We start from the raw sequence: 57,671 nt of genomic DNA, 5'->3' as shown, positions 1-57,671 counted from the left end.
AAGGCTGCGATCTTTTGACGTTAAAGATCAAGAGATCGCAGCCTTCGGCAGCTCCTACAGGAGAATTGGGGGTTACATGAGGTGTTTCTGTGGCTCGGGAATGCTGGCCGAGCCAAGCACCGCGGGCAACAACCCCGAGCGCAAATCCCCACCACTCGGCTGCTGATACAGGCTCAACCCGAACTCCGGCAGCACCGCCAGCAGATAGTCGAAAATATCCCCCTGAATCCGCTCGTAATCGGCCCACACCGTGGTCGTGGTGAAGCAGTAGATTTCCAGCGGAATGCCCTGCGCCGTGGTCTGCATCTGCCGCACCATGCAGGTCATGTTCGGCTGCACCTCGGGGTGGCTCTTCAGGTACGCCAAGGCGTAGGCGCGGAAGGTGCCGATGTTGGTCATGCGCCGGCGGTTGGCCGACATCGCCGCGACGTTGCCCTGCGCCGCGTTCCACGCCTTGAGCTCGGCTTTCTTGCGGCCCATGTAGTCGGTCAGCAGGTGCACCTGGGAGAGCTTTTCTTCTTCATCGTCGCGGATGAAGCGCACGCCGCTGGCATCAATGAACAGGCTGCGCTTGATCCGCCGTCCACCGGACTGCTGCATGCCACGCCAGTTTCTGAACGACTCGGACATCAGGCGCCAGGTCGGGATCGACACAATCGTCTTGTCGAAATTCTGCACCTTGACCGTGTGCAGGGTGATATCGACCACATCGCCATCGGCGCCGACTTGCGGCATTTCGATCCAGTCGCCGACCCGCAGCATGTCGTTGCTGGTCAGCTGCACGCTGGCGACGAACGACAGCAACGTGTCCTTGTAGACCAACAGAATCACCGCCGACATCGCACCCAGACCGGAGAGCAGCAACAGCGGCGAACGGTCGATCAATGTGGCGACGATGATGATCGCGCCAAACACGTACAAGACCATCTTCGCCAGTTGCACGTAGCCCTTGATCGAGCGGGTGCGGGCGTGTTCGGTGCGCGCGTAGATGTCCAGCAGCGCATTGAGCAGGGCGCTGACCGACAGCAGCAGGAACAGGATGGTGAACGCCAGCGCGACGTTGCCAAGGAACGTCATCGCGGTTTTGCTCAGTTCCGGCACCAGGTGCAGGCCGAACTGGATCACCAGCGACGGGGTCATCTGCGCCAGGCGCTGAAATACCTTGTTGTGGCGGAAGTCGTTGATCCAGTGCAGCGCCGGCTGACGCCCGAGCATGCGGCTGGCATGCAGGATCAGATAGCGCGCCACTCGTCCGAGGACCAGCGCGATCACCAAGAGCAGCATCAGCGCCAGGCCGGATTGCAGGAACGGGTGCTGTTCGAGGGCACCCCAGAGGTCTTGGGCATTGAGCCAGAGCTGTTTGAAATCCATGTGAGCAACGATTCTTCTGTAAGACGCGATGGGCGATTAGAGCATTTAAGACGCTGTGTATTACCGTTGGAGACAAATCGAGCAACAAAAAAGCCACTGATTACGTCCGTTTGTATAAAGAAACTCGGCCTGAGCGCTCGAAACCGGTAACCTATGCAGCTGTTTTTTTGCATATCTTCGAGGTAGCACCCGTGTTTTCCCAATTCGCCCTGCACGAACGCCTGCTTAAAGCTGTGGCCGAGCTGAAATTTGTCGAGCCAACGCCTGTGCAAGCCGCGGCCATTCCGCTGGCGCTCCAAGGGCGTGATCTGCGGGTGACAGCGCAAACCGGTAGCGGCAAAACCGCCGCTTTCGTACTGCCGATCCTCAACCGCCTGATCGGCCCGGCCAAGGTTCGCGTCAGCATCAAGACCCTGATTCTGCTGCCGACCCGCGAACTGGCCCAGCAGACCCTGAAAGAAGTTGAACGCTTCTCGCAGTTCACCTTCATCAAGTCCGGTCTGATCACCGGCGGTGAAGACTTCAAGGTCCAGGCTGCGATGCTGCGCAAGGTGCCGGACATCCTGATCGGCACCCCGGGCCGGATGATCGAGCAACTCAACGCCGGCAACCTCGACCTGAAAGAAGTCGAAGTGCTGGTGCTCGATGAAGCCGACCGCATGCTCGACATGGGTTTCGCCGAAGACGTACAGCGTCTGGTCGATGAATGCCCGAACCGTCAGCAGACCATGTTGTTCTCCGCCACCACCGGCGGTTCCGGCCTGCGCGAGATGATCGCCAAGGTGCTGAACAACCCTGAGCACCTGCAGCTCAACGCGGTCAGCCAGCTGAACTCGACCACCCGTCAGCAGATCATCACTGCCGACCACAACCAGCACAAAGAACAGATCGTGAACTGGCTGCTGGCCAACGAGACCTACCAGAAGGCCATCGTCTTCACTAACACCCGCGCCATGGCCGACCGCATCTACGGTCGCCTCGTGGCTCAGGAATACAAGGCGTTCGTGCTGCACGGCGAGAAAGACCAGAAGGATCGCAAACTGGCGATCGACCGGCTGAAGCAGGGCGGCGTGAAGATTCTGGTGGCGACTGACGTGGCGGCCCGTGGTCTGGACGTTGATGGCCTGGACCTGGTGATCAACTTCGACATGCCCCGCAGCGGCGACGAATACGTGCACCGCATCGGTCGTACCGGCCGCGCCGGCAACGACGGTCTGGCGATCTCGCTGATCTGTCACGGCGACTGGAACCTGATGTCGAGCATCGAGCGCTACCTGAAGCAAAGCTTCGAGCGTCGCACCATCAAGGAAGTCAAAGGCACCTACGGCGGGCCGAAAAAGGTCAAGGCCTCGGGCAAAGCTGTCGGCGTGAAGAAGAAAAAGACCGACGCTAAGGGCGACAAGAAGAAAACCGCCGCCAAGACCCCGACCAAGCGCAAGAGCGCCAACCGTCCGAAGCCGGATTCTCTGGTGAGCGCCGATGGCATGGCCCCGCTCAAGCGCCGCAAGCCGGCCGAGCCTGCGGCTGAGTAAAGCGTTTCGCGACCAATAAAAAACCCGGACAGTGTCCGGGTTTTTTTATGCGCAGCGTTTGTCAGCTTCCCAGTTGTCCGCTGGTGTCCGCGTCAAACCGTTGCTTGGCGCGATCTGCCGCTGGTTTGAGCAGCGCGAGCAGCGCCGTTTCGCTGTACAGCCGCGAGCCGCCCAACTCTTTTGGCGTCGGCTCGATCGGGATCAGCACATCCTCGCCGTCCGCATGCAGCCAGATCGCCACGACGTGCAGGGCCGAAACAAACAGCACGCGTAATTCGACGGTTTTACCCTGCAGTTGCGGCGCCTGTTCCGCCAGTTTCAACGCGCCCACGGTGTCGGCGGCGCGGCTGCCGTGGTTCAGCGAAGCGAACTCGACGTGGCCGCGAACCTCGGCCAGTTGCGCATCGGCAATGGTCACGCCGTCGGCAAACACCAGGTAATGCCAGTCACCGAGGCGTGCATCTTTCAGCCCCTTGCCCTGGCTCAAATCGTCGAGTGTCAGCGAGTAGCCGCGATAGGCTTCGCTGAGGCTGATTTTGGCCGGCGTCGCGTTGGCGAACTGGCGGTTGATACCGAAGCCCTGGTTTTGCAGCGCGGCTTGCAGCACCGGACGCAACGTTTGTACGCCGTTGGAAGGCGCCTTTGGATAAGTCAGTTGCATGATGTCGCCCTCCTAGTTTTTCACGGTGAAGTAAGTGTGAGTCCAGTTGCCGCCGCCGTTGTACGAACCGGGGAACGCGTTCAGCGCACGGGTCGAGTAACCGTAGATCGAGTCGGCGACCAGCACGTAGTTGCCGTTGGTGCCGTAGATCACCAGGAAGTGCGCACCGCCGCCGTACCAGGCGCAACGCAGGCCGACCGGGCGACCCATGTTGATCTGGTTCTGGATGGCCGACATCTGCAGCGAGCCCTGATTCATGCCGTTGTAGCTGCGGGTGGTTTGCAGGGCCGAATCCAGATAGCCGTAGACGTTGCACGGCCCCGGCTGACTGCAGCAATTGCGGTCCAGTTGGGTGCTGGCGACACCGCACTGGGTCCAGGACCCGGTGCCGTAGTAGTTGCCGACCGAAGCGGATACGGCGGCCCAGCACCAGTTGGTCTGGGTTTGTTTCTGCATGGTGAAGTTGAGGTTGGCAGCGGCCAGCGCAGCGGTTTGCGCGGTGGCTTCAACCTCGACCAGTTGCGGGTCGAGCAGGTGGCCGACGAGGCACCTTGGCAGGCTCTCGCCGGTAAACGATGTTGCTTGATGGGTTAACATTTTTCAGTCCTCCATGAATGAAAACAAGCGTCCAGCTTGTGATTGTGTTGCGGTATTGCCGAGCAATCGGTGGTTAACGGTTTTCATCTGCGATGAACGGTGCCGATCTCCTTGCTCGATGTAACCTTAGCTCGGTTATGCGTTTGTGCAAGTAAATAAATGCATTTATGCATTTTCAAGATCAAAAGATCGCAGCCTGCGGCAGCTCCTACAGGGTTCGGTGTAAGAGCTGCCGCAGGCTGCGATCTTTTGATCTTGCTTTTAGCTCTCGGCTTTTTTCTCAGCCGTCCCCAATTCTTTCAAGCGCTGATCGATCAACTGGCATTTGTCCGGCAGATCGGCGCTGGCCGTACCCAAGTCCATTTTCTGCAACTCGGCATTGATCTCCTTGGCCTTGGTGGGGTTCTGCTCGGTGAGCTTGGCGACTTCCTTGGCCAGTTGTTCACGTTTGGCGGTGGCTTCCTCGGGTGTGCAGGCCCATGCGGGCAGGGCACAGGCGAGGGTGGCGGCGAGGGTGAGCTTGAGCAGGGTTTTCATGGGGGCGGGCCTCCGTTCCGGTTAAGGCGGGTTAATCGGTGGAGGCCTTGGAGCAGCGAAAAGTTCAGTCAGGTTAGCGATGACCGGCTTGAGAGCATCTGTGGCAGAGGAGTCGGTTGAAGCCGGGTTGACCCCTGACAAAAACCACGGGACCGCCGGTCGGTCGCGGCGTGAAATGCGGCTGAACGGCTGCGGCACGCTCGGGTCACAACCTATGACAGCGTCCAAAATCACGCGCACCGGAGGTTGAATCAGGATGACGACTTATAACTGGGATTTGATTGAACGCTTGCTGCATGAAGTGCAGAACAGTGCTGGCGAAAGTTTCGCCCCTCGAAAATATGCCGAGGACTATGCGGCCGAGAAAGCCAGTGCGGGCGAGCCGATCGAGAATCTGGATCACCTGAAAACGGTGGCCTGTGAATACGAAAAATTGCTGCTGGCCCGTGGATATATCGAACCGCGTCCGGACCATGAAGGCAGCACCGGCAACAATTTTATTCTGACGCCACGCGGCTCAAGCCTGTTGAGCCTGATCGACAGCAGCATTCCCGGCAACGATCATCCACGCCAAGTGCTGGATGAGCAGGAAGATGCGCTGGATGAGACGACGTTTGATGAGGTGGCTTCTAAAGCGCAAATTGCCTGAAAACCAAAGATCGCAGCCTTCGGCAGCTCCTACAGGATTTGTGTAGGAGCTGCCGAAGGCTGCGATCTTTTGATCTTCTATTCCTGCTTTGCTGCCTTCAGACATTTCAAATCATTGAAGTCCTTGCGCACACCCTCAATCTTCTTCAACAACCGCTGACGCTGCTGTGGCGTACTCTCGGCCATCAGATCAACCGCCAGCGCACGCGCCTGCGCCTCGGTGTTGGCGTAGGCCTTCTGGTAATCCGGTGTCCATAAACGCTCGCGGTTGACCAGAAGCGTCTCGATCCGTTGTGGGAATTCTGCACTCTTGCGCTGGGCTACGGCGTTGCTGAATTGCTGCTGCCAGTGCGCGCGGTTGGCGATCCATTGGGTGTTCTGATCGCCCAGCGCGGTCGACCAGGCCATCACCCGTTGTTCCTGAGTGACGCTCAACGGGCCAAGCCAGTCGGTCAGGCGCTTGTCCATGCGCGCACCGCGTTCGGCAATCTGCTGCGCCAAGGGCGGTTTGACGTATTCCTTCTCACGTTTGCGCAGGTCCTTGGCGAACGCGTCATTCATTTCCGCCACCTGTTTGTCGTCCAACCCTTGCAGCAATTCGATGGCCGATGGCGTGATCTGGCGTGCGGTTTCGGCGATGGCTTTTTTCGCTTCCGTGGTTCGCGCCTGCAGCGCCGCGTCGGTCACCTGATTGGTTTCGACCATGCTTTGCAAGCGATCCAGCCAGTCGAGGTAGCCCGGCAATTGCGTGGTGCAGTGCCAGTTCAGGTGTTCCTTGAGGCGCTCGTTGAACCAGTCTTTTTGCTCGCCGGTCATGTCCAGGTAGTCGCCGAGCGTCCACGGAATGATCACGTCGAGGTTACGGTAGGCCAGGCCGACACGGCTACAGGCGCCAAGGGCGAGAGTGAAGATCAGCAGGGTGGCGAGGTGTTTGAACCAGCGAGACATGAGCGAATCCTTGCGAGGCCTGACGTCTGATTCTTATGTGAACGCAGGAGGCTCCCGGCAGTTCAGCCGATCAATAGAACGCGCGTTCGGCCTTCAGCGTCACCAGGCCGTCACACTGACTGTTGTGTCCCGAGTAGGCCGAGCAATCACTGCCGCTGAGGTTGGAGTTGCTGTAGATCAGGTCGAGGTCGACACCCATGAACGGCCGGGAAAATTTCACCGACCAATCGGTAAAGCTGCTGACATAACCACCGTCTACCGACACAGGTGTGTTCAGTTGGTGGGTGGTGTATTTCATGCTGATCCCGATGCCGAACGGCTGATTGCCGCCAAGGTCGGCGAACAGTGTGTTGTTCTGTTTGTCCGGGTCGTTGCTGACGGCCACACCGAAGCGGCTGCCGAGCAGGGTCAGGCCGCCGAACAGCTCCTGGCTGTCAAGCGTGTCCACTTTGGGGTAGCTGTAGTGGATCATCCCGACTTCGTAGCCGAGGGTCTGATCGAAAGGTTGTTTGAAGCCGACGTAGGAGTCGATTTCGAGGTTCTTGCCCGGCGTGAGGCCCATGCTCGGTGCGTACTGGCCGACATACAGGCCGCTGTCGTGGCTGAGGTCGAGGCCGCCGTGGAACGAGCCGACTGCCGCTGGCTTGACCAGGCCCTGGGCCATGCTGCGGCTCGGCGTAGTCCCGAGTTTGAGGTCGAAGTCACCGAGCTCGCGCTGGAAAATCTGCGCGTGCGCCGTCGAACAGGCCAGCAGGCCTACAAGCAATAAACAGGAAGATTTGAGCATGCGTCACTCCATGAACAGCGAGGGCAGGGCTTGAGCCTGCTGAAACGCTTGATCCAGACGCGTGCAAGGATACCGGCGAATGCTCGGCGATGATGGCCGTTCGTCGATTTTCAAAAGATTGATTAAACAAAATAGAGGGGGTTGCGCGGGTGCCAGTCCAGACGCTTCGAAGCTCAAAGCGTCTCAGGACGGGTGTATTACCGGTGTTACTTTTTGCCCAGGCTGATCTGCTTGGACGGACCAAACGTCTGGCCGCTGACGCCTTTGGCAATTTGCTGGATTTCACCGCCGGACTTGAGAAACGCTGCGATCTGATCGTTGATCGATTCGCTGGTTTCAACGGCTGGAGCTGGCTTTGCTTTGCTGGTGGATGCTTTTACACGCATGGCGGCCATTAACCTGTAGAAAAGTAACTCGGCCAGGCATCGTACAGGAATAACTTGACAATTGCTTGATAAATATCTCCGGGAATAACTGAGCGGGTGGGTGGATCATGTTCGCTTAATTATTCGAAATATCTCCCTAACCTGCTGTTTTAAATAAGAACATTTATGGGTTGTGGCACTGTGATGTTGCGCTGTCAGCGTCTGCGCTGGACTGACGAGCGGCACCTCGTCGCATCCGCAACCAAGGAAAATCAAGGCCTCGTGCAGATTTTCCCGAACGGGCGGCTCTCGCGCCCGACGTTTGCGGCAAAACCGGGTAGAATGCCGCCACGCAATGAGGGTTTTGGAAAATGGCTTTAGTCGGGCGTTACAACAGTTTGCAAGTGGTTAAACACACTAACTTCGGTTTATATCTGGACGGCGGTGCCGATGGCGAAATTCTTTTGCCCAACCGTTATATCCCTAAAGATATTCCCAGCGAAGATGAAGACTGGCTCAACGTATTTATTTATCTGGACAGCGAAGACAAACTTCTCGCGACCACTGAAAAACCGAAAGTTCAGGTCGGCGAATTTGCCAGTCTGAAAGTTGTTGAAGTCAACAGCATCGGCGTGTTCCTCGATTGGGGGCTGCCGAAAGATCTGTTGCTGCCGTATTCCGAAGAAAAGCGTCAGATGACCGCCGGCGAATACTGCGTGGTGCACGTCTATCTCGACAAACACACGCGACGCATCACCGCCACTGCGCGCCTGGATCGCTACCTCGACAAGACGCCGGCGAACTACAGCCCCTGCGAGGAAGTCGATCTGCTGGTGGCCGAAGCCACCGACATGGGCTTCAAGGCGATCATCAACAACAAGCATTGGGGCTTGATCCACAAGAACGAGATCTTCAAGTTCATGCGTTCCGGCATGCGTGAGAAGGGTTTCATCAAGGAAGTGCGCGCCGACGGCAAGATCAGCCTCAGCCTGCAACCGGTGGGTCAGGAAGCGGCCAGCAGCCTGAGTTCGAAGATCCTCGCCAAGTTGCGCGACAACAATGGCACGCTGGCGGTCAGCGACAAGAGTGATCCAGCGTTGATCAGCAGCCTGTTTGGCGTCAGCAAAGGCAACTTCAAGAAGGCCATCGGTTCGTTGTACAAGGATGGCAAGATTGTCATTCATGCTGATCGCATTGAACTAACCTGAGTGAACGCCGGCCCCATGTAGGAGCTGCCGCAGGCTGTGATCTTTTGCTTTTGAAGATCAAAAGATCGCAGCCTGCGGCAGTGCCTACATGAGGGTTCGCAAATGAAAAAAGCGCTGATCGCCTACATCGCCACTCTGCTGGCGTTTCTGTTGCTCGACGGTATCTGGCTCGGCGTGTTGATGGCGCCGACCTACCGCGAACTGCTCGGTTCGCTGATGCTGGAAAAACCGCTGCTGTTACCGGCAGCGGTTTTTTATTGCCTGTACGTTGTTGGTTGCGTGCAATTTGTGGTCTTGCCGGCGCTGAGCTGGCAACGCGCGGCACGCCTGGGCGCGTTGTTGGGGCTGGTGGCGTACGGCACGTATGACCTGACCAATTGGGCGACGTTGCGCGGCTGGTCGGTGCAGGTGTCGTTGATGGATTGGGCGTGGGGGACGTTCGCCACGGCTGTGGCGTGTACTGTCGGCTTCCTGGCGGCGAAGCGACTGGACAGGTCTGGTCTGTAGTTTTTGTTGAAAGTGCCGGCCTCTTCGCGGGCAAGCCCGCTCCCACAGGGACCGATGTCGTGCGCAAATTCCGAGCTCGACGCCGAATCCTGTGGGAGCGAGCCTGCTCGCGATGGATGGCGCAGCCATCCGCCATTCCCCGGTGACATTACTGACGCCTCCAGAGTCTTTTTCAGACGGCTTTTTCTGCCTGACTGATTGATAATCCCCGACACTGATTTTTGCCCATTGGATGGCTGCCATGTTGTGTGTGTTCGAGGTGTTGCGGTGAGTGTCGAGCGGCGCAATGCCGACGGTTTTGCGTTGCAGGTGATGATCGGCCTGTGCCTGATCTGGGGCGTGCAGCAGGTGATGATCAAATGGGCCGCGCCGGACATAGCGCCAGTGATGCAGGCGGCCGGGCGCTCGGGGATTTCCGCGCTGCTGGTCGGCTTGCTGCTGTGCTGGAAGGGCGGCTGGGATCAGGTCGGCAATACCTGGCGCGGCGGGTTGCTGGCGGGAGCGCTGTTCGGCCTGGAGTTCTTCTTCATCGCCGAAGGCCTGCAACTGACCACCGCCGCGCACATGTCGGTGTTCCTCTACACCGCACCGATTTTCACCGCGCTTGGCGTGCATTTTCTGCTGGCCAGCGAGCGTCTGCGGCCGGTGCAATGGCTGGGGATCTTCCTCGCGTTCATCGGCATCGCCATTGCCTTCGCTGGCGGCGTGTCGTGGGACAACCTCGACCGGCGCATGCTGCTGGGCGACGCGTTTGGGGTTATTGCCGGCGCCTGTTGGGGCGCGACCACGGTTGTGGTGCGCGCCTCGCGACTGTCGGAAGCGCCGGTGACCTTGACCCTGTTTTATCAGTTGATCGTCGGCTTCGTCGGCCTGCTGTTGATCGCGTTGTTCAGCGGCCAGATCACTCACGTCAGCCTGACCACCGTGGCGGTGGCCAGCGTGTTGTTCCAGGGGCTGGTGGTGTCGTTCTTCAGTTACCTGACCTGGTTCTGGCTGTTGCGCCGCTATCTGGCGGCCAATCTGGCGGTGTTTTCATTCATGACGCCGTTGTTCGGCGTCACCTTCGGCGTGGTGCTGCTCGGTGAAGAATTGAGCCTGAACTTCGTCATCGGCGCGGTGCTGGTGTTGCTCGGCATCACCTTTGTCAGCGCTGAGCAGTGGGTGCGTCGGCGTTTGCGCAAACTGCTCGGCCAGCAGTAGACGATTGCAGGGCCAACCCGCCGGCAATCAGCAAGCCGCTGCCGGCGATCACCAGCGCCAGTTGCAGACCGCCGCTGAAATGGCTGCTCAGCGCTGCCAGCAGCGGACCGCTGAGCTGACCGACGGCGAAGCACGCAGTCAGCAGGCCGGCGTTGCGCTGGGTGGTGTGCGGCGCCAGTTCCCGCGAACGTTGCATCACCAGTTGCATGCAGGCCAGGAACGGCATGCCGCAGAGCATCACGCCCAGCGCCAGGCCATAACCGCTGCCCAGCAGGCACGCAAAGACCCCGAGCGCCTGCAGCCAAAGCGTAGCCGTCAGCCAGTGCCGCGTGGTGTTCGGGTCGTGACGACGCAGGCTCACCAGCAGCACGCCAATGGCCGCACCAAGGCCGAAGCACGGCCAGAACAGATCGGCCTGCCATTGCCCGTGAAATTGCGCGTTGGCCATCTGCGAGAGGAACGTCGCCGGAATGATGTAACCCACGCCGTACAGCGCATACACCGCCGCCAGTCTTGGAATGCCGCGATTGGAGTGGCTGCCATTGAGGGTGGCGACCGGCGTGTGGGTGCCCGGTTGCGGCAGGATTCGCACGATCGCCAGCAGCATCAGCAATGCCACGCCGGCATAGATCAGCCACAGCGTGGCCGACGTCTGCAGCAGCAGATGTGAGACCAGTGCCAGCAGCCCTGTGAGAAAAATCCCCAGCCCCGGTCCGGCGAATACCAGCGCGCCCAACCGTGGCCGGCCCGCCGCAGCCGCCAGCGGCTGACTCAATGCGGTGATCATCACCAGCACCCAGGCACTCGCCACTCCGGTGCCGAAGCGCAACAACAAGTGCGACCAGAAACCGTTGGCCCAGAACGACGCCAGGGTCAGCAGCACGCACAGCCACAACCCACCGTACAAGCGGCGCTGCACTTGTTGCGGACGGTGGGCGAACATCGCGTCCACCGCTCCCAGCAGGTAACCGAGGTAGTTGGCGGCCGCGATCAGTCCGGCGGCAGTCAGATCGACCTGACCTTCGCTGAGCAGGTGCGGCATTTGCGGGGTGAGGGCGAAACGCCCAATGCCCATGGCCATCATCAGGGCGACGAAACAGGCGGACAAGCGAATCAGGGGCGACATGGTCGGGATTCCTTGGAAGGAGCAATGACCGTCAGGCTAGAACCGATTGACTTTCTTTAAAATTGAATAATAGTGAGTAACTTGTTCTGTTATGGAGAAAGGTCGTGGAGTTCAGCCAATTGCGGATCTTTCAGGCCGTGGCCGAAGAAGGCTCGATCACGCGCGCCGCCGAGCGCCTGCACCGGGTGCCGTCCAACCTGTCGACCCGGCTCAAACAGCTGGAGGAGCAGTTGGGCGTCGAACTGTTCGTCCGTGAGCGTCAGCGTTTGCAGTTATCGCCTGCGGGAAAAGTCTTGCTGGACTACACCGGCAAACTGTTCGCCTTGCGCGATCAGGCCAGTGCGGCGGTGATGGGCGGGCAACCGGCGGGGGATTTTGTCCTCGGCACGCTGTACAGCACCGCAGCAATCCATTTGCCGGCGCTGTTGGCGCGTTATCACAAGCAATACCCGGCGGTGAATCTGCAAGTGCAATCGGGGCCCAGCGGCGAGTTGCTCGAAGGCCTGGTGTCCGGCCGCCTCGACGCGGCGCTGGTGGACGGTCCGCCGCAACTGGCAGGCATCGACGGCGTGCCGCTGTGTGATGAGCGTCTGGTGCTGATCAGCGAGGCCGATCACCCGCCGATCCGCAGCGCCAAGGAGGTCGAGGGCAGGGCGGTATTCACCTTCCGCCATGGCTGCGCCTATCGCGCGCGGCTGGAGGCATGGTTCGTCCACTATCAGGCGGCGATGGGCCGGGCGATGGAGATCGAGTCCTATCAGGGCATGCTCGCCTGCGTGATTGCCGGCAGCGGCGTGGCGCTGATGTCGGAGTCGATGCTCGCCAGCCTGCCGGGGCGCGAAAGCGTTGCGGTGCACCCGTTGGCCGAGCCGTTTGCCAGTGCGACAACCTGGCTCATGTGGCGCAAAGGCATGGTCGGGGCCAACCTGAACGCCTGGATTGAACAGCAGCAAGCGCTCTATCCCGTGGCATCGAATGAAACCCGGCAGACGGCGTGAACCAACCGATCGTAATTCTGTTCAATTCAGTAACAGATCATTGCGGATTTGGCCGAGCATTGCGTAGGACTTAGGACTATTATCAGTGCGAAGCGGCCTCAGAATTCCGGCCGCTCAGCACTACCCTGAAGGGGGCATGACGATGAAAGAGAAAATTCAGAACTGGCTGCACGATTTGGGTGTTGCCCTCGGCTTGATCGAACCGCCTATGCAACCCGTACCGATCCGCACCGATGACGAACAGCGCCGGCGTCAACAACGGCGCCGGTAAGAACGACTCCAGGTGAGTGACGCTTGTTGTGGCGAGGGAGCTTGCTCCCGCCCGGCTGCGCAGCAGTCGTAACGTCACTGAACAAGGTTCGTCTGGCACAACCGGGCTGAATGGTTTTGGGGCTGCTGCGCAGCCCAGCGGGAGCAAGCTCCCTCGCCGCAGGGTTTCAGCTCACCCTGATGGATGTATTTGGCAAATCCTCTCAATGCCGTCCAATCTCTAGCAAAAATCGACTCAGGTCCTTCGCGGTCTTCGCGGTCTTGAGCATGTGATCCTCTTCGGCCGTAAACGCCGTCAGTCCGAATTCATCTTCCAGATGGAAGATCAAATCCTCTATATCCGCCTTCTCCAGGCCTAATTGCACCAGACTGGTGTGGTCGTTGAATTCGCGGGATTCCAGCAGGCGCCGAATGTATCGGTGCACCGCGGCGCGCACGGCAGCTCTTCTCATGGCAGGTCGTTCTGAGGGGTGTCTGGCTTGAGTACAGCAGGCCTCAGGCGTGGCTGCGCAACCATTCGTCAATCATTGAACGCAAATGCCCGCCGGAAAAACTGCCGAAATGTCCGCCATGCACTGTGCGGATTGGCAACGCCTGCAAGCGTCGCAGACTGGCGGCGTAATCCTGCAGATTGGAGTGGTAGGCGTCTTCGATCAGCGGCCCGTCGTAAATGATGTCGCCGCTGAATAACGTTTCGGTGGCCGCCTCATACAGGCTGATGCCGCCCGGCGAATGCCCCGGCGTGTGCAGCACCTGCAGGGTGCGGTTACCCAGATCCAGCACGTCGCCATCCTCGACAAATCCAGTGGCTGGCGCAGCCTTGACGCGGTATTCGGCGTAACACAGCGGGCAATCTGGATGCGCGTCGAACATGTCGTCGCCGACGAAGGCGCGGCTCAAATCATTCTCACCATCCGGAGCTGCCAGAATGTCCGCTTCGGCCGGGTGCACCAGCCGTTCGGCAAACTCGTGATGCCCGGCGATGTGGTCAAAGTGACAGTGGCTGGCGACAGCCACCAGAGGCCGTTCGGTGATCCACGGCAACTGCTCGCGCAGGCTGACCAATCCCGAACCGCTATCCAGCAACAAGTCTTTGTCGCGGCCCTGCACATGCCACAGGTTGCAGCGGTAGAAGGGACGGATGTACGGCTCGTGAATCAGGCGGATGCCATCGTTCAGGGTTTGCACTTCGAACCACTGATCGCGAGAAACAATCTTCATTAAACTTTTCTCCAGACGAAAAAAACGGGTGTGGCAACCGACGCCACACCCGTCGAAGAAAGCATCAAGTCGTTACATCAAAGCTTAGATCGCACTCGCCACGGTCGCCGGGCGACGCGAGAACAGGCTGACCACCACAAAGCTGATCAGGCCCACCGCCAGGCTGTAGTAGATCGGCGTGTTGGCATCCAGACCATCCTTGAACATGAACAGCAGCGCGGTAGCAAAACCCAGGCCCATGCTGGCGATGGCGCCGGCGGTGGTTGCGCGTTTCCAGAAGATCGCGCCGATCAGCGGAATCAGCATGCCGCCGACCAATAGGTTGTACGCCAGGGTCAGGGCGCTGATCACGTCATTCACCACCAGCGCGATGCCCAGTACCACGACACCGGTCAGCAGGGTGAACAGGCGGTTGATGCCTAAGCTCGACTGTTTACCGCCGCGCAGTTTCGGCAGCAGGTCTTCAGTCAGGGTGGTGGCCGCCGCGAGCAGGCCGGCGCTGGCGGTGGACATCATCGCTGCCAGAGCTGCGGCGATCACCAGACCCCGGATGCCGTCCGGCAGCGACAGTTTGACGATGGCGGCGAAGGCGTTGTTGACGTTGTCCAGATCCGGGATCAGCACGTGCGCGGCCATGCCGATCAGGGCGCAGGCCAGGCCGTAGAGTATGCAGTAGATGCCCGCGATGCTGCCGGCGTACTGGGCGACTTTGGCGGTCTTGACGGTGAACACCCGTTGCCAGATGTCCTGACCGATCAGGATGCCGAAGAAGTAGATCATGAAGTAGGTAATGATCGTGTCCCAGCCGATGGTGGTGAAGTTGAACGCCGCTGCCGGCAGCTTCAACACCAGTTCGTCCCAGCCGCCAACGCGGTACAGGCAGATCGGCAACAGGATGAACATCAGGCCGACGGTCTTGATGATGAACTGGACGATGTCGGTCAGGGTCAGCGACCACATGCCGCCGATGGCCGAGTAGATCACCACCACGCCACCGCCGAGCAGCACCGAGATCCAGAACGGCAGACCGAACAGCACTTGCAGCACGGTGCCGATCGCCAGGATCGAGGTCACGCCGATCATCAGCGCGTAGGCCAGCATGATCGCCGCGCTCGCCGAGCGGGCCATCGGGTTGTAGCGTTTTTCCAGGACCTGGGTAACGGTGTAGATCTTCAGTTTCAGCAGCGGTTTGGCGAGGAACAGGTTCAGCGCGACGATGCCGCAACCGAGGGCCGCGCACAGCCAGAAACCGGAGATGCCGTGCACGTAGCCCAGGCGCACGGTGCCGACGGTGGACGCGCCACCGAGCACAGTCGCGGCCATGGTGCCCATGTACAGGCTCGGGCCCAGGTTACGTCCGGCGACCAGAAAGTCCTCGTTGGTCTTGGCCTTGCGCATGCCGTAGTAGCCGAGCAAGAGCATGCCGGCGGCGTAGATGAGGACGACGAATAAATCCAAAGCCATGATGGCGTGTCTCCGATTGTCTTTTTTATGTGGAACGCTGAATCGAATGTTTCTCTGTGGCGAGGGAGCTTGCTCCCGCTGGGCCGCGAAGCGGCCCCAATCACTTCATTGCGACTGCTGCACAGTCGAGCGGGAGCAAGCTCCCTCGCCACAAGAACTTCAATCCTTCAAATTTTCTTTATGGATCAGGCGGCCTGACGCAGTTCAGGTTTTTCTGAGACTTGGCTCCGTGCATCCTGCGGGCCGAACACGTCCCGCGGTTCCGGGAACAGGCTCAGCAACGTCAGGTACACCACCGATGCCAGGCCCAGGGTCACCGGCAAGCTGATGTCGATACCGCCGGCCATCTCGCCCAGCGGGCCGACGAACTGCCCCGGCAGGTTGACGAAGCACAGGCCGACCGCTGCGCTCGGGATCCACGCGCCCAGGCCACGCCAGTTCCAGCCGTGGTTGAACCAGTAGCGTCCGCCCTGTTCGCCGCGAGTGAACACTTGCAGGTCATCCGGGCAATAGAAGCCGCGACGCACCAGCAAACCGATGATCATGATCACCATCCACGGGGTGGTGCAGGTGATGATCAGCACCGCGAAGGTCGACACGCTCTGCACCAGGTTCGCCGCGAAGCGCCCGATGAAGATGAAGGCAATCGACAGCACGCCGATCAGCAGCGTCGCCTTGACCCGCGACAGCACCCGTGGGAACACGCTGGACATGTCCAGCCCGGTGCCATACAGCGAGGTGGTGCCGGTGGACATGCCGCCAATCACCGCAATCAGGCACACCGGCAGGAAGAACCAGCTCGGCGACACCGCCAGCAGACCGCCCACATAATTGTTCGCCGCGATGTAGTCCGGCGCCTTGATCGCGACGATGGTCGCTGTGGCCAGGCCGAACAGGAACGGGATGAACGTGGCGATCTGCGACAGCACCACCGCCGCCATGATCCGCTGCTTGGAGGTGTCACGCGGGATGTAGCGCGACCAGTCGCCGAGGAACGCCCCGAAGGAGATCGGATTGCTCATGGCCACCAGCGCGGCGCCGATGAACGCCGCCCAGAAGCCCGGTTGACCGAGGCTCACCGTGCCGGCGTAGTTGACGTCGAAAGGACCGGCGAAGGCGAAGATGCCCAGCAGGAACAACAGGCTGGCGCTCCACACCGCGATCTTGTTCACCCACAGCAGAAAGCGGAAGCCGTAGATGCACACGGTCAGCACCAGAATCGCGAACAGACCGTAGGCCAGGCCCAGGGTCAGATCGGTTTCCGGCAGCCCGATCAGGCGTTTCGCCCCACCGATCAACGCATCCCCCGAACTCCACACCGAGAGCGAGAAAAACGCGATAGCGGTCAACAGCGACAGGAACGAACCGACGATCCGCCCGTGCACACCGAAGTGTGCGCCAGACGACACGGCATTGTTGGTGCCGTTGATCGGCCCGAACAGGCCCATCGGTGCGAGGATCAGCGAGCCCAGCAGCACGCCCGCAACAATCGCCCAGACGCCGGCCTGAAACGACAGGCCGAACAGCACCGGGAAACTGCCGAGCACGGCGGTGGCGAAGGTGTTCGAACCACCGAAGATCATCCGGAACAAATCCGTCGGGCCTGCGGTGCGTTCGTGGTCCGGGATCTGCTCGACCCCGTGGGTTTCAATTTGCGTAAGGCTTTGGTCGTTGTTGTTGTTATTCATGATCTGCTCCGATCATAAAGGCGCGCCTCATCGTGCGTGTGGCGTCACCTGTTTGGCTAAGGGGATGGCAGCCCTTCCGGCATTGCGGACAAATGTTCGTGGCAGGCCAGCCAATGGCCTTGTTGTTCTAGGCTCGACGCTTGTTTCTTGAAAACAATCGTCTCGCGCTCCTGGCTGAAGTGTTGCTCCCCTTGCATGCGCAGCTCGGTGGCCACGTCATGGATGAAAATCGCCACATCACCTTGCAGGCTGACGAAGGCGTTGCTCGAAGTGCACGACAGCACTTCAAAGCCATCCTCGGCGCGCCAGCGGTCCCACAACGCCTGATAGGCATCGCGCGACAGCAGCGGCTGTTCGAGGGTGTAGAACACGAAACTCGCATCGGCGCTGAACGCGCCGAAGTAAGCCTCGCGATCATTACGGGCGAAGGCGGAAACCAGATCGGCGGCCGCTTGCAGAACCTGATCACGTTCGTTCATGGCCGAACCCTCAGCGGTGGACCACGCCCGGCAGTACGCAGAGCATTTCGTACAGCAGGTTGGCGGCCAGCAGCGAGGTGTTGCCGGTGGTGTCGTACGCGGGCGAGACTTCTACCAGATCGCAGCCGATCAGGTCGAGGCCCTGGCAGCCACGGACGATTTCAATCGCCTGAATGGTCGTCAGACCACCGATTTCCGGGGTGCCGGTGCCCGGCGCCCAGGCCGGGTCGATGCCGTCGATGTCGAAGCTCAGGTACACCGGGCCGCCACCGACGTTCTCGCGCACTTCGGCCATCAGCGGCGCCAGCGACTTGTGCCAGCACTCTTCGGCCTGCACCACGCGGAAGCCCTGGTCGCGGCTCCAGTTGAAGTCGTCAGCGGTGTAACCCTGCGCGCGCAAACCAATCTGCACCACGCGGTCGCAGTCCAGCAGGCCTTCTTCGACGGCGCGACGGAAGGTCGTACCGTGGGCGATCTTCTCGCCGAACATGTGATCGTTGACGTCGGCGTGCGCATCGATGTGCACCAGACCGACTTTGCCGTGCTTCTTGTGGATCGCCCGCAGGATCGGCAGGGTGATGGTGTGGTCGCCACCCAGGGTCATCGGGATCACGTTGTGCTCGAGGATGTTGTCGTAGGCTTCTTCGATGATGCGCACGGCGTCGAGCAGGTTGAAGGTGTTGATTGCCACGTCACCGATGTCGGCGACGGACAGCGAGTCGAACGGGGCGGCGCCGGTGGCCATGTTGTACGGGCGGATCATCACCGATTCGGTGCGGATGTCGCGTGGTCCGAAGCGGGTACCGGGGCGCAGCGAAGTACCGATGTCCAGGGGCACGCCAACGAAGGCAGCGTCCAGACCGGCAGCGGTCGGTACATGGGGGAGTCGGAGCATGGTGGCGATGCCGCCGAAGCGCGGCATTTCGTTGCCGCCCAGTGGTTGGTGAAGAATCTTGTCCACGGGTAGGGCCTCATCGTCTTTGTTTTATTTATGTCGGCGAACCGTGCATGGGAAGGCCGGACGCCGCTGTGGGGCCGATTCTGCGAAATGTAGTGCGGCGGAAGAATCGCTACGGGCAAAAACTTAGTTCAGATTTTTCTAAACTAATGGCGAGGCTGGAGATAGACTTCCCGAACCTGCTCCGATACCCCTGTGGCGAGGGGATTTATCCCCGATCGGCTGCGCAGCAGTCGTAAATTCGTTGCTCGCGGCATACCTGATGAATCGATTTGCAGGCGTGGGGCGGCTTCGCCACCCATCGGGGATAAATCCCCTCACCACAAAGTCATCAGTGTTCGACAGATGTTTGGAGAGCCGCATGGCCAACGCTTTACCCGATCTGAAACTATTGCGCATCTTCGTCAGCGTGGTACGCCATCAGGGCTTCGCCAATGCGCAACAGGAGCTCAACCTGTCGACCTCGGCGATCAGCACCTACATGAGCCAGCTCGAAGCGGCGCTGGGTCTGGTGCTGTGCCATCGCGGGCGCGGCGGTTTCAGCCTGACCAGCAAAGGCGAGCTGTTCCATCAGGAAACCCTGCGCCTGCTCGCCGAGCTTGAAGGTTTCGAGCAATACGCCGCCGCGCTCAAGGGCGAGCTGCGTGGCACGCTCAACCTCGGGGTGATCGACTCTACCGTCAGCGACAAGGCCCTGCCGTTCGCCGAAGCCATCGGCGCCTACAGTCAGGAACACCCGGCGGTGCATTTGCACCTGTCGGTGATGAGCCCCTACGAACTGCAACTCGGCGTGCAGGACAATCGTCTCGACCTGGCCATCGGTGCGTTTTCCACGCGCATGAGCGGTCTGGTCTACATGCCGCTGTACCGCGAGCAGCACTGGCTGTATTGCAGCAGCCGGCACCCGTTGTTCAACGAGCGACGGATTCCCGAGCAGGTCATCACCCAGCAACGCATGGTCGGTCGCGGTTACTGGAGTCAGGCGGAACTGGCCCGGCACGGTTTCAAGCACAGTGCGGCGACCGTGGAAAGTATGGAAGCGCAGCTGATTCTGGTGCTGTCCGGCGCCTACATCGGTTATCTGCCGGAGCACTATGCGCAGGCCTGGGCCGACAAGGGCGACCTGCGCGTGTTGCTGCCGGCGACCTTCGGCTATCAGGCGCCGTTCTCGATGATCATGCGCCGTGGCCGCAGTCGCGAGCCGCTGATCCAGACTTTTCGTGATCTGCTCAAAGCACAGCTCAATCAGGCTTAGCGTGTAGGAAAAAGAACTATGTCCAGACCCCAATGCCTGCGCTGCCTGCGCCCACAAACCCATTGCCTGTGCCCGCTGATCCCGAGCCTCGACAGCCGCACCCGTGTGCTGCTGTTGCAGCACCCGAGCGAGGTCAATCACGCGCTCAACACGGCGCGCCTGGCGGCGTTGGGTTTGACCAATGCCGAACTGATCGTCGGTGAAGTGTTCGAGGATTTACCGGCGCTGTTGAATCGGCCGGGGTATCAGGCGCGCTTGCTGTTTCCCGCCGACGATGCACAACCGATGCAGGCTTACAGCGAATCTGATGAACCGTTGCTGTTGGTGGTGCCGGATGGCACTTGGCGCAAGGCGCGCAAAATGCTCCATCTCAATCCGCTGCTGGCGGCGTTGCCACGGGTGACGCTGGCCGCGGGCGGGGTGTCGCGGTATCGGCTGCGCAAGGCTCCGGGACCGGGGGCGTTATCGACCATCGAGGCGATTGTGCAGGCGTTGCAGACGCTGGAGCCGTCGGCGTCATTCGAGCCGTTGCTCAAGCCGTTCGAAGCGTTGATCGAGGGGCAGATTGCAGCGATGGGGGAGGAGACCTTTCTGCGTAACCATGGCGATGCATAATTGCTGAAGCGGCTGGCCTCTTCGCGAGCAGGCTCGCTCCCACATTTGATCGAAGGTGCGCACAAACTCTGTGCACACCTCAAATCCCCTGTGGGAGCGAGCCTGCTCGCGAAAGCGCCGGATCAATCACAGCAATGCTTTGGAAATCGCTAGCGCTCGCGCATCGCCTCGGTCCGCGCTTTCAGCACCGGTTTGAGCAGGTAATCCAGCACACTTTTTTCCCCGGTAATAATGTCCACCGTCGCCACCATCCCCGGGATGATCAGCAGCGGTTTCACATCCCCGCCCAAATGGTTTTTATCGGTGCGCACCTGAATCAGGTAGAAGCTGTTGCCCTTGTCATCGGTGATGGTGTCGGCGCCGATCAGTTCCAGTTTCGCGCTCAGGCCGCCGTAGATCGTGTAGTCGTAGGCACTGAACTTGACCATGGCTTTCTGGCCCGGGTGCAAGAACGCGACGTCTTGCGGACGGACCTTGGCTTCGATCAGCAGGTTGTCTTCCAGCGGCACGATTTCCACCATGTCGCTGCCCGGTTGCACCACGCCGCCGATGGTGTTGACCTTGAGCTGCTTGATCACCCCGTGCACCGGCGAGGTCACGGTGGTGCGGCTGACGCGGTCGTCGATGGCGATGCTCGACGCGGTGATTTTCGACAGGTCGGTGCGTTTCTGATTGAGGTCCTTGGCGGCGTCGGAGCGGAAGGTCTGTTCCGATTCGTCGATCTTGCTCTTGATCTCGTTGATCGCCGATTCGGCCCGGGGGATGGCCAGGGTCGTCGCGTTCAGCGAACCGCGAATCTCCACCGCGCTGCGTTTGAGTCGCAGGATTTCCACCGGCGACACTGCGCCAGTGCCGACCAGCGGTGCCGACATGTTCATCTCTTGCTGCAGCAGCGCCAGGCTGGAGCTGTACTGGCCCTGTTTGGAGCGGAACTCCGCCAGCTCCTGAGTCTTCTGCCGCAGCTGTTCGGTGAGGGTGCGTTGCTCACTGGCCAGCCGCCGTTGGCGCTGGTCGTACAGCGCCCGTTCGTCTTCGGCGACCTGCGGCGCCTTGGCGATCACCTCGTCAGACAGCTTGAACGGCCGGCCCTCGGCTTCGGCGGAAAGGCGTTCGACTTGCGCGGTCAGGGCGTAACGGTCGGCTTCGCTCTCACCCTTGTTCGACAGAAAACGCGTGTCATCCAGGCGCAGCAGCGTGTCGCCCTTGTTCACCATCTGGCCTTCGCGCACGAAAATCTCGGTGACGATCCCGCCCTCAAGGTTCTGGATCACCTGGACCTTGCTCGACGGAATCGCCTTGCCTTCGCCCATGGTCACTTCTTCGAGCACCGCGAACTTGGCCCAGAGCAGCGCACTGATCAACAGCGCCGCCGCCAGCCACACGGTGATCCGCGACCAGCGCGGCGAATCCTGCAACGACGCGCCGGCGGTTTCCGGCATGAACTCGGCTTCGGCGCTTTTGCCGAAACTGTCGAAGTAGCCGCGTGATTTGCTATCTGAAGATGCAGACATGGGGCGATACCCCTCAGTTAATAAACATCAAACCGCACAACCCATGCGTCGCCCGGAATACTTACTTGTGGTGAGGGGATTTATCCCCGATAGGGTGCGGAGCGCCCTCAGAGTCTTTGGGGCTGCTGCGCAGCCCATCGGGGATAAATCCCCTCGCCACAGGTTTTGTGAGAGCCATAAATTATGTGCACGCATCTAAACCGCCGCCGAGCCGACGCGGCCCTTGCGCAGTGCATCGATGACCGCTTCTTTCGGGCCGTCAGCGACGACCCGGCCGTTGTCCAGCACCAGCAGCCGGTCCACCAGGCTCAGCATCGAGGTGCGGTGGGTGACCAGCAGCAGCGTTTTGCCTTGCACCCAGCCGTGGAGTTTCTGGCGCAGCAGGTCTTCGCTGCTGTTGTCCATGGCGCTGGTAGGTTCGTCGAGCAGCATGATCGGCGGGTCGAGCAGCAGCGCCCGGGCCAGCAATACGGCCTGGCGTTGACCACCGGAAAGCAGTTGCCCGCGTTCGCCCACGGGGCGGTCGAAACCTTGGGGATGCTGCCGCGCCAGTTCGGTAACGCCGGTCAGTTCGGCGACTTCGAGCATGCGCGAATCACTGATGTAGCGTGCGCCGAGGGTCAGGTTGTCGCGCAGGCTGCCGGCCAGCAGCGGCAGGTCGTGGGCGACGTAACCGATCTGCTGGCGCAGGTCGGCGACATCCAGTTGCCGCAAGTCGAGGCCGTCGAGCAGCAACTGACCTTCCTCGGGTTCATAGAAACCCATCACCAATCGCGCCAGCGTGCTTTTGCCTGAGCCGCTGCGGCCGATGATGCCGATGCGCTCGCCGGGTTTCATGCTGAAGCTGACGTTGCTCAGCGCCGGTGCGTTCTGGCCGTTGTAGTGAAAGGTCACGCCGCTGACGTCCAGCGCACCTTGCAGTTGCGTGCGCTCCAGTGGCCGCTGCTTGCCGTCGCGCTCCTGGGGCAGGCCCATCAGCGCGTCGGTGCTTTTCATGGTCAGTTGCGCTTGCTGGTAGCGGGTGATCAGTCCGGCGATCTGCCCCAGCGGCGCGAGTACGCGACTGCCGAGCATGTAACTGGCGACCAGCGCACCGACGCTGAGGTTGCCGGCGATGATGCTGTAGACCCCGGCGACAATCGTCGCCATCCCGGAAAACTGCTGGATGAATAGCGTGCCGTTGGTCGCCAGCGCCGAGAGGTTGCGTGCATGGCTATCGAGGCGGGTGAGGGCGCCATGGGTGCTTTCCCATTTGTGCTGGCGCTCGCTTTCGGCGCTGCAGGCCTTGAGGGTTTCCAGGCCGCCGAGGGTTTCGATCAGCAGCGCCTGACGTTCGGCACCGAGGCTCAGGCTTTTCTGCACGGTGTCGCGCAGGCGCACCTGGATCGCCAAAGCAAAAATGATCGTGATCGGAAACGCCAGCAGCGGAATCACCACCAGCCAGCCGCCGAGCAGACCGATCACCACCAGCATCAACACCACGAAGGGCAGGTCGATCAGGCTGGTCAGGGTCACGGCCGTGAGGAATTCGCGCAGGCCCTGAAAGTCATGAATGCTCTGGGCGAAACCGCCGATGGTCGCCGGCCGCGCCTTCATCGCCATGCCGGTGATGCGTTCAAATAAAGTCGCGGAAAGGATCACGTCGGTTTTCTTGCCGGCGGTGTCGAGCAGGTGCGCACGCACCACCCGCAGCACCAGTTCGAAGCCGGTGCCGATCAGCAGGCCGACGGCCAACACCCACAGGGTCGATGTGGCCTGATTTGGCACCACGCGATCGTAGGTCTGCATGACGAACAGCGGCACCATCAGGCCCAGCAAGTTGATCAGGAAACTGGCGAGGATCGCGTCGCTGTACAGCCATTTCGACAGTTTCAGGGTGTCGCGAAACCAGGCGTGGACCCGCGGCACCAGCGGTGAGCGCAAGTCTTCGAGTTCGTGGCGCGGACGGGCGAACAAGGCCTGGCCGCTGTAGTGTGCGGCGAGTTCTTCGCGTTCGACCCATTGCTCGCCGCCATCGGCTTCGCTGGGCAGAATCAGCGCCTTGCCGTCGTCGGCGAACCGCCGCAGCACAGCGGTGCGGCCGTCCTTGAGCAATAGCAGAATCGGCAGATTCAGCGCGGAGATGTCTTTCAGCTCACGCCGCAACAGGCGCGCCTGCAAACCGGCCCGGGCCGCTGCACGGGGCAGCAGGTCCAGGCTCAGGCGTTGCTTGTTCAGGGGCAGCCCGGCACTCAGGCTGGCGCGACTGACAATCGCGCCGTGGAGTTTGCAGAGGATCAACAGACCGTCGAGTAACGGATCATCGAAGCTCAGCCGCGGATCGATCCCGGTGTTTCCGCCTTCGGCCATGCTAGTCATATTGATCGCCTCTTAAGACTTGCCCAAAACCTGTGGCGAGGGAGCTCGCTCCCGCTGGGCTGCGTAGCAGCCCCATGGAACTGACGGTATCGGCCATCTGAGCGCTGCGCACTCAAGCGGGAGCAAGCTCCCTCGCCACAATGGAGCGTGGGGCTTACTTCAGCTCAGGCAGGCGTGCTTCGTTCTTCACCTCGGTCGCCGCAATCGCATCCGCCGGCAGCACCACCCGTTGCTTGCTCAGCAACTGGCCCATGTTCGCCAGCACGCGGTACATCGAGTATTCCTCGGTGTAGCGGATTTCGGTGTAGCGGCGGTTGGCGTTGTAGAGCTCGTTTTCACTGTCGAGCAAGTCGAGCAGGGTGCGTTGGCCGAGGCCGAACTGATCCTGATAGGCCGCGCGTACACGTTTGGTGGTCTCGGCGTATTCGCGGGCGGTAGGGGTCTGTTTCTTCGCGTTGACCATGGCGTTCCAGGCCAGGTGAATGTTCTCGTTCAACTGACGCAGGGCGTTGTTGCGGATGTCCATCGCCTGGTTGATCTGATGCGCATCGGACGCCAGGCGGGCCTTGTCGCTGCCACCGCGGAACAGGTTGTAGTTCATGATCACGCCCACGCGCCATTCGTTGTCGTGGCCTTCATCACCCTGCACATTGTTGTTTGCACCCACCGCCGCTTCGGCATCGAAACGTGGGTAGAACGGTGACTTGGCGACTTCGTACTGGCTCTCGGCCGACTGCACGTCCGCCTGCGCGGATTTCAGGTACGGGTTGTTCTCGACCATGCTCTGCTGGGCTTCCGGCAGGCTGGTGGGGATTTCGCCGCGGGTCGACGGTGGCGCTTCGAGTTCATCGGGCATGCGCCCGACCACGGCGTAGAAGTTCGATTCGGCGTCGGCCAGATCGACTTCGGCGGTGTCGAGGTTGTTCTGCGCCAGCGCCCGGCGGGCGACCGACTGATCGGAGTCGGCGGTGCTGCCGATGCCGCGCTGGGTACGCAGGCCGATCTGATCGTTGACGCGCAAGTGCGCTTGCAGGTTGTTCTTGGCCAAGGTCACCAATTCACGGCGCTTGAGCACTTCGAGGTAAACCTCGATGGTGCGCAGGGCCAGATCCTGGGCGGTGCCCTGAGCGTAATAGGCGCGCGAATTGGACACGCCCTTGGTCCGCTCGACCTCGTTGGCGGTGTTGAAACCGTCGAAGATCATTTGCCGCAGCCGCAGTTCCGACTGGGTGTAATTGAGAATTTCGGTGTGGTGATTACCGAGGGCCCGGGTGTTTGTGTTGTCGCTGTACCCGCGCCCGTAGGCGGCGTTCAGATCGACGGACGGGTAGAAGCCGCCCTTGGCCACTTTCACTTGTTCATCGGCCGACAGTTTGGCGTCGACGCGTGAAGCGAGTTCCGGGTGGGTGGCGATGGTGCTTTGAATCGCTTCAGTCAGGTTCATGGCCTGGGCTTGGGAAGTGCAAGCCATGGCCAGCAAAACCGCGCTGCAGAGGGGGGTTAAAACGCGCATGGGGTGCATCTCCCTGGTCCTGATGGTGTGTTACTGTCGCCAAATATTTGACGATATTTTGGGGTGTAAGCGTTTCACTCTTGTAACAACAGAGCTAAGAACATCCTGAAGCGTAGCTAAGAAAAAATTTTCATAAGGCTTATGCCGAAAAAAACTTATGCGCTTGGCCAAAACCAGCACATTGTTCAGGACGAAAGCCTTTGTTTCATGCGCTTTAGGGAGCACAAAAAGGCTTGAGGAAAGTTCCATTCACTTTGCGACATACGGCGAAGTAATGCTGAAGGGGAGGGACGCGTAGCGGCAGATGAGCGACAGATTTTTGTCACTCGGGTGATTCACCACCGTTACGTAGCGCTAGTAGGGCTGCTGCAGCGATCAGGATTCTGAAGTGCTTGAAAGCACTGAAGTTTCCTTGTTTGCGCAACCTGCGAAACGAACTGTCGAGGTGCGAGCGTCACCCCGGCAACCCGCTTGAGCCATGGGCGTGCTTCGCGAACCAGTGCCGACGGTGGTCGGCAGCGGAGGAGTTTCACATGGCAACGCTCATCGGGATCGTCACTAAAGTCATTGGTCAGGTTTTTGCGCAGGGCACCGACGGCACACGCCGCGCCCTGGTCGAAGGCGACCGTTTGTTTGCCGGCGATCAAGTGATCACCGGGGCAGAAGGCGCAGTCGCCGTTCATCTGCAAAACGGCCACGAGCTGACCCTGGGTCGCGACAGCAGCATGACCATGTCCGGGCAACTGCTGGCCAACCAGGCGGTGCCGATCAATGCCCCCGAAGTGCTGACGCCGAGCGAAGCGCAGCTGACCGATGTCGAGCAGATTCAGAAAGCCATCGCCGCCGGCGAAGACCCCACCAAAGCCGCAGAAGCGACCGCTGCCGGGCCCAACGCTCCGGGTGGTGCGCCGGGGGAGCTGGGCGGCGGTCACAGTTTCGTCTTGCTGACTGAAGTCGGCGGGCGCGTGGATCCGGTCATCGGCTTCCCGACCGCCGGTTTCAACGGCATTCCCGAGTTTCCTGAAGAACGGCATAACGCCGTCATCGACAATGGCAACAACACACCGATCGTGCCGCCGCCGGTCAACAATCTGGTCACCCTCAGCGGCCTCGCGGTGCCTGGTGGTGAGCTGACCCTCAACGAAGCCAACCTGCCTGACGGCTCCTCGGCCAACCCCGGTGCGCTGATCCAGAGCGGTAGCTTCACAGTGTCGGCGCCGGACGGCCTGAGCAGCCTGAACATCGGCGGCATCAGCGTGGTCAGCGCTGGCGTGGCGGCCGGTTTTCCGCAGTCGATCACCACGCAACTGGGTAACACCCTGACCATCACCGGCTACAACGCGGCGACCGGCGTGGTCAGCTACAGCTACACCCTCAACGGCAACGACGCCCATCCGGCCGGTGGCGGCGCCAACAACCTCAGCGAGCAATTCACCGTTGTGGCGGGTGACAGCAACGGCGACTCGGCGACGGGCACACTGGACGTCAACATCGTCGATGACGTGCCACGGGCAGTGAACGACAGCAACCCCAACAGCGCCTCGGAAACCCTGCTGACCCTGACCGGCAACGTCCTGACCAACGACGTGCAAGGCGCCGACCGTGTGCCCAGCGGACCGGTGACTGCCGGGACATTCACCGGCACCTTCGGCACCCTGGTGTTGAATGCCAATGGCACCTACACCTACACCCTGAACACCAGCGACGCCGATTTCAAAGCCCTGCACGGCGGCGGCAATGGCACCGAAACTTTCACCTACACCCTCACTGACTCGGACGGCGATACCAGCACCGCCAACCTTGTGCTGCAGATCCACAATAACGACGACCCGGTGACAATCGATAGCGGCATCAACGGTGGGGTGCTGACGGTCTACGAGGCCAATCTCAGCAGCGGCAGCGCCCCCGATGCTGCCGCGTTGACCCAAAGCGGCAGCCTGACCATTACCGCAGCGGACGGCGTCACCACGTTGACTGTGGGTGGCATCGCCGTAGTGACCAACGGCGTGGCAGCGGGCTTCCCGCAATCGGTCACCACGCCGCTGGGGAGCACGTTGACGGTCACCGGGTTCAACGCCACGACCGGGGTGCTGACCTACACCTACACCCTGGATCACAGCGACGCGCACCCCACTGGCAACGGTGCCAACACATTGCCCGAACAGTTCGCCGTGATCGTGACGGATGACAATGGCAGCACGGCCAGCACCGTGATCAACGCGACCATCGTCGACGACGTGCCAAAGGGTGTGGACGACAGCAACGCCAACACCGCCTCGGAAACCAACCTGACGCTGACCGGCAACGTGCTGACCAATGACGTGCAAGGCGCCGACCGAGTGCCCACCGGCCCCGTCACTGCCGGCACGTTCACCGGCACTTACGGCACCTTGGTACTGCAAACTGACGGCACCTACACCTACACGCTGAACCCCACCGATGCGGATTTCAAAAACCTGCATGGCGGTGGTAACGGCACCGAGAATTTCACCTACACCATCACCGATTCCGACGGCGACACGAGCACCGCCAACCTCGTGCTGCAGATCCACAACAACGACGATCCCGTGGTCATCAGTGGCCTGGATGTGAACGGCGGCGAGCTGACGGTTTACGAGAAAAATCTCAGCGACGGCAGCGCGCCAGACTCAACAGCGTTGACCCAAAGCGGCACCTTCACCATCACCGCACTCGACGGCGTCACCACGCTGACCGTCGGTGGCATCGCTGTGGTCACTAACGGCGTGGCCGCAGGTTTCCCGCAATCGGTCACCACACCGCTGGGCAGTACGCTCACCATCACCGGTTTCAACGCCACCACTGGCGTGGTCAGTTACAGCTACACCCTCGATCACAACGACGCCCACCCGACTGGCAATGGCGCCAACACATTGCCAGAGCAATTTGCCGTCACCGTGGTCGATGACAATGGCACGACCGCCAACGCGACCCTTGATGTGAACGTGGTCGACGACCTGCCAAAAGCAGTGAACGACAGCAACGCCAACACCGCGTCAGAAACCAACCTCATGCTCACCGGCAACGTGCTGACCAATGACGTGCAAGGCGCCGACCGCGTGCCCACCGGCCCCGTCACTGCCGGCACGTTCACCGGCACTTACGGCACCTTGGTACTGCAAACCGACGGCACTTACACCTACACCCTCAACACCACCGATTCGGACTTCAAAAACCTGCACGGCGGTGGCAACGGCACTGAAACCTTCACCTACACCATCACCGATTCCGACGGCGACACCAGTACCGCGAACCTCGTTCTGCAAATCCACAACAACGACGATCCAGTGGTCATCAGTGGCCTGGATGTGAACGGCGGCGAGCTTACCGTTTACGAGAAAAACCTCAGCACCGGCAGCGCGCCAGACTCAACAGCGTTGACCCAAAGCGGCACCTTCACCATCACCGCACTCGACGGCGTCACCACGCTGACCGTCGGTGGCATCGCTGTGGTCACTAACGGCGTGGCCGCAGGTTTCCCGCAATCGGTCACTACACCACTGGGCAGCACGCTCACCATCACCGGTTTCAACGCCACCACTGGCGTGGTGAGTTACAGCTACACTTTGGTCGATAACGAAACCCACCCAACGGCTAACGGTGCAAACAACCTGCCCGAGCAATTCGCCGTCACGGTAGTGGATGACAACGGCACCACCGCCAACGCAACCCTCGACGTCAATATCATCGATGACCTGCCAAAAGCAGTGAACGACAGCAACGCCAACACCGCGTCAGAAACCAACCTCACGCTGACCGGCAGCGTGCTCACCAACGACGTGCAAGGCGCCGACCGCGTACCCACCGGGCCCGTCACTGCCGGCACGTTCACCGGCACTTACGGCACCTTGGTACTGCAAACCGACGGCACTTACACCTACACCCTCAACACCACCGATGCGGACTTCAAAAACCTGCATGGCGGCGGCAACGGCACCGAGACTTTCACCTACACCATTACCGATTCCGATGGCGATACCAGCACCGCGAACCTCGTCCTGCAGATCCACAACAACGACGATCCAGTGGTCATCAGCGGCCTCGACGTGAATGGCGGCGAACTCACCGTCTACGAGAAAAACCTCAGCGACGGCAGCGCGCCAGACTCAACAGCGTTGACCCAAAGCGGCACCTTCACCATCACCGCACTCGACGGCGTCACCACGCTGACCGTGGGCGGTATCGCGGTGGTCACTAACGGCGTTGCGGCAGGCTTCCCGCAATCGGTCACCACACCGCTGGGCAGCACGCTCACCATCACCGGCTTCAACGCCACCACCGGGGTGGTGAGTTACAGCTACACCCTGGTCGATAACGAAACCCACCCAACGGCTAACGGTGCAAACAACCTGCCCGAGCAATTCGCCGTCACCGTGGTCGATGACAACGGCACCACCGCCAACGCAACGCTCGACGTCAACATCATCGATGACTTGCCAAAAGCGCTGAACGACAGCAACGCCAACACCGCCTCGGAAACCAACCTGACGCTGACCGGCAGCGTCCTGACCAACGACGTGCAAGGCGCCGACCGCGTACCGACCGGGCCCGTGACGGCCGGCACGTTCACCGGCACCTACGGCACCTTGGTATTGAATGCCAACGGCACTTACACCTACACCCTCAACACCACCGATGCGGACTTCAAAAACCTGCATGGCGGTGGCGACGGCACTGAAAGCTTCACCTACACCATCACCGATTCCGACGGCGATACCAGCACCGCCAACCTCGTCCTGCAAATCCACAACAACGACGATCCAGTGGTCATCAGCGGCCTCGACGTGAATGGCGGCGAACTCACCGTCTACGAGAAAAACCTCAGCGACGGCAGCGCGCCAGACTCAACAGCGTTGACCCAAAGCGGCACCTTCACCATCACCGCACTCGACGGCGTCACCACGCTGACCGTGGGCGGTATCGCGGTGGTCACTAACGGCGTTGCGGCAGGCTTCCCGCAATCGGTCACCACACCGCTGGGCAGCACGCTCACCATCACCGGCTTCAACGCCACCACCGGGGTGGTGAGTTACAGCTACACCCTGGTCGATAACGAAACCCACCCAACGGCTAACGGCGCAAACAACCTGCCCGAGCAATTCGCCGTCACCGTGGTCGATGACAACGGCACCACCGCCAACGCAACGCTCGACGTCAACATCATCGACGACCTGCCAAAAGCAGTGAACGACAGCAACGCCAACACCGCGTCAGAAATCAACCTCACGCTGACCGGTAACGTCCTGACCAACGACGTGCAAGGTGCCGACCGTGTGCCGACAGGCCCCGTCACTGCCGGGACTTTCACCGGTACCTACGGCACCTTGGTATTGAATGCCAACGGCACCTACACCTACACGCTCAACACCAACGACGCCGACTTCAAAAACCTGCACGGCAATGGCAACGGTACCGAAACCTTCACCTACACCATCACCGACTCGGACGGCGACGCGAGCACCGCCAATCTGGTGCTGAACATCCACAACAACGACGATCCGGTGATCCTCAATGGTCTCGACGTCAACGGCGGCGAGCTGACGGTCTACGAGAAAAACCTCAGCGACGGCAGCAGCCCGAACCCATCCGCTTTGACCCAAAGCGGCACGTTCACCGTGACCGCGCTCGACGGTCTGCAAACCCTCACCGTCGGCGGTATCGCCGTGGTCACCAACGGTGTCGCCGCAGGCTTCCCGCAATCGGCGGTCACGCCATTGGGCAGCACGCTGACCATCACCGGTTACAACCCTGCCACGGGCGTGGTGAGCTACAGCTACACCCTGGTGGACAACGAGGCGCACCCGACCGGTAATGGCGCCAACAGCCTCACCGAGAACTTCAACGTGGTCGCCACCGACGGCGACGGCAGCACGGCGTCGGGGCAGATCAACGTCAACATCATCGATGACCTGCCGACCGCCAAGGCCGACACCGGCTCGGTGACGGAGGGCGGCACGGTCAACATCAGCGTGCTCGGTAACGACGTCACCGGCGCCGATGGCGCAGCGGCGGGCGGGGCAGTGGTCGGTGTGCGTGCAGGCAGCAACACCGCGAGCTCGGCAATCGGCGGCCTCAACAGCAACATCAACGGCACCTACGGTTACCTGACCCTGGACGCGGCGGGCAACGCCGTCTACCACAGCAACCCGAACTCGGTGAGCCCGCCGGGCGCCACCGACACTTTCACCTACACCATCCGCGACGGTGACGGCGACGAAAGCACCACCACCATCACCATCAATGTCGCCGACAGCAAACTCGTGGCGTCGGTGGATCAAGACGTGACGGTCTATGAAAAAGCCCTCGACCTGACCAAGGACGGCCAGGACCTGGCCCCCGGCACGGTCACCGGCAGCGACCCGACCAATACCGGCGAAACCGCCACCGGCACGCTGGTTGGCGCGGTCACCGGCGGCAGCGGGGCGCTCACCTACACCCTGGTCGGCAGCGCCACCGGCACGTACGGGCAGATCCAGCTCAACGCCGACGGCACTTACACCTACACCCTGACCTCGGCGCCGAAAACCACGCCGAACGCCAACGACGGCGCCAACACCCTGAGCGAAAGCTTTACCTACAAAGCCACCGATGCGCTGGGCAACAGCACCACCAGCACGATCGTGGTCAACATCGTCGACGACGTGCCCAAAGCGGTGGCGTCGGATCGCTCGGTGGCGGCGGTGGAGATCGACTCCAACATCCTTATCGTCCTCGACATTTCCGGCAGCATGGTCGATCCGTCTGGCGTGCCGGGGCTGTCGCGGCTGGATCTGGCGAAACAGGCGATCAGTGCCTTGCTCGACAAATACGACGACCTCGGCGACGTGAAGGTGCAACTCGTCACCTTCAGCAGCAGCGCCACTGACAGAACGTCGGTATGGGTTGACGTGGCAACCGCCAAATCGCTCCTCGCCGGCCTCACGGCGGGTGGCGGCACCAACTACGATGCGGCCGTGGCGACGATGCAAACCGCGTTCAACACCTCGGGCAAACTCACCGGGGCGCAGAACGTCGGTTACTTCTTCTCCGACGGCAAACCGACCACAGGCCAGGAAATCGGCACCGCTGACGAGACCGCACTCAAAGCGTTCCTCGATGCCAACAACATCAAGAACTACGCGATCGGCCTGGGCAGCGGCGTGAGCAACGCCAACCTCGACCCGCTGGCCTATGACGGCATCAGCCACACCAACACCAACGCGGTGGTGGTCACTGACCTCAATCAGCTCAACTCGGTGTTGTCGGGCACTGTGGAAGGCGCGCCGGTCACCGGTTCGCTGCTGGGCGAGGGCGGTACGTTCGGCGCCGATGGCGGGTTCATCAAATCCATCGTGGTCGATGGCACCACCTACACCTATGACCCGCGCGCCAACAGCGGTCAGGGTTCGTTGACTGCATCCGGCGGCACCAACCACGGCACGTTCAACACGGTGAACAACAGCCTGAGCATCGCCACCAACAACAGCGGCACTCTGGTGATCAACCTCGACACCGGCGACTACAGCTACACCTCGCAAAAAACCACGACCACGGTGATCACCGAAAACATCGGCTTCACCCTCAGCGACAACGACGGCGACCTCGCCAGCTCCACCTTGACCGTGAAAGTGATCCCCAACTCGCCACCGGTGGCGGTGGACGACCACGTCATCACCAACGTGCTGTCGAGCAATATCGTCGTGCCGGGCGAGCTGTTGCTGGCCAACGACAGCGACCCGGACGGCGACACGCTCAACGCCTCGCCGACCACCTTCAACACCGGGTGGGCGGCCAAGGGCGCGGACTTCACCGGTACTGGCGCGATCAACTTCACCGGCACCGGCAACACCGCCGCCAACCAGACCCTGGCCGACGTGCGCAACGCGTTCGCCGCCAACACCGCTGCGATGACTGCAGTGCTGGTGGTCAGCGGCTACCTTGGCGCGGTGACCAACGCCAATGCCAACGATGAAGACCTGATCACCGTCAAACTGAAACAGGGCGAAACCCTCAACCTGGATCACAACCTGGCGGCCGGGCATATCACGCTGGAGTACTCGGTCAACGGCGGCGCGTTCACCAGCATTGCCGACGGTGGCACCATCACCGCCGGCGCCGATGGCACGTACCAGATTCATGTCACCAACATCACCAACACCAGTGGCAGCAACACCAACGCGGCGGAAAACTACCAACTGACCATGACGGTCAACTACGCCGGCGCCCACGACTTGACGCCGGATTTCAACGGCACCTACACCGCCAACGACAACCACGGTGGCAGCGACACGGCCAACGTCAGCATCAGCTATCAGGATGGTCACACGCTCACCGGTACCGCCGGCGACGACATTCTGGTGGCCGGTACCGGCAACAACATCCTCAATGGCGGCGACGGCAACGACGTGCTGACCGCCGGTTCCGGCAACAACGAGATGCACGGCGGTGCGGGCAATGACTTGCTCTACAGCGGCCCGGGCAACGACATTCTCGACGGCGGCACCGGCATCGACACCGTCAGTTATGCCCACGCCACCGCCGGGGTCACGGTCAACCTCGGCCTGCTCGGCGCGCAGAACACCATCGGCGCCGGCACCGACACCCTGAGCAACATCGAAAACCTCGTCGGCTCGAACTTCAACGACACCCTGACCGGCGACAACAATAACAACGTGATCAACGGCGGCCTGGGCAACGACATCCTCAACGGCGGCGGCGGTGACGACCTGCTGATTGGCGGCATGGGCAACAACACCCTCACCGGTGGGCCGGGCGCCGACACCTTCCAGTACCTCAAGGGCAACAGTGGCCACGACACCATCACCGATTTCACCCCGGGCACCGACAAGCTCGACCTGTCGCAACTGCTGCAAGGTGAAAACGGCACCACGGCGTCGCTGGACGACTACCTGCACTTCACCGTCACCGGCAGCGGCGCCTCGGTGCTCACCAGCATCGACGTCAGCGCCCTGGCCGGCGCCACGCCGAACCAGACCATCGACCTGGCCGGCGTCAACCTCGCCAGCCACTACGGCGTGACCCCGGGGGCGGGCGGCGTGGTGGCCGGCGGGCACGACACGGCGACGATCATCAGCGGCATGCTGAATGATCATTCGCTGAAGGTGGACACGGTGTGATCAAGGCCTGAAACGACAAAACCCGCCGCCCCGGTTGATCGGGACGGCGGGTTTTTTCTGTCTGGAGAACGGTGTTGCCAGTGAGTCAGCCTTCGCGAGCAGGCTCGCTCCCACAGTGGATGTGTGGTGCTCAGCTATTTCATGCCCGACCAAAAGTCCCCTGTGGGAGCGAGCCTGCTCGCGAAAGCGGCCTCCCAGTCGACCAATCCCTGACTGAATGCACTCGGTCAAATTGTGGGAGCTGGCTTGCCAGCGATGGCGGCCTGGCCAATAACATCAACAGCACGGGGAAAACACTCGGCCACTGTCTGCACTTAAACGTAACCCGCGCGAGTCTGTTTAAAGTACACGAACCGTTACGCCATAACGGCTACAACGCCTTGCGTCGTTACCTACGCCTACGCCAGAATCCGCCGGCTTACACGACCATAGCGCGGGCTATATCGTTTCCCTGTCACTGCCCATCAGTGGCCGGGTTTAGTAGCCCGCATGGTATTAGTAAGTGCATGAGTCCCATTAAGTCAGGCGTATCGATGCCTGCACTTCGATGGTGGTTGTGCGCAGGGCGCTCTCGAGCGCGCCGGCCTTGCTAATTCCTCCGGTCTACTAACCTGCGCACAGCCGCCACCCTTCTTTTAGTAGAGAACGGTCGCGGCCCTTGATCAGGAATTAGATATTTATGTTCAAAGCCACGCCCAACCCCCCAGACGTCGACCCGATCCCCTACGACCCGGCCCTCGACCCGCAGAAGATAAAAGAGGCGACCGATCGCGCCATCAAGTTCTACCTCAACCCCGGCGCACTGAAGATCTCGATCCCTTCAACCCCGTCACGCAAATCGAACAGAATCTTCCTCATCGATCCAACAGTGGACGAAGAAACTCTACTGGTCGAAGCCTGCGAATCACTAGCCGCCGCCAGCGACATGGCGCGCGATATCGGCAGCGCGCTCGACGACTCACACCGCCGCGCCGTGCTGATGCTGCATCAGGTGATCATGCTCAGTGAACTGATGGTCAACCGAGTCCTGGACGGCCGCCGCGTGCCGAACTAGTCACCCGGCCCCTGTAGGAGCTGCCGAAGGCTGCGATCTTTTGATGTTGCTTTTTAAAAACAAGATCAAAAGATCGCAGCCTGCGGCAGCTCCTACAGGTCGTGATTCTTTCAAAAGTGCCTCGATCGGAGTGCCATCTGATGTCCGAAACCACCCCCAATCCGCCGCCCACAGACGCGGTATCACCCTACGAATCCCACAACTCCAGAAAACTCCACGAAGCCGCCGAACGCGCCCTCGACCACTACCTCGCGCCCGCGCAAATCATGGCGACGCCGTACACCCCCAGCAGCATGTTCATGGTCAACCCGCAAACCGATACCGAATCCCTGCTGGCCAACGCCTGCGAATCCCTGGCCTCGGCCACGGTGATGCTCGGTGATTTCGCCGGCACGCTGGAAGGGCCGAGTCGCAATACGGCGCTGGGCATTGCCCAAGTGGTGATGCTGGGCGAGTTGGCGGTGAATCAGGCGCTGGATAACGTCGTGCCCAAGGATTAGGCGCGAGCCGTGGCGGCCTCATCGCGAGCAGGCTTTGAACACGGCGGATAATGCGGAAATACAACGGGGGCGGATCATTTGATCCGCCCCCGTTTTTTGTTGCGATACGGCGTATTCAGCGTCCTTGCGAACTCGCTAAGGATCACACTCGTTGAGGCCAACGACTCACAGGCATTGAACCGCAGCGCTTCGGTGTTGGCCCCCGGCGCGACCATGAACAACAGGGAAAAAAAGAGACGGCATCCATTCCGTCTCCTTTTATGTTGTGCCCTGTTTCAGTCAACTACGCACGGACGACCTCAATGTCGTCAATCTGATAGTCGTTACCGTAGCCGCTCGCAACATGGCTGTACACATCAAGCACAGCTTGATTACTGTTTGGCGTGAATGTGCCCGACAGGAGCATCCAGCTATCCATCGAAGTTATATCGAGAGGTCCTGCAACCGTGCTGCCGGCGGCTCTGATCGATAACCTTGGAATATTATAGAAGCCACGGTACCGCACGACTTTTATGGAAAACCGATATAAAGCCTTGGGACGCAGATTGCTGAATGTTTTTTGAATGTAGACCCCGCTGGAGTTGTTGGTAGAGGTGTGGTTTTGGAGCCTAACGTCACCTTCGACGCTCACGAGTTCCACATCCCTAGGGTGAACATCTGGACCTTTAACCCAGCCATTCATGTTCTCATCGGTAAAATCCGTGAAATCTCGCACAAGCTCGTCGATACCTTTGGAACGTATGGCCAGCGGGTAGTAGCTCCTGTTTCTGTTGGTTTCGTATTGCCATTTCACGCCGTGGACTTCAGCCGCAGGTGGCCATGAGGCAACTTTTTGGGTGGACAGAAATACTTCAGTGTCACCGCTTGCCGGCGCCAGGCTTCCCCAAGACACGGCGATTGCTGAATTTGTTTTTTGGTATGAAAGATACATCACCGACTTGATCCTGTTATCGGCTGCATCATCGGGAATGAAGACTCGGGCGTCGGGTATGTCCTGAACGAAACTCATGGCGGCGTCATATGCCATGCCTCCTTGGTTCCCATGCAATAGCTCATAAACTCCACTGCATCCGACGGGGTAGCGAGCTTGTGTGCCCTTGGCGTCCGTCACCACAATGTTGGTTGATCCATTGCTTGCGGAGACGACTACACCCGTACTGGCATCGACTGTGCAAATGGCAGGGTTCTCGGACACGTAGGTATAAGGTGGGACGCCGCCGGTGGCGAGGCGCGTATCGGTAGCACCGGGTGGGATGTACTGGGTTCTGTCCCACCGGGGGGTGTAAGGGGCCGGGCCGGGAACCAGAAGTGGACCCTCAAGCACCATGGTGGATGTGGTGATTGACAGGGGGGGCGCCACGGTAAATGTCCTCGCCGCCGAACTCGCGCCAGTGCCGTAGAGGGCTCTGGCGGTAAAACTGTAAGGTGCCACGCTCAACCCGGTCAGGATTTTCGTCCAGATACCGGTCACCGGGTCAGCAACGGCGTCACCTTTGTCGGTGGTCCCGTCCAGGATCTTGACGCCCTGACCTTTACTCGCGGTGCCGGTGAGGGTCACGCTGGTGTCGACGGTGATGCCGCCCTGTGGGATCACGACGCCCTTGGAGTCTTTAGCCTCGGTGATGGTTGGTGCTGTAGTCGCCGTCACGGTCAAGGTCCGAGCGGCTGAGGTCTGGCCGGTGCCATACAGCGCCTTCGCCGTAAAACTGTGCGGCGCCACGCTCAACCCGGTCAGGATTTTCGTCCAGATACCGGTCACCGGATCAGCGACGGCGTCGCCTTTGTCGGTGGTCCCGTCCAGGATCTTGATGCTCTGACCTTTACTCGCGGTGCCGGTGAGGGTCACGCTGGTGTCGACGGTGATGCCGCCCTGTGGGATCACGACGCCCTTGGAGTCTTTAGCCTCGGTGATGGTTGGTGCTGTAGTCGCCGTCACGGTCAAGGTCCGAGCGGCTGAGGTCTGACCGGCGCCATACAGCGCCTTCGCGGTGAAACTGTGCGGCGCCACGCTCAACCCAGTCAGGATTTTCGTCCAGATACCGGTCACCGGGTCAGCAACGGCATCACCTTTGTCGGTGGTACCGTCCAGGATCTTGATGCTCTGACCTTTACTCGCGGTGCCGGTGAGGGTAAGTGTTGTCTCGATAGTGATACCGCCATCAGGAATTTCCTCGCCGCTGGGCGAGCCTCGGACCGAGGTAATGGCCGGTGGCACTACCGCGCTGACGTTAAATTTCCATGCCAGCGAAGGTGCCCCCAAGCCATACAGCGCTACGGCAGTCAGGATGTACTCGGCGACTGGCAGATTCGTGAGGGACGTCGTCCAGTCTCCCGCCATGTCGGCCGTAACCCTGCCCATGGACGTGGTGCCGTTAAAAATCTCGACCTGCTGACCTTTACTCGCCGTACCGGTAAGGATGACCGTTGTTTCGACGGTGGTGCCGCCATCGGGAATTTCCACGTCGCTGGACGAACCTTTTACAGAGGTAATGCCGGGCACCACGGTCTCCGTTACGGTGAATGTTCGCGCCGCTGAAGACTCCCCTGCGCCATACAGCGCCTTCGCTGTAAAACTGTGCTCAGCGACCGGCAGGTCCAATATGGGTGAGGTGGTCCAGTCGCCCGACGCCTTGACAGTCAGTATGCCCATGGACGTCATGCCGTCGAAGATCTCAACCTGCTGACCTTTGCTTGCCGTACCACGGAGGATGACTGAATGCTCCGTCGTGACGGTGTCATGGGGGATTTCCTCGTTGTTGAGCAAGCCTTTCACCGAGCTGATCGTCGGCGGCACCATTTGTGCGACTGTCAGGTGGCGCACGTTGGAGTAGGTCGGGCTGGAGTGATACAGCGACTGGGCATACAGGCGGCGTGCACCTTCCGGCACGCTGATGCTGATGCTCCATACCCTCGTCTCAAGGTCGGCGGTTGCTATGCCTTTGGACTGCGCACTCGGGCCGCTTCCGTCGAAGATTTCGACCTGCTTGCCTTTACTCGCCGTACCGGTGAGGGTGAGTGCTGTCTCGACGGTGGTGCCGCCATCAGGAATTTCCTCGCCGCTGGGTGAGCCTTTTACCGAAGTCAGGGCCGGGACCTCCACCTGTCCTACGGTGAATTCCAACGGATTGGAATAACTGAACTTGCCCGTATTCGCGCGAAGGATGTTGTAACTGACGGTCAGTGACTTGCTGCGATTCCCTTCAAAATGCTCCTGCACAAAGTCGGCATCAAGAGAGAAGGTGACGTCCCTGCCGGCAGTCAGGGCATTGAGGGTTTTTCTGTCTTCGAACAGCAGCGTGCCATTGGCATCGCGCAACTGCCAGGTAACGACGTCGTTGGGCAGCGTCGGGTTGGCGACGGGGGCCGGGCAGGTCACTTTGCTGAGGCCGTTGACCAGATCGTTGGGCTCGAGCATGCCGTCTGCTTCGCCGAGAACGCTGGGCGCCACCAGTTCGAATTGCGGGGCGCCGACATTCAGCAATGCCGCATGTTGCGAGGCGCGGCTGATGATCTCACCGTCTTTGTCTTCCAGCAGGTTATAGGACAAGTCCAGCGTCCCGCCCTCAGCCGTCTTGAGGTGCTTGCCCTCCACCATGATCACGAACCCGGCGGGGTCATCGGCCTCGTTCGCGTCGGGCGAGTAATGGGGCAAGTCCGGTTCATAGGTTGTGAGATCGGCGCGGATGGCAAGCCATTTAGGCTTGATGCCCATGCCTTCGTTGATGCGCTCGTCATACGGAATACGAATGCGCACCTCGGACAGGTCAGGGTCCAGTGCGCCATTTTGTGCGTCTTCGGCAATCGGCGCGAGCAGGCGCACCGGGTCGCCGATGATGTTGATGAAGCGGCCCTTGGAGCGCTGGATGATCGAGCCGCCCCGTTCCAGTTGGTAGAAAAAAATCGCCTGGGTCTGTCCCAGCGCGCGGCCGGCGCTGTTGGGCAGGTAGACGTCGACGAGCCGCGGCGGGCTCTTTTCAATGGTCTGGCGCACCGTGACGTCGATGGCTTCACCCTCCAGGGTGGTGCCCTTGATGTGCATGATGACGACGTCGTGCAAATTGAAATCGTCGGTGGCGGCCCAGACCATCAGGTGCAGGTCGTCGTCACCGAGCGCATCGAGGTCGAGCTCATTACCGTTGGCTTGTTCGACGAGGGGCGCTTCCAGCCGTGAGCTGCCGGTGTCGACGACGATGCGGGTTTCGGTGCACCAGTCTTCGGCGGCATTGTTCACCAGATCATGGATGGTAAATGTCACGGCGAGGCCATGGGGGCCTGAGTCCCCGGCCTGGAGAATGTCCGCTTCGGTGACCTGGACCACAATCGGATGGGCGTCCGGGTCGTCGATCTGCTCCTGCGTGACCGGTGCGGAGCGAATCCGTCTACCGCCCCAACTGAGGGTGATCACATCGCGTGGGGCAATATTCGGGTACGGCAAGCGGGAAATGCTGCCGGGTTTGGCTTTGATGGTGACGGCGACACCTGCGGCAGCGGAGTCCTTGTCGACGCCGTCGGCGATCAGCGCCGGGTCGATGTATAGGTACAACTCCGAGTGCTCACCGGCCTCGGGGTTCAGATCTTGCCCGCCTGGGAGTTCGAGCTTGACGAAAAGCTTGACGGGCGGGGTGTACGATTCGGCTGCCTGGTTGAAACGAATCACGCTATAGCTCAGGGTGTGAGAGCCGTTGGTAAGGTGGCGTGGATTTACCCACACAGTGACGCGTTCGCCGACTTCGATATCATCGTTAATCGTGTGCTGATCGACTTGGGCGCCATCGAACAGCAACACGGCTTTGTCGCCCTTTCCCATGTTGCTCCAAGGCAGGATATGGATTTTCAGACCCTGAAGGGGGAAGTTGCCTTTAGCGGCCGCCAAGTTGATGCCCCATTCGCCGGTCTCCAATACGGGTTCAGTGCGTCCGGGAATTTCCGGACCACGCAGGGCCAGGGGGGCGGGCTCTCTCAGGGGCTGGATGAGCATGGCAATGACTCCGAAGCGACGTGGGAAGGGAGTCATTAAGGCGTGGCGGCTGAAGGCTGGCTACTGTCAGAAATTACAGGTCAAGGCGGGTTTGCGACGAGTGGTCGGACACTGTGTTGTTCGCACGCCAGCTCGCCTGGTAGCCCCAAAACCTCTCTGCACGAACCTTCATGAGTGCGGCGAATTAACCCTGCGGATCATCACCATTCCCCTCTGAGCACCGGGTTCTGCATCGGAAATCAGTCCGACGATGGTCTTTTTATCTCCGACGAACGGTAGGCAAACCTAGTATTTCTGACAGTAGTCAGCATCTGCGAGCGGGCATCTAATTGGGCCAACAGGAACGCAACCCCACCGTCAGTGAAAACCCTGTTTTTTCACGACTGATCCGGGTACGAACATCGCCTCGTTATTTGCCATGGAGTTTGCAATGGTGCCTCCTGAAGAACCATCGGTGGATCAGCAGCATAAATGCGATGAGCGCGAAGCAACATTTGCGGCGCTTGCACCGCCGGTTGTTCCGGCGATCCTCAAAGACGAAGACGGGAATGAGAGCCCTGATGGTCTATTACCTCGCGATGTATTGGCCCGCGATCTGCTGGTCACGATTCCCGCCTGGAGTTTCTCCACAGATCCGGCATTCGGGGCAGACGTCGTATTGGTGGGTTGGCGGCCAATAGGACTGCCCTTTGTGCAGGTTTCTCAGGTCCGGTTCACGATACCCATTGAGCCGGGTGACAAGATTGTTTCGGTTCCTCAGCAATGGCTGGTAAATGGCATTTACGACCTGTCCTACAAGCTCGTCATCGGTGGCAATGAGGCGGAATCCCCGCGTAAACCAGTCACCGTCGATCGGGTACCACCCGATGACGGCCTGCAACCGGCGATGCTTGAACTGCTGGATCTGGTGGGGAATATCACTGATGACTACCTGAGCGAACATGGCCAGGTTCGTTTCAAGGTACGGCTCTATCTCGACGCGAAGGCCAGGGATCGGGCGATTTATTACTGGACGGACTCAATTACCCCACCGGACTTTGAAACCGAAATCCGCGAGCAGGCGTTCAGTCAGTTCGATATCGACACCGATCAACTGATCATCACCGTTTATGAAGGTGACATTCGCCTGCGCGGCCATGGCCAGCGGTACATTTATTACCGCTTGCGCGACTGGGCCGGGAACCGGGGGCCGCGCTCGCCGTTATTACCGGTGTTTGTCGATCTGACCCCTGGGCCGTCCGAACTCAAACCCCCCGTTGTCCCTCTCTCGGAGAGAGGATTGATCGACCGTCAGCACGCCCGTGACGGTGCGGTCAACCAAGGTGCGGTAACGGTTGAAATCGAAGCCTATGACAATGCCTTTGACGGGGATCGGATATTGGTGGACTGGGACGGCACCGTCCTGCCGCCGCAGGAAGTGGATACGACAAAATTCCCTTGTGTGATCCCTGTGCCGTGGGCGGCTCTGATCGCCAAGGGACTGGGCCCGTCGAACGCTAGCGTCACCTATCGCGTGCGTCGAGGCGGCGTCGATACCAAGCCGTCGCTGGAAACACGGGTGCCGGTGAATTTGACGGTGGCGGGTCAGGATCACGCCAATGCGCCGGCGTTGTTCAACCCGACGCTGGCGAGTATTGAAATTTACGGTGCCAATTCCAAAGTCCTCAACACCCTGCGCACCGAGGATTTTGGCGAGGACGCCGATGGATTCCTGACCTTGTTCGACAGCCCTGACCCCGGGCAAACCATTGAACTCTACTGGGGCGCGATCAGCGCGCCCGTTGCGCAATATATCGTCCAGGCCGGGGACGTCGCCGGCAAGAAGGTTGCGTTCAAGATCCCATGGTCGATCATTGACCAGGATCGGCAGAACCCGGCGTTACCGGCTTATTACACCACCAGTAACGGGATCAACCAGCAACAGGCCCCCGTCACACCGGTGAGTGTTTCGATCATCATCATTGAAAACCTCAAGGAGCCTTCGTTCCCCGACGCTGGCAAGTTCGGGGTGCTGGACTGCTGTGCCAAGCCACGCTTATGGGACCGAGTACGGGTGAAGATCGAAGGCAACCCGGCGTTTGCCGAAAAGGACATCGTGATTCTGTACTGGCAAGGCTGTGAAGGCCCCAATGGCACCCGGCCTATTACCGGCGCGGCGGAGCAGTTTTTGACCATTTTGAATCAGGATCAGGCACGCGATGGTTTTGAAGTGCATGTAACGGACTTCGAAAGACTGATCGCCCCCATGGTCAATAGCGGTTCGGCGCTATGTCACTACAGTTTGAAAAAGTTTGCCGGCGGGCGGGGTATTTCAAGAAAAGATTTTGTGATTATCAATAGAACCATGCCCAGCGGAGAAGTCTGCTCGCCGACTCATAAAACGTGTCCGGACCCGTGACGGATCAGTGATTAATTAAACAGCAGTCCTATTTACTCGAAAGGTCGCGATAGTTTGTGCGTGGCCGGCAGGGAGCAGTGTGCCCATTTTTGGGTGTTGGTTAGTTGATAAACCTTGGGCAGGTAGAGCCCGTGTCTGAAGGAGTTAGAGAATGGCCAGTCTGAAAAAATCATTGACACCTGCTGAACAAAGTCGGGTCAATTATCTGAAAATTCGCCATGCGGTTACTACAGCTGATGCCCCAGTCATCAGGGTGCATCCCGATAACAAATTTCTAGACGATGAGCCGGACGACGATATCAATCAGGTCCCGCTGTTAATGCAAGGGCAACCCTTCAAATGTCTGGTCGATATACCCGCAGGGTCCGATGACCCGAATGGCATCCCAAGTTTTATTGATCTGACATTTGATCAAACCCGGGTAACCTCAACCCGTTATACTTATACAACGCCGCTTGATCCCGCTATTACTGAAATCGAAATGACGTTGCCGGCCGGATACACCAATCGTGAGGGGAAACATGAGTTGGGCTACTTTATCTTTCAGGGCGGTAATACCAGTAATTCTGTTCCGTTAACGTTTCATGTTGATAGAAAACCTCCACATCCGCTACTGCCACTCCTCATTCCGGATGAGGTAAAGAATAATGGTATAACCAAAAAATATCTGGCAGATAATGGTTTTGTAGAAATTATAATTCCAGACTATGCAGATCCGAGGATCGGTGACGTTATCACTGTCAAATATGGGCGCTCGATACCTCTGGCCGAAGTTGTCGAGACAGTGACTCGTACTGATGTAACCACTGTCATAGTCGTTCGGCTTTCCGCTGCTCAGGTGGAAAACGCGGGTGAAGGTCTTTTAGCGCTCTTTTTCACCATCGCCGACCGAAAAGGAAACTTAAGTACGCCCTCTGAAGCAGTGACGTTTCCTGTCGTTCTGACAGATCCCCCCGAAGGATTGCTACCTTTGAGCATTCCGCTGTTTGATGACGACGGCCTGGTGGATTTGGCGGATGCTAAAACGCCTCTGGGAGTGGGAATCGAAGATGAATACACCAACTACATGCCAGGCGATAAGCTGGTTGTGACGTACGACGGTATTCTGCAGCCCGAGCAGACCATTACCGGCTTTCCGTTTTACGTCGATATTTCGTTCAAGGATGTGTTCAACGGCAACCCAGGTGAAAAAACCGTAGCGGCTGGCTACCAGATCAAACGCGGCACCATCCTTTATCCGTCCACTCCCATCTCCAAGAATGTCGACGTTGATTTGAGAAAACCCGGCGAACCGATCGATCCGGACAATCCAGGCGAGATCAACCCGAATCTGGCGCTGGTGACTGTTCAGGGTGGTTCAGGAGGCACTGTCAACACGTTGACAGCCGCCGACAAGGATCAGGACGTTACTGTAACGGTCATTACCTATACCGGTGCCAAGGAAGATGACACCGTTCAACTTGTATATAACGGCAAGCCGGTATCGGATGCTGATGGCGGCATCTTCACGATTCCGGCCATTATTCCCCCAGATTTGGAGTGGACTGTCGACTGGAGTGTATTCGAAGAGCAGGGTAACGGTGATACGACGCACCCGATGGCTTACGTCATCGGTCACGACCTGAACGATAACGTGGACACTTCACCTCCCCGGGAGGTGGATGTACTGATTCAAACCGATACGGTGCCTGATCCGGCATTTCAACACCTTCTTGAGGGTTTCGATGATTGGTTGTATTGCGGTTCTCTGCGGCGGGATCCCGTGTTGGGATGGGGGGTCGAGGTGTTGGTGCCGGGAGGCACGCTGGAATTGGCGGATCAAACACTGACATTCAGTTATCAGGGATATAGCGATAGTACCGGTTCATCGCCAATAGCCGGGACGGATGAGGAAGTGAGCTTTACTCCGTCAGTGCAGGATGCCACCGATGGTTTCATTGTGAGGATCCCGTACGAGCCCATCCGCCTGACAAAGAATGCGTGGGGTGGCGTTCAATATACGGCGCGCATCAACGCACGTCCGATAACCTCCGTGGAACATATCGTCAAGGTTTACATGGTCAATCCAGCTGATGGCGGGACTTGCGATTTGCCGACCTGATCAATGCGTTCCTTAAGCAGGCACGGGCGGCATGCACGCTTCCCGTGCCTTCTTGTACAACGATCATTGAAACAGGCGGACTTATCAGCGTGCGGGGAAGGACTTTTCCGGCTCTTGCTAGGACTTTCCCTACATTTTTCGTGGTGTCAGGTCAGTATCGTTCGCGCTTCTTACAGCTTTTGGCGTCATTTCTGAAAGAGGTGAGGTGATGAACATTCAGGAAGCCATGTTATGAATACAAGCCATGTGTCAATGCAAAAAAAAACGCCTGCGGGACTCTTTCGAATGCTGGTCGTGCTACCGGCATTTTTTTTGAGCGCAACGCCCTCATTGGCCGCCGTTATCGTCGATAACGGCAACACGCTGGATATCGACGCAACAACACCGTTGACCGATTACCTGGTCCGCAATGCCAGCGTTCTGAACATCGCCGGGGCTACAACCGAGAGTGTGTCTGTGATCTCAGGATCAACATTGAATATCAACGGGGCCACCGTCAATGCCAACAGTGGCATTGAGGGCATCAATATAACCAACAGCACCGGCAATCTTATTGGCGCGATCGTGACCAGTGACGTGACGGGGTTGGCGGTCAATCGGTCTATCGGCTCGACGCTGAGTTCGACCGTCACCGCCACCGACAGCAAGTTTTACGGAGGCGAAGCCGGGGCTCAAGTCACGGGTTTGAGTACGCTGACGCTGATCAACAGTCAGGTGACGGGCACAGGGGCCAACAGTAACGGCCTGAACATTCTGGGCGGTGATGTCCGCGCTACGGCGAACACGGTCATCAGCGGCGACAAGGCCGGCGTAAGCATGGGCAGGGATCCCTCGGGCCTGGGCAGCAATTCGCTACGGCTGGACAACGCCAGCGTGCAAGGCCGCAGCGGTGACGCGATCCTGGTGGGCCAGGGGATCAACGCCACCATTGCCGTGCTGAACAATTCCACCCTGCAGGGTGGCAATGGCAATCTGTTGACCGTACAGGGCGCATCCACCGCCAACCTGAACGTTGGCCAGAGTTCGCTGCAAGGCAACGTGAACGTCACGGGCAACAGCACTGCCAACCTCACGTTCGATCAGGGCAACATGACCGGCGACGTGCTGATGGAAAACGGCTCGAGCGCCAATGTCACCCTGCAGAACAACTCGCAACTGACCGGTCGCCTGGACAAGGTCAACGGCGTGACGATCAACAGCGGCTCGAACTGGACGCTCACCGGCGACGACAGCATCGGCACCCTGGCCATGAATGGCGGGCGTGTGTCCTTCGGTGCTCAGGATGTGCCTGACACGTTTTACATTTTGAAAGTGGGTACTCTGGCGGGCACCGGGGTGTTTGCCATGAAGGGCGATTTCGATCATGGCGGTCGTGATTTCCTCAATGTGTCGGGCGTCGCGACGGGCAACTTCGATCTGGCAGTCACCGCTTCCGGGCTGGACGCGGCTTCACCACAAGCGTTGACGCTGGTGCGCACGGCGGCCGGTGATGCGCACTTTGCGCTGCAGGGCGGCCCGGTGGATGTAGGCACATGGTCGTACGGCTTGTCCAAGACCACCAATGAAGCCGGCGAATCGGAATGGTTCCTCGACCCGGCCACCAAGACGGTGAGCCCGGGCGCACGATCAGTGCTGGCCCTGTTTAGCGCGCCGACCACGGTCATGCTGGCCGAGGGCGCGACGCTGCGCAGCCGGATGGGCGAGTTGCGCTTCAATGGCACCCAGCCTGGCCTCTGGATGCGTACTTACGGCAACAAATACAACATCGCCGCAGGCTCGGGTGTGGCGTATCAGCAAACCCAGCGCGGTTTGTCTCTGGGCGCCGATGTGCGTCTGGGCGACAGTCAATGGCTGGCCGGTGTGATGGGCGGCTACAGCGACACCGACCTGAGCGTTGAGCAAGGCACGTCCGGTACGATCAAGAGCTACTACTTCGGCCCCTATGTAACCTGGCTGGATGCCGACAGCGGTTACTATTTCGACGCGCTGCTCAAGTTCAACCGGTTCAACAATGACGCCAAGGTCACTCTGAGTGACGGCAGCCGGGCGAAGGGTGATTACCACAACTCCGGTGTCGGCGTTTCGGCAGAGTTCGGGCGCAACATCAAGCTGGATGACGGCTATTTCGTCGAGCCCTATACCCGCTTGACGATGGACACTATCGAGGGCAGCGAGTACGCGCTGAACAACGGCATGCAGGCTGACGGTGACCGTGCGCGGTCGGTGCTGGGCGAAGCCGGTGCCACGCTCGGGCGCCGCTTCGATATGGGTAACGGCATGGTCGCCCAGCCGTATGTGCGGGCAGCGGTGCAGCACGAGTTCATCAACAACAATCGCGTGACGGTCAACGACAACAACCAGTTCAACAATGATCTGTCCGGCTCCCGGGGGCAGCTCGGCGCCGGTGTGGCAGTGGCGTTGTCGAAGGGCCTGCAGGTGCATGGTGACCTCGGCTACAGCAAGGGCAAGAACATCGAGCAGCCGTACGGGGTGAATGTCGGGTTGCGTTGGGATTGGTAAATATCCTTGATTCAATGAGCGCCCAATGAAAAACGCCTCGCAACATGCGAGGCGTTTTTTTTTGCGCGGTTGTGTCGGGGCCACCGGTTGGGCGGGCGCCAACCTTACGGCTTGACCTCGATTTCCAGGCGCTTGGACTCACTCACGCCATGGTGCTGCGGTTTGTTGCCGGACACCTGGTAGAACAGATTCAGCTTGCAACGCTGCAGTATCCGCAGATGTTCACCCGGCACATACAGGATCACGCGCTGGTTTTTCGCGTCATCCGGGCTGACGATGTGCTGTGCCTCATACAAGTGGGGATTGCCGTTGGCCTTGATGCCCAGCAACGCCATGTTCACGATGTCGCCGTCGACCATGCCAGGGTACTGAATCTCCACGGTGGCCACTCCTATACCGGACATCACGGTATCGCCCATGGCCTCTTTGAGAACCGGAGCAGGCATTTGCGCGACGACTTCGGTGAATGCGCGTTTGGACGGGAACGGGGGGCCGCCGTTTTTTTTGTACAGCACATACGACGCGTCGGCGCTGCCCCCGGCAATCGCCCGGACCTCCGTATTCGGAATCTGAAAGTTGAGGACGCCGGGGATACTGTTCACGATTTTTGATTGCACATTGACCAACGGATTGCCGGTTTTTGGCGTGCCTGTCCATTTGAGGGTAACGGTGTCATCCAGGTCGAACTCGCCGGGTTTTACATTAACCCTCACGTTGACATCGCTATCACCCAGCTTGTCGAGATCAATGATGCCGTTGAAGGATTCCTGGATGATGGGTGCAACCAACTGACGGACTTCGGACTGGACCTTGACATAGGTAGATTGGGACCAGTCTGCAGAGTAGTTCCACACTTGGTCATGAATCTCGTAGCGCACCAACAGTGCGTCGCTGTCACCCGCGGCCACTATGTCGTTCGGGAGGGCCGTGACCACGATGGGGGTCGTCCCGGCGACTTCATCCGCGCTGACGCTATGGGGCGAGAGGAGGACCTGGCCCCATTTGACCTGAATGACATCGTGCACGGCCATGTTCGGATATCGGGCAATGGTCATGTCAACACCGTTGGCTGTCCAGACGGCATCCACGCCGTTCTCGATGACGTCCTGCGGCAGTTGCACGATATGCAACTCCGAGTGACCGGGCTTGTGAGGCTCTTTGTCTACTCCGCCCGGCAAATCCAGTTTCACCAGCACTCGCAAAGGTACAGAGGGCTCTTCAGGGGTGGTATGCCCCGCACGGGTCAGTACGTAGTAGACCTCATCGACCCAGCCTGGATGGATGTTGGTGACCGGCAAAAAGAAAAACACCGGTTTGTTGCTGTCATCTTCGTCATCCTGCAGAGCCCGGGTAAAGATCTTGTTGTCCTTCCCCCAATAGATATCGAGCGTGTCGCCTGTGCGCATGGGCGGCGCGTAGGCATTGACGGCACAGAACAAACCGTCGGGCCAATCGTGGTACGTGTTGTAGTTGATACCGCCGTCCCCGTCGACGATCGGCTCTATCAGTCCTGCGATCAGCAACGGCCGCAGTGCCTGCGGAGAAATATCGTTTTGCAACCGTGGAAACAGGAAGGAACGCAGGTGGGTCATGACTAAAATCCTCATCAAAAGTAATGCGGTTCAGGCAGGGAGGCGTTGCTCGATTGGCACGATGGCGAGTGCTGGCTATTTTCAGGTGATCAATTGGCTGCGGGCGCTCCGGGGGCAAGCTGATCGGCGGGGTTGTATCCGAAGACCTGACCCGCCGGCGCTTCGAGGTCAATCAGGACAATGGGCAAGAAGCGTCCGGTGACCTCGAAGTAATCGCGTTGGGCGAACTGAGCCTGTTCCAACCCTTTCGCGTTGTAGTGCGCTTTGAGGCTGTAATAGAACGCTTCAAGCGGGATCTGCAGCGGGATGTCCTGCGGCCAGGTCTGGATCATCACCTCGTTCCAGCCATCGCCGTTGGTGACGGTCGGACGGACGTCGATGTTGAGCTGGAACTGCGCCGGGTCGATATTGAAAGCACAGCTGCTGCGTGGTGTACTGGCGTATCGAGTTGCCCATGCCTGCACACTGGTGATGCCCAGCTCGTCACACATGTCGCCGCGCACGCGACAGGTGTCCAGCGGACGGCTGGTGCCGCCATCGAAGGGATAGGCGCACATCGCGATCAGCGGGTAAGCCGCAGGTGCAAAGCTTTCGCGAACCAGAAAACCCTGCGAATAAACCGGCTTGGTCAGTCCCGCATCCCTGCGTAGATACGTAAAGGAAACACCACCGTTGCCCACAGACGTAGGGCTGGGATTCCACATGTGAAAAGCCCTGGAAGCCGTGGTTCCGCGTAACAGAACACCATTGCAGAAGTACGCGGTTTTACCTGCCTGACAGGTCGACGCGGTCTGCTCATACCGCGTATTCAAGCGCGAAGCCACCTCGTAGCCGGTGTACAACTGATCTTGTTGTTGGAACCCGAACACACCATCAGGCGCCTGTTGCAGGTTCATGCGCAGGATCGGAAGCCAGTCCCCGGTGGCGATGAAGTAATCGCGCTGATCCTTTTGCGCACCGAGCAATGCGCCGGTCTGGGTGATGTCGTAAAACAGGGCCTGGATCGGGATTTGCCTGGGGGCGTTGGCGTCCCAGTTTTTGATCTGCAGCAGGTTGGGGCTTGCAGCCCATGTGCCACCGAGGCCTTGATGGGCAACCAGGCTGGCCTTGAACAGCAAGGGTGCCTGGCTGCTGAGCGAACATTGCATGTCAGGTTGCAGGCCCTGTTGCTGGAAGTGCGCGATCCAGCTCTGGGCATCGCTGACGCCCTGCGCGGCGCAGGAGGAAAGGTCCGGTTCGGTGCGAGCGGCCAGTGGGCCGCAGCCGAAGTCGGGACGGGTGCCCGTCATGGCGAACGTAAATGGATAGGCACACAACACGTCCAGCGTCTGAAATTTGCCGATGGCGGTGAAGGTATCGCTGAACACCACGCCGTTTTTCCGCGTCAGCTGTCGGGTGCCGAGGTCGGCGCGCAGATAACTGAAGCTTTCCGCGCCGAGTTGCGTGGCGATTTCACTGTGCTTCCAGAACTCGCCTGTCTCGGCGCTGCCGCGCACCAGAACGCCGCTGCAAAAGTACGCCGGGTGATCGCCCACGCAGTCGGCCGTGGTGTTCTGGTAGCGGTTATTGAGCAACTGCGCCACCTCCGGGCCGGTGGCAGCAAATGCCAGGTTGCTAAACAGCCAGAGGGGGAGCAGCCACTGTTTGAGCATCGAAATGGATTTGTTCATTTGGAAGACTCCAACGCTGTCGAGTGGGAGGACACAGGCTGCAACGCGTTCAGCGGGTTCGGCAGTGAGAGATCTGAAACATTTTGATCGGCGGGGTCATAGGTGAATTCATGACCGGCATCTGCAAGATTCAAATGCACAACTGGCAGAAAACGCCCGGTCTGCTGGAAATAATCGTTCTGGAAAAAAGCCGCATTGGCCTTTCCAGCCGCCGCGATGTAGAAAAAAGCTTCAAGTGGCAGTTGGGCTCCGATGTCTTGCGGCCAGGAGGCGATGACGACCTCGTTGTGCCGGGTCTGGTCGGCCTCTTTCAAAAAGGAACGCGCCACGATGCTCTGCTCGAACTGTGACTGACTGCCGTTGAAGCTGCAGCCAGTGCTCGTGTGAGAAAGCGTATAAAAAAGCGCCACCCATTGTTCGCCACTGCTGATGCCTTGTTCGTCACAAGGCCGGCTACGCACCGGGTCGTAACTATGTTCGTTGCAACCCTCTGATCTGAAGTCAGTCCCCCCATCGAAAGGAAATGCGCAGCGCAGCGTCAGCGGGTAAGCGGCGGGGGCTGCCAGCTCTTTCATGATCAAGCCCTGGTTCTTGCCATACACGAGTCTGGTTGCGAAAACATCGGACCGCGGGTAGGAGAACGCGACTGCGTTTCGCTGGGTGGAACCTGGACTGGGATTCCACGCATGAAACGCTGGCGATGCATCGGTGATCCGTATCAACACGCCATTGCAGTTGTAAGCGGCGGTATCACCGCGACAGGCTGCAGACGTATCGGCATATCGCGCACTCAATCGCGAAGCCACCTCATAGCCGGTGTACAACTGATCCTGCTGGTTGAACCCGAACACGCCATCCGGCGCTTGTTGCAGGCTCATGCGCAGGATCGGCAGCCAGTCCCCGGTGGCGATGAAGTAATCGCGCTGATCCTTTTGTGCGCCGAGCAATGCGCCGGTCTGGGTGATGTCGTAAAACAGGGCCTGGATCGGGATTTGCCTGGTGGCGTTGGCGTCCCAGTTTTTGATCTGCAGCAGGTTGGGGCGGGCAGCCCATGAGCCATCTAGACCTTGATGGGCAACCAGGCTGGCCTTGAACAGCACGGGCGTCTGGCTGCTGAGCGAACATTGCTTGTCAGGTTGCAGGCCTTGTTGCTGGAAGTGCGCGATCCAGCTCTGGGCATCGCTGACGCCCTGCGCGGCGCAGGAGGAAAGGTCCGGTTCGGTGCGAGCGGCCAGTGAGCCACAGCCGAAGTCGGGACGGGTGTCTGTCATGGCAAACGTAAACGGATAGGCACATAGCACGTCCAGCGTCTGAAATTTGCCGATGGCGGTGAAGGTATCGCTGAACACCACGCCGTTTTTCCGCGTCAGCTGTCGGGTGCCGAGGTCGGCGCGCAGATAACTGAAGCTTTCCGCGCCGAGCTGGGTGGCGATTGCACTGTGCTTCCAGAACTCGCCCGTCTCGGGGCTGCCGCGCACCAGAACGCCGCTGCAAAAGTACGCCGGGTGATCGCCCACGCAGTCGGCGGTGGTGTTCTGGTAGCGGTTATTGAGCAGGTGTGCCACCTCCGGGCCGGTGGCGGCGTAGAGATCACAGGTGCATCCGAACAGGGTCAGTAACAGGGCAAGCATTCGCGTCGTGCAGATTTGCATGCTGTCAGTACTCCCCAGGCGCTCGCGGAGTGATGCCATTGATCAGCGTCTGAGTCGAAGTTCCCTGCAAGGTCTGGTCGGCTGTGTCGTAAGTGAACGGACGGTGATCGGTGGTCCGCAGATTCATCCGCACAATCGGCAGGTAACGGGCGGTCTGTTGAAAGTAATCGCGCTGGATGAACTTCGCATTGTTCAGGGCCGCAGCGTTACCTGACAGGTAGAACAGCGCCTCCAGAGGAATTTGTTCGGGAATGTCCTGAGGCCACGCGGCAATGATGATTTCATTCCAGTTTTGTCTGGCGCTGGCGCTCATCACGGCGCGTACAGCGATGCTGAGCTGGAACGCTGCCGGCGTATTACTGAAGGCGCAGCTAGTCCCAGGACTGGCGGCGTACCTTGCTTGCCAGGTTGCCACAGTGGTGATGTTTTGCGACTCGCAACTGGCGCGACAACTGTCGGGAATTCCGCTGGTGCCCGCATTGGCGGGGTAAGAGCAGCGCAGGATCGCCGGATGTCCGGTGGGGGCGAATGACTCCTTGAACGTGAAACCCTGATTACCGGCCAGACCGATTGTGCCCACATCATCCCTGACATATGAAAACGAAACGCCGTTACGACCAACCGAATTCGGGCTGGGGTTCCACGCATGAAAGCCGGCCGAGGCGTCCGCTCCGCGAATCAGAACGCCATTGCAGTAGTAGGCGGGCGTGCCATTTGCACACGACGCAGCCACATCCTGGTACCGCGCATTCATCTGTGCGGCCACTTCATAGCCGGTGTACAACTGATCTTGCTGTTGGAACCCGAACACACCATCCGGCGCCTGGTTCAGGTTCATGCGCAGGATCGGCAGCCAGTCCCCGGTGGCGATGAAGTAATCGCGCTGATCCTTTTGTGCACCGAGCAAGGCGCCGGTCTGGGTGATGTCGTAAAACAGGGCCTGGATCGGGATTTGCCTGGGGGTGTTGGCGTCCCAGTTTTTGATCTGCAGCAGGTTGGGGCTTGCAGCCCATGTGCCACCGAGGCCTTGATGGGCAACCAGGCTGGCCTTGAACAGCAAGGGTGCCTGGCTGCTGAGCGAACATTGCATGTCAGGTTGCAGGCCCTGTTGCTGGAAGTGCGCGATCCAGCTCTGGGCATCGCTGACGCCCTGCGCGGCGCAGGAGGAAAGGTCCGGTTCGGTGCGAGCGGCCAGTGGGCCGCAGCCGAAGTCGGGACGGGTGCCCGTCATGGCGAACGTAAATGGATAGGCACACAACACGTCCAGCGTCTGAAATTTGCCGATGGCGGTGAAGGTATCGCTGAACACCACGCCGTTTTTCCGCGTCAGCTGTCGGGTGCCGAGGTCGGCGCGCAGATAACTGAAGCTTTCCGCGCCGAGTTGAGTGGCGATTTCACTGTGCTTCCAGAACTCGCCTGTCTCGGCGCTGCCGCGCACCAGAACGCCGCTGCAAAAGTACGCCGGGTGATCGCCCACGCAGTCGGCCGTGGTGTTCTGGTAGCGGTTATTGAGCAGGTGCGCCACCTCCGGGCCGGTGATGGCGTAGAGATGGTCGCAAACCATGAGCAATGTCAGCAGCAGAAGGACAGACACACGTTTGCTAGCCATTTCGTTCAGTCGTCACGTGATGTTGCGGGAAGGTTGGGAATCGCGCGGGACAAACTGGACATCGTCGTGTCCTGAACCGCTTGATCTTCAGGGGCGTAGCTAAAAACGTTTGCTGGAGCAGCGTCGAAATTAACGCGGATCAACGGTATGAAGCGGCCCGTAACCTGGAAATAGTCTCGTTGGATGAAGCGCGCACCACTAAGGCCATCTCCTTCTGACATAGAGGGGAAATTGACGGTGAATGCTTCTAGTGGCAGTTTTTCCGGTTGATCTTCTGACCAAGGTGCCATGATCAACTCATTCCAGCCGTAGGGATCGTTCGAGTGGGGGCGCGCGGTAGTGGCGAGTTGAAAGTTGGCCGGTTCGGTATCGAACGCGCACCCCAAAACGGGGGTTGCCGCATAGCGCCTGACCCATTCTTCAGATGTTGTGACACCGACTTCAGCACACAGCCCGACATGCGCCCTGCAAATATCTTGAGGGCCACCACCGGTGTGGGAATCGTTCGGGTAAAGACAGCGCACTTCCAGCGGCTTGCCGGTGGGGGCAAAGGATTCCCTGGTAATGAATCCTTGGGCTTTGAAAACTTTTTTGATGAGCGCATCGACGCGTGCATAGGTGTATGAGACCCCGTTACCGGCGATGGATTGGGGGCTGGGATTCCAGGAATGAAAGGCGGTAGAAACATCGGTAGTGCGTATTAACACGCCATTGCAGTAGTGGGAGGCTGTACCTCCCCGACAAGTGGGAGATGTATCTGCATACCGCGCATTCAAGCGCGAAGCCACTTCATAGCCGGTGTACAACTGATCTTGCTGTTGGAACCCGAACACACCATCCGGGGCCTGGTTCAGGTTCATGCGCAGGATCGGCAGCCAGTCCCCGGTGGCGATGAAGTAATCGCGCTGATCCTTTTGCGCACCGAGCAATGCGCCGGTCTGGGTGATGTCGTAAAACAGGGCCTGGATCGGGATTTGCCTGGGGGCGTTGGCGTCCCAGTTTTTGATCTGCAGCAGGTTGGGGCTTGCAGCCCATGAGCCATCAAGACCTTGATGGGCAACCAGACTGGCCTTGAACAGCGCGGGTGCCTGGCTGCTGAGCGAACATTGCTTGTCAGGTTGCAGGCCTTGTTGCTGGAAGTGCGCGATCCAGCCCTGGGCATCGCTGACGCCCTGCGCGGCGCAGGAGGAAGGATCCGGTTCGGCGCGAGCGGCCAGTGGGCCGCAGCCGAAGTCGGGACGGGTGCCCGTCATGGCGAACGTAAATGGGTAGGCACACAACACGTCCAGCGTCTGAAATTTGCCGATGGCGGTGAAGGTATCGCTGAACACCACGCCGTTTTTCTGCGTCAGCTGTCGGGTGCCGAGGTCGGCGCGCAGATAACTGAAGCTTTCCGCGCCGAGTTGAGTGGCGATTTCACTGTGCTTCCAGAACTCGCCTGTCTCGGCGCTGCCGCGCACCAGAACGCCGCTGCAAAAGTACGCCGGGTGATCGCCCACGCAGTCGGCGGTGGTGTTCTGGTAGCGGTTATTGAGCAACTGCGCCACCTCCGGGCCGGTGATGGCAAAGGCTTGGCTGTTGAACAGCCAGAGGCCGAGCAGCAGCGTTCTGGTCAGGGTCATGATGCTGTCCTTGGCTCGACTTCAGGCGCGTTTGATACCGACAACCTGATGGAAAGTCTCAACGTCATCGCCACGGGCATTGTCATTGACGTTCGAACCGTCCAGGTCATAGGACCAGGCGGTTCCCGCTCCCAAGGCGTCTCCTGTCCATATCGGGTAATGCAGCCAGCCAAGGTATACGGCCACTTGGCCGCTGCTGGGGTAATACAGTGACCAAAGGCGTTTGATCTGGGCCAGCGTGACCGGTTGCACTTTGGCTTGCATGCACAGAACCTTCATGCCCTCCCAGTCGGCTCCGGTGCTGAGAAAGTGCAGTTCCTGGATACCGCTGATCGTCATCACGTAACCTTGCGTCCGGTTCTGGGCATCTGTCGCCGTGATGGTGCACGCCCCATTGCGCAGTGCCGTGACCTCGCCGGACGTTGACTTGACGCTGGCAATGCGTTCGTCGCTGCTGCTGTACACGTACGGTCCCTGGCCCCACTTGGCCTCTCGGGTCATGCGCGCAAACGCGGGGATTTCCATGGGGGGCTTATCCACCGAGGCCACGTAGTTTTCAGCACTCAGGTCCAGGCGTGCATCGCTTTCGAACCCTGCGTCGAGTCGCAGCTCCAGGGTCAGCGATTCTTCAAGTGCCCCTTGATGGCGCTGAACCTTGTAGCGGATGGGCACGATGTTGTTGTCGTTGGCGATGAACTCTTTCGCTTGAACAATGAATTCCACATCTTTGCCCACTGCGCTCTGGCTGATGGGGATGTCGTCGGCGTAGTGATCGCCGACATAAAGGTAGACCCCGTCACGAAAGGCCATATTGTCGTAAGGGGTGATGCGCACCGTGGCGCCTGTGACGGGGAGGGTTTCAGGATTCAGTACGCCGTCTGGAGCCTCGTCCACTGAAGGCGCTTTGAGGGTGGGAGCTGTGGCAGACATGGTTTCACCTATTGAGCAGCAGTCGGCGGCGCTCCCGTGGGAGCGCCGGGCTACAGGGTTGAAGATCGCGCAGATCAGGGTTATCGGGAGGCGT

General features: G+C 59.8%; 40 protein-coding genes (1 of these 40 running past the window's edge). 15 read left to right on the top strand and 25 right to left on the bottom strand.

Annotated elements, in window-relative coordinates; all coding sequences use genetic code 11:
• Positions 1-72 precede the first annotated feature (72 nt).
• Positions 73-1,371, bottom strand: a complete 1,299-nt coding sequence (locus HBN98_RS01265; protein ID WP_083366665.1) for a mechanosensitive ion channel family protein — start codon at positions 1,369-1,371, stop codon at positions 73-75.
• A gap of 191 nt (positions 1,372-1,562) precedes the next feature.
• Here HBN98_RS01265 and HBN98_RS01260 point away from each other — a divergent pair, with 191 nt between their 5' ends.
• Positions 1,563-2,903 carry a DEAD/DEAH box helicase gene (locus HBN98_RS01260; protein ID WP_064586482.1) on the top strand — a complete coding sequence of 447 codons (1,341 nt, stop codon included), beginning with the start codon at positions 1,563-1,565 and terminating at the stop codon, positions 2,901-2,903.
• 61 nt (positions 2,904-2,964) lie between these two features.
• Here the strand turns inward: HBN98_RS01260 and HBN98_RS01255 are convergent, their stop codons facing one another.
• From HBN98_RS01255 to HBN98_RS01245, 3 genes are all read right to left on the bottom strand, one after another.
• Positions 2,965-3,564 carry a hypothetical protein gene (locus HBN98_RS01255; RefSeq protein WP_083366664.1) on the bottom strand — a complete coding sequence of 200 codons (600 nt, stop codon included), beginning with the start codon at positions 3,562-3,564 and terminating at the stop codon, positions 2,965-2,967.
• A gap of 12 nt (positions 3,565-3,576) precedes the next feature.
• Positions 3,577-4,161 carry a papain-like cysteine protease family protein gene (locus HBN98_RS01250; RefSeq protein ID WP_083366663.1) on the bottom strand — a complete coding sequence of 195 codons (585 nt, stop codon included), beginning with the start codon at positions 4,159-4,161 and terminating at the stop codon, positions 3,577-3,579.
• 261 nt (positions 4,162-4,422) lie between these two features.
• On the bottom strand, positions 4,423-4,698 hold the full coding sequence (locus tag HBN98_RS01245) for a hypothetical protein (RefSeq protein ID WP_083366662.1): 276 nt from the start codon (positions 4,696-4,698) through the stop codon (positions 4,423-4,425).
• 256 nt (positions 4,699-4,954) lie between these two features.
• On the opposite strand from HBN98_RS01245, the gene HBN98_RS01240 reads away from it, so the two are divergent.
• Entirely contained in the window at positions 4,955-5,347 is a 393-nt protein-coding gene (locus tag HBN98_RS01240; RefSeq protein ID WP_083366661.1) for a transcriptional regulator, read from the top strand.
• 77 nt (positions 5,348-5,424) lie between these two features.
• Here the strand turns inward: HBN98_RS01240 and HBN98_RS01235 are convergent, their stop codons facing one another.
• The 3 genes from HBN98_RS01235 to HBN98_RS01225 form a co-directional block, all read right to left on the bottom strand.
• A complete protein-coding gene (locus HBN98_RS01235) occupies positions 5,425-6,294 on the bottom strand; it encodes a DUF6279 family lipoprotein (protein WP_083366660.1) in 870 nt (289 codons plus the stop codon).
• Positions 6,295-6,364: 70 nt separating this feature from the next.
• Complete coding sequence (locus tag HBN98_RS01230; RefSeq protein WP_064586488.1) at positions 6,365-7,081, bottom strand: TorF family putative porin; 717 nt, start codon at positions 7,079-7,081, stop codon at positions 6,365-6,367.
• Between the two features lie 206 nt (positions 7,082-7,287).
• Positions 7,288-7,476: a hypothetical protein gene (locus tag HBN98_RS01225; RefSeq protein ID WP_016985943.1), complete on the bottom strand. Its 189-nt coding sequence runs from the start codon at positions 7,474-7,476 to the stop codon at positions 7,288-7,290.
• 341 nt (positions 7,477-7,817) lie between these two features.
• Here HBN98_RS01225 and HBN98_RS01220 point away from each other — a divergent pair, with 341 nt between their 5' ends.
• The 3 genes from HBN98_RS01220 (at position 7,818) to HBN98_RS01210 (ending at position 10,361) form a co-directional block, all read left to right on the top strand.
• Positions 7,818-8,654, top strand: coding sequence for a CvfB family protein (locus tag HBN98_RS01220; protein WP_083366659.1), 837 nt, complete (start codon positions 7,818-7,820; stop codon positions 8,652-8,654).
• A gap of 102 nt (positions 8,655-8,756) precedes the next feature.
• On the top strand, positions 8,757-9,161 hold the full coding sequence (locus HBN98_RS01215) for a DUF2177 family protein (RefSeq protein ID WP_064586490.1): 405 nt from the start codon (positions 8,757-8,759) through the stop codon (positions 9,159-9,161).
• Between the two features lie 267 nt (positions 9,162-9,428).
• The gene (locus HBN98_RS01210; protein ID WP_064586491.1) at positions 9,429-10,361 is read left to right on the top strand and encodes a DMT family transporter; all 933 of its coding nucleotides are present in this window, start codon (positions 9,429-9,431) and stop codon (positions 10,359-10,361) included.
• Here the strand turns inward: HBN98_RS01210 and HBN98_RS01205 are convergent.
• Positions 10,306-11,487, bottom strand: a complete 1,182-nt coding sequence (locus HBN98_RS01205) for an MFS transporter (protein WP_083366658.1) — start codon at positions 11,485-11,487, stop codon at positions 10,306-10,308. The genes HBN98_RS01210 and HBN98_RS01205 overlap by 56 nt on opposite strands.
• 104 nt (positions 11,488-11,591) lie before the next feature.
• Between HBN98_RS01205 and ptrR the strand changes: the two genes are divergently transcribed.
• Together ptrR and HBN98_RS27875 are read left to right on the top strand one after the other, a co-directional pair.
• Complete coding sequence (gene ptrR, locus HBN98_RS01200; protein ID WP_064586493.1) at positions 11,592-12,485, top strand: putrescine utilization regulator PtrR; 894 nt, start codon at positions 11,592-11,594, stop codon at positions 12,483-12,485.
• Positions 12,486-12,627: 142 nt separating this feature from the next.
• Complete coding sequence (locus HBN98_RS27875; RefSeq protein WP_257737111.1) at positions 12,628-12,756, top strand: PA1414 family protein; 129 nt, start codon at positions 12,628-12,630, stop codon at positions 12,754-12,756.
• Between the two features lie 202 nt (positions 12,757-12,958).
• Here HBN98_RS27875 and HBN98_RS01195 read toward each other — a convergent pair whose 3' ends face one another.
• The 6 genes from HBN98_RS01195 to speB all read right to left on the bottom strand — a co-directional run bounded on the left by HBN98_RS01195 (position 12,959) and on the right by speB (position 18,568).
• A complete protein-coding gene (locus HBN98_RS01195) occupies positions 12,959-13,207 on the bottom strand; it encodes a phosphopantetheine-containing protein (RefSeq protein ID WP_083366657.1) in 249 nt (82 codons plus the stop codon).
• 43 nt (positions 13,208-13,250) lie between these two features.
• On the bottom strand, positions 13,251-13,976 hold the full coding sequence (locus HBN98_RS01190) for an MBL fold metallo-hydrolase (protein WP_083366656.1): 726 nt from the start codon (positions 13,974-13,976) through the stop codon (positions 13,251-13,253).
• Positions 13,977-14,060: 84 nt separating this feature from the next.
• Positions 14,061-15,440: a sodium:solute symporter family protein gene (locus HBN98_RS01185; protein ID WP_064586496.1), complete on the bottom strand. Its 1,380-nt coding sequence runs from the start codon at positions 15,438-15,440 to the stop codon at positions 14,061-14,063.
• A 185-nt stretch (positions 15,441-15,625) separates the two neighbouring features.
• Positions 15,626-17,128 (bottom strand): purine-cytosine permease family protein, encoded by a 1,503-nt coding sequence (locus tag HBN98_RS01180; RefSeq protein ID WP_083366655.1) that lies wholly within the window; start codon positions 17,126-17,128, stop codon positions 15,626-15,628.
• Between the two features lie 56 nt (positions 17,129-17,184).
• Entirely contained in the window at positions 17,185-17,607 is a 423-nt protein-coding gene (locus HBN98_RS01175) for a YybH family protein (RefSeq protein ID WP_064586498.1), read from the bottom strand.
• Between the two features lie 10 nt (positions 17,608-17,617).
• Positions 17,618-18,568, bottom strand: coding sequence for an agmatinase (gene speB / locus HBN98_RS01170; RefSeq protein WP_083366654.1), 951 nt, complete (start codon positions 18,566-18,568; stop codon positions 17,618-17,620).
• A gap of 358 nt (positions 18,569-18,926) precedes the next feature.
• Here speB and HBN98_RS01165 point away from each other — a divergent pair, with 358 nt between their 5' ends.
• Together HBN98_RS01165 and HBN98_RS01160 are read left to right on the top strand one after the other, a co-directional pair.
• On the top strand, positions 18,927-19,820 hold the full coding sequence (locus tag HBN98_RS01165; RefSeq protein ID WP_007956593.1) for a LysR family transcriptional regulator: 894 nt from the start codon (positions 18,927-18,929) through the stop codon (positions 19,818-19,820).
• Positions 19,821-19,838: 18 nt separating this feature from the next.
• Positions 19,839-20,435 (top strand): tRNA-uridine aminocarboxypropyltransferase, encoded by a 597-nt coding sequence (locus HBN98_RS01160; protein ID WP_083366653.1) that lies wholly within the window; start codon positions 19,839-19,841, stop codon positions 20,433-20,435.
• Positions 20,436-20,584: 149 nt separating this feature from the next.
• Here HBN98_RS01160 and HBN98_RS01155 read toward each other — a convergent pair whose 3' ends face one another.
• The 3 genes from HBN98_RS01155 to HBN98_RS01145 all read right to left on the bottom strand — a co-directional run bounded on the left by HBN98_RS01155 (position 20,585) and on the right by HBN98_RS01145 (position 25,817).
• Positions 20,585-21,946, bottom strand: coding sequence for an HlyD family type I secretion periplasmic adaptor subunit (locus HBN98_RS01155; RefSeq protein WP_083366652.1), 1,362 nt, complete (start codon positions 21,944-21,946; stop codon positions 20,585-20,587).
• 195 nt (positions 21,947-22,141) lie between these two features.
• On the bottom strand, positions 22,142-24,304 hold the full coding sequence (locus HBN98_RS01150; RefSeq protein ID WP_083366651.1) for a type I secretion system permease/ATPase: 2,163 nt from the start codon (positions 24,302-24,304) through the stop codon (positions 22,142-22,144).
• A 154-nt stretch (positions 24,305-24,458) separates the two neighbouring features.
• Positions 24,459-25,817, bottom strand: coding sequence for a TolC family outer membrane protein (locus HBN98_RS01145; protein ID WP_083366650.1), 1,359 nt, complete (start codon positions 25,815-25,817; stop codon positions 24,459-24,461).
• 533 nt (positions 25,818-26,350) lie between these two features.
• Here HBN98_RS01145 and HBN98_RS01140 point away from each other — a divergent pair.
• The 3 genes from HBN98_RS01140 (at position 26,351) to HBN98_RS01130 (ending at position 36,505) form a co-directional block, all read left to right on the top strand.
• Positions 26,351-34,951, top strand: coding sequence for a retention module-containing protein (locus HBN98_RS01140; protein ID WP_083366649.1), 8,601 nt, complete (start codon positions 26,351-26,353; stop codon positions 34,949-34,951).
• 679 nt (positions 34,952-35,630) lie between these two features.
• Positions 35,631-36,005, top strand: a complete 375-nt coding sequence (locus tag HBN98_RS01135; RefSeq protein ID WP_064587395.1) for a DUF6124 family protein — start codon at positions 35,631-35,633, stop codon at positions 36,003-36,005.
• A 140-nt stretch (positions 36,006-36,145) separates the two neighbouring features.
• Positions 36,146-36,505 carry a DUF6124 family protein gene (locus HBN98_RS01130; protein ID WP_083366647.1) on the top strand — a complete coding sequence of 120 codons (360 nt, stop codon included), beginning with the start codon at positions 36,146-36,148 and terminating at the stop codon, positions 36,503-36,505.
• 283 nt (positions 36,506-36,788) lie between these two features.
• Here the strand turns inward: HBN98_RS01130 and HBN98_RS01125 are convergent, their stop codons facing one another.
• Positions 36,789-41,483, bottom strand: a complete 4,695-nt coding sequence (locus HBN98_RS01125) for a hypothetical protein (RefSeq protein ID WP_169844026.1) — start codon at positions 41,481-41,483, stop codon at positions 36,789-36,791.
• A gap of 430 nt (positions 41,484-41,913) precedes the next feature.
• Here HBN98_RS01125 and HBN98_RS01120 point away from each other — a divergent pair, with 430 nt between their 5' ends.
• The 3 genes from HBN98_RS01120 to HBN98_RS01110 all read left to right on the top strand — a co-directional run bounded on the left by HBN98_RS01120 (position 41,914) and on the right by HBN98_RS01110 (position 48,502).
• Positions 41,914-43,881, top strand: coding sequence for a hypothetical protein (locus HBN98_RS01120; protein ID WP_083366645.1), 1,968 nt, complete (start codon positions 41,914-41,916; stop codon positions 43,879-43,881).
• A gap of 151 nt (positions 43,882-44,032) precedes the next feature.
• Positions 44,033-45,982 carry a hypothetical protein gene (locus tag HBN98_RS01115; protein ID WP_169844025.1) on the top strand — a complete coding sequence of 650 codons (1,950 nt, stop codon included), beginning with the start codon at positions 44,033-44,035 and terminating at the stop codon, positions 45,980-45,982.
• A gap of 285 nt (positions 45,983-46,267) precedes the next feature.
• Entirely contained in the window at positions 46,268-48,502 is a 2,235-nt protein-coding gene (locus tag HBN98_RS01110) for an autotransporter outer membrane beta-barrel domain-containing protein (RefSeq protein ID WP_229755021.1), read from the top strand.
• Between the two features lie 104 nt (positions 48,503-48,606).
• Here the strand turns inward: HBN98_RS01110 and HBN98_RS01105 are convergent, their stop codons facing one another.
• From HBN98_RS01105 to HBN98_RS01075, 7 genes are all read right to left on the bottom strand, one after another.
• Entirely contained in the window at positions 48,607-50,094 is a 1,488-nt protein-coding gene (locus HBN98_RS01105) for a hypothetical protein (RefSeq protein WP_083366643.1), read from the bottom strand.
• Positions 50,095-50,183: 89 nt separating this feature from the next.
• Positions 50,184-51,764, bottom strand: a complete 1,581-nt coding sequence (locus HBN98_RS01100; RefSeq protein ID WP_083366642.1) for a hypothetical protein — start codon at positions 51,762-51,764, stop codon at positions 50,184-50,186.
• Positions 51,761-53,416 carry a hypothetical protein gene (locus tag HBN98_RS01095; protein ID WP_175581923.1) on the bottom strand — a complete coding sequence of 552 codons (1,656 nt, stop codon included), beginning with the start codon at positions 53,414-53,416 and terminating at the stop codon, positions 51,761-51,763. Before HBN98_RS01095 ends, HBN98_RS01100 begins: the two co-directional genes overlap by 4 nt.
• Before the next feature lie 4 nt (positions 53,417-53,420).
• A complete protein-coding gene (locus tag HBN98_RS01090) occupies positions 53,421-55,025 on the bottom strand; it encodes a hypothetical protein (protein ID WP_083366641.1) in 1,605 nt (534 codons plus the stop codon).
• A 5-nt stretch (positions 55,026-55,030) separates the two neighbouring features.
• Complete coding sequence (locus HBN98_RS01085; protein WP_175581922.1) at positions 55,031-56,647, bottom strand: hypothetical protein; 1,617 nt, start codon at positions 56,645-56,647, stop codon at positions 55,031-55,033.
• A gap of 21 nt (positions 56,648-56,668) precedes the next feature.
• Positions 56,669-57,541 carry an Ig-like domain-containing protein gene (locus HBN98_RS01080; protein WP_231989357.1) on the bottom strand — a complete coding sequence of 291 codons (873 nt, stop codon included), beginning with the start codon at positions 57,539-57,541 and terminating at the stop codon, positions 56,669-56,671.
• A gap of 116 nt (positions 57,542-57,657) precedes the next feature.
• Positions 57,658-57,671, bottom strand: partial view of an RCC1 domain-containing protein gene (locus tag HBN98_RS01075; RefSeq protein WP_083366639.1) — the end only. The gene runs 3,973 nt beyond the window's last position; 14 of the gene's 3,987 nt are visible here — the last part of the coding sequence; its start codon lies off the right edge, out of view — the gene reads right to left on this strand; it ends in the stop codon at positions 57,658-57,660.

The sequence above is a fragment of the Pseudomonas koreensis genome (assembly GCF_012986595.1).
GTDB classification, from domain to species: Bacteria; Pseudomonadota; Gammaproteobacteria; order Pseudomonadales; family Pseudomonadaceae; genus Aquipseudomonas; species Aquipseudomonas koreensis.
This window is presented reverse-complemented; position numbering and strand designations above follow the sequence as displayed.

Bases quoted from the DNA above. Each gene is read 5' to 3' on its own strand.
- HBN98_RS01265 (WP_083366665.1), bottom strand. From the start codon at position 1,371: ATGGATTTCAAACAGCTCTGGCTCAATGCCCAAGACCTCTGGGGTGCC.
- HBN98_RS01255 (WP_083366664.1), bottom strand. From the start codon at position 3,564: ATGCAACTGACTTATCCAAAGGCGCCTTCCAACGGCGTACAAACGTTG.
- HBN98_RS01250 (WP_083366663.1), bottom strand. From the start codon at position 4,161: ATGTTAACCCATCAAGCAACATCGTTTACCGGCGAGAGCCTGCCAAGG.
- HBN98_RS01245 (WP_083366662.1), bottom strand. From the start codon at position 4,698: ATGAAAACCCTGCTCAAGCTCACCCTCGCCGCCACCCTCGCCTGTGCC.
- HBN98_RS01240 (WP_083366661.1), top strand. From the start codon at position 4,955: ATGACGACTTATAACTGGGATTTGATTGAACGCTTGCTGCATGAAGTG.
- HBN98_RS01235 (WP_083366660.1), bottom strand. From the start codon at position 6,294: ATGTCTCGCTGGTTCAAACACCTCGCCACCCTGCTGATCTTCACTCTC.
- HBN98_RS01230 (WP_064586488.1), bottom strand. From the start codon at position 7,081: ATGCTCAAATCTTCCTGTTTATTGCTTGTAGGCCTGCTGGCCTGTTCG.
- HBN98_RS01225 (WP_016985943.1), bottom strand. From the start codon at position 7,476: ATGGCCGCCATGCGTGTAAAAGCATCCACCAGCAAAGCAAAGCCAGCT.
- HBN98_RS01220 (WP_083366659.1), top strand. From the start codon at position 7,818: ATGGCTTTAGTCGGGCGTTACAACAGTTTGCAAGTGGTTAAACACACT.
- HBN98_RS01215 (WP_064586490.1), top strand. From the start codon at position 8,757: ATGAAAAAAGCGCTGATCGCCTACATCGCCACTCTGCTGGCGTTTCTG.
- HBN98_RS01205 (WP_083366658.1), bottom strand. From the start codon at position 11,487: ATGTCGCCCCTGATTCGCTTGTCCGCCTGTTTCGTCGCCCTGATGATG.
- HBN98_RS27875 (WP_257737111.1), top strand. From the start codon at position 12,628: ATGAAAGAGAAAATTCAGAACTGGCTGCACGATTTGGGTGTTGCCCTC.
- HBN98_RS01195 (WP_083366657.1), bottom strand. From the start codon at position 13,207: ATGAGAAGAGCTGCCGTGCGCGCCGCGGTGCACCGATACATTCGGCGC.
- HBN98_RS01190 (WP_083366656.1), bottom strand. From the start codon at position 13,976: ATGAAGATTGTTTCTCGCGATCAGTGGTTCGAAGTGCAAACCCTGAAC.
- HBN98_RS01185 (WP_064586496.1), bottom strand. From the start codon at position 15,440: ATGGCTTTGGATTTATTCGTCGTCCTCATCTACGCCGCCGGCATGCTC.
- HBN98_RS01180 (WP_083366655.1), bottom strand. From the start codon at position 17,128: ATGAATAACAACAACAACGACCAAAGCCTTACGCAAATTGAAACCCAC.
- HBN98_RS01175 (WP_064586498.1), bottom strand. From the start codon at position 17,607: ATGAACGAACGTGATCAGGTTCTGCAAGCGGCCGCCGATCTGGTTTCC.
- HBN98_RS01165 (WP_007956593.1), top strand. From the start codon at position 18,927: ATGGCCAACGCTTTACCCGATCTGAAACTATTGCGCATCTTCGTCAGC.
- HBN98_RS01160 (WP_083366653.1), top strand. From the start codon at position 19,839: ATGTCCAGACCCCAATGCCTGCGCTGCCTGCGCCCACAAACCCATTGC.
- HBN98_RS01155 (WP_083366652.1), bottom strand. From the start codon at position 21,946: ATGTCTGCATCTTCAGATAGCAAATCACGCGGCTACTTCGACAGTTTC.
- HBN98_RS01150 (WP_083366651.1), bottom strand. From the start codon at position 24,304: ATGACTAGCATGGCCGAAGGCGGAAACACCGGGATCGATCCGCGGCTG.
- HBN98_RS01145 (WP_083366650.1), bottom strand. From the start codon at position 25,817: ATGCGCGTTTTAACCCCCCTCTGCAGCGCGGTTTTGCTGGCCATGGCT.
- HBN98_RS01140 (WP_083366649.1), top strand. From the start codon at position 26,351: ATGGCAACGCTCATCGGGATCGTCACTAAAGTCATTGGTCAGGTTTTT.
- HBN98_RS01135 (WP_064587395.1), top strand. From the start codon at position 35,631: ATGTTCAAAGCCACGCCCAACCCCCCAGACGTCGACCCGATCCCCTAC.
- HBN98_RS01130 (WP_083366647.1), top strand. From the start codon at position 36,146: ATGTCCGAAACCACCCCCAATCCGCCGCCCACAGACGCGGTATCACCC.
- HBN98_RS01125 (WP_169844026.1), bottom strand. From the start codon at position 41,483: ATGCTCATCCAGCCCCTGAGAGAGCCCGCCCCCCTGGCCCTGCGTGGT.
- HBN98_RS01120 (WP_083366645.1), top strand. From the start codon at position 41,914: ATGGTGCCTCCTGAAGAACCATCGGTGGATCAGCAGCATAAATGCGAT.
- HBN98_RS01115 (WP_169844025.1), top strand. From the start codon at position 44,033: ATGGCCAGTCTGAAAAAATCATTGACACCTGCTGAACAAAGTCGGGTC.
- HBN98_RS01110 (WP_229755021.1), top strand. From the start codon at position 46,268: ATGCTGGTCGTGCTACCGGCATTTTTTTTGAGCGCAACGCCCTCATTG.
- HBN98_RS01105 (WP_083366643.1), bottom strand. From the start codon at position 50,094: ATGACCCACCTGCGTTCCTTCCTGTTTCCACGGTTGCAAAACGATATT.
- HBN98_RS01100 (WP_083366642.1), bottom strand. From the start codon at position 51,764: ATGAACAAATCCATTTCGATGCTCAAACAGTGGCTGCTCCCCCTCTGG.
- HBN98_RS01095 (WP_175581923.1), bottom strand. From the start codon at position 53,416: ATGCAAATCTGCACGACGCGAATGCTTGCCCTGTTACTGACCCTGTTC.
- HBN98_RS01090 (WP_083366641.1), bottom strand. From the start codon at position 55,025: ATGGCTAGCAAACGTGTGTCTGTCCTTCTGCTGCTGACATTGCTCATG.
- HBN98_RS01085 (WP_175581922.1), bottom strand. From the start codon at position 56,647: ATGACCCTGACCAGAACGCTGCTGCTCGGCCTCTGGCTGTTCAACAGC.